The sequence below is a fragment of the Klebsiella variicola genome (assembly GCF_000828055.2).
GTDB lineage: Bacteria > Pseudomonadota > Gammaproteobacteria > Enterobacterales > Enterobacteriaceae > Klebsiella > Klebsiella variicola.
The window spans coordinates 2047475-2105145 of the sequence record NZ_CP010523.2; the positions used below are offsets into that span (position 1 = coordinate 2047475).

General features: G+C 58.6%; 50 protein-coding genes and 1 pseudogene (1 of these 51 cut by a window edge). 38 read left to right on the forward strand and 13 right to left on the reverse strand.

The annotated features are described in order from the left end of the window. From SP68_RS09595 to SP68_RS09605, 3 genes are all read left to right on the forward strand, one after another. A protein-coding gene (locus tag SP68_RS09595) for an ROK family transcriptional regulator (protein WP_008804326.1) crosses the window boundary here: on the forward strand, positions 1 to 574 show its 3' end. The gene continues 635 nt to the left of window position 1, outside the view; the window shows 574 of its 1209 coding nt (coding positions 636–1209); the start codon falls outside the window, past its left edge; the stop codon is at positions 572 to 574. Between the two features lie 74 nt (positions 575 to 648). Next, on the forward strand, positions 649 to 1635 hold the full coding sequence (locus SP68_RS09600; protein ID WP_008804327.1) for a fatty acid desaturase: 987 nt from the start codon (positions 649 to 651) through the stop codon (positions 1633 to 1635). Next, on the forward strand, positions 1628 to 2428 hold the full coding sequence (locus SP68_RS09605; protein ID WP_040968651.1) for a phosphate/phosphite/phosphonate ABC transporter substrate-binding protein: 801 nt from the start codon (positions 1628 to 1630) through the stop codon (positions 2426 to 2428). Before SP68_RS09600 ends, SP68_RS09605 begins: the two co-directional genes overlap by 8 nt. Positions 2429 to 2475: 47 nt before the next feature. Here the strand turns inward: SP68_RS09605 and SP68_RS09610 are convergent, their stop codons facing one another. The 6 genes from SP68_RS09610 to SP68_RS28235 all read right to left on the reverse strand — a co-directional run bounded on the left by SP68_RS09610 (position 2476) and on the right by SP68_RS28235 (position 7767). Next, positions 2476 to 3873, reverse strand: coding sequence for an NtaA/DmoA family FMN-dependent monooxygenase (locus SP68_RS09610; protein ID WP_308300755.1), 1398 nt, complete (start codon positions 3871 to 3873; stop codon positions 2476 to 2478). Continuing rightward, entirely contained in the window at positions 3851 to 4750 is a 900-nt protein-coding gene (locus SP68_RS09615; RefSeq protein ID WP_012541295.1) for an ABC transporter substrate-binding protein, read from the reverse strand. Before SP68_RS09615 ends, SP68_RS09610 begins: the two co-directional genes overlap by 23 nt. Positions 4751 to 4810: 60 nt before the next feature. After that, on the reverse strand, positions 4811 to 5479 hold the full coding sequence (locus tag SP68_RS09620) for an ABC transporter permease (RefSeq protein WP_004203269.1): 669 nt from the start codon (positions 5477 to 5479) through the stop codon (positions 4811 to 4813). Beyond that, positions 5479 to 6108 (reverse strand): ABC transporter permease, encoded by a 630-nt coding sequence (locus SP68_RS09625; protein WP_012967792.1) that lies wholly within the window; start codon positions 6106 to 6108, stop codon positions 5479 to 5481. Before SP68_RS09625 ends, SP68_RS09620 begins: the two co-directional genes overlap by 1 nt. Next, positions 6101 to 7189 carry an ATP-binding cassette domain-containing protein gene (locus tag SP68_RS09630; protein ID WP_016161358.1) on the reverse strand — a complete coding sequence of 363 codons (1089 nt, stop codon included), beginning with the start codon at positions 7187 to 7189 and terminating at the stop codon, positions 6101 to 6103. The genes SP68_RS09625 and SP68_RS09630 overlap by 8 nt, the downstream gene beginning before the upstream one ends. A 437-nt stretch (positions 7190 to 7626) precedes the next feature. Continuing rightward, entirely contained in the window at positions 7627 to 7767 is a 141-nt protein-coding gene (locus SP68_RS28235; RefSeq protein WP_162494490.1) for a hypothetical protein, read from the reverse strand. A gap of 179 nt (positions 7768 to 7946) precedes the next feature. On the opposite strand from SP68_RS28235, the gene tdcA reads away from it, so the two are divergent. The 5 genes from tdcA (at position 7947) to pflB (ending at position 14884) form a co-directional block, all read left to right on the forward strand. Further along, a complete protein-coding gene (gene tdcA, locus SP68_RS09635; protein ID WP_008804334.1) occupies positions 7947 to 8885 on the forward strand; it encodes a transcriptional regulator TdcA in 939 nt (312 codons plus the stop codon). Positions 8886 to 8978: 93 nt separating this feature from the next. Further along, positions 8979 to 9968 carry a bifunctional threonine ammonia-lyase/L-serine ammonia-lyase TdcB gene (tdcB, locus tag SP68_RS09640; protein WP_002910762.1) on the forward strand — a complete coding sequence of 330 codons (990 nt, stop codon included), beginning with the start codon at positions 8979 to 8981 and terminating at the stop codon, positions 9966 to 9968. Between the two features lie 25 nt (positions 9969 to 9993). Next, complete coding sequence (gene tdcC / locus SP68_RS09645) at positions 9994 to 11325, forward strand: threonine/serine transporter TdcC (protein ID WP_004200322.1); 1332 nt, start codon at positions 9994 to 9996, stop codon at positions 11323 to 11325. Between the two features lie 27 nt (positions 11326 to 11352). Continuing rightward, entirely contained in the window at positions 11353 to 12561 is a 1209-nt protein-coding gene (gene tdcD, locus SP68_RS09650) for a propionate kinase (protein ID WP_022065993.1), read from the forward strand. A 28-nt stretch (positions 12562 to 12589) separates the two neighbouring features. Beyond that, positions 12590 to 14884 carry a formate C-acetyltransferase gene (gene pflB, locus SP68_RS09655; protein WP_012541300.1) on the forward strand — a complete coding sequence of 765 codons (2295 nt, stop codon included), beginning with the start codon at positions 12590 to 12592 and terminating at the stop codon, positions 14882 to 14884. A gap of 51 nt (positions 14885 to 14935) precedes the next feature. Here the strand turns inward: pflB and SP68_RS28240 are convergent, their stop codons facing one another. Beyond that, the gene (locus SP68_RS28240) at positions 14936 to 15082 is read right to left on the reverse strand and encodes a hypothetical protein (protein WP_004225356.1); all 147 of its coding nucleotides are present in this window, start codon (positions 15080 to 15082) and stop codon (positions 14936 to 14938) included. 289 nt (positions 15083 to 15371) lie between these two features. Here SP68_RS28240 and SP68_RS09660 point away from each other — a divergent pair, with 289 nt between their 5' ends. The 5 genes from SP68_RS09660 to SP68_RS09680 all read left to right on the forward strand — a co-directional run bounded on the left by SP68_RS09660 (position 15372) and on the right by SP68_RS09680 (position 20335). Further along, positions 15372 to 16430: a branched-chain amino acid ABC transporter substrate-binding protein gene (locus SP68_RS09660; protein ID WP_162493310.1), complete on the forward strand. Its 1059-nt coding sequence runs from the start codon at positions 15372 to 15374 to the stop codon at positions 16428 to 16430. A gap of 106 nt (positions 16431 to 16536) precedes the next feature. Further along, a complete protein-coding gene (locus tag SP68_RS09665) occupies positions 16537 to 17451 on the forward strand; it encodes an ABC transporter permease subunit (protein WP_008804338.1) in 915 nt (304 codons plus the stop codon). A 9-nt stretch (positions 17452 to 17460) separates the two neighbouring features. Further along, positions 17461 to 18747: a high-affinity branched-chain amino acid ABC transporter permease LivM gene (livM, locus tag SP68_RS09670; protein ID WP_012967797.1), complete on the forward strand. Its 1287-nt coding sequence runs from the start codon at positions 17461 to 17463 to the stop codon at positions 18745 to 18747. Continuing rightward, positions 18744 to 19619 (forward strand): ABC transporter ATP-binding protein, encoded by an 876-nt coding sequence (locus tag SP68_RS09675; protein ID WP_004148803.1) that lies wholly within the window; start codon positions 18744 to 18746, stop codon positions 19617 to 19619. Before livM ends, SP68_RS09675 begins: the two co-directional genes overlap by 4 nt. Further along, complete coding sequence (locus SP68_RS09680) at positions 19616 to 20335, forward strand: ABC transporter ATP-binding protein (protein ID WP_008804341.1); 720 nt, start codon at positions 19616 to 19618, stop codon at positions 20333 to 20335. Before SP68_RS09675 ends, SP68_RS09680 begins: the two co-directional genes overlap by 4 nt. A gap of 5 nt (positions 20336 to 20340) precedes the next feature. Here the strand turns inward: SP68_RS09680 and SP68_RS09685 are convergent, their stop codons facing one another. Beyond that, on the reverse strand, positions 20341 to 21234 hold the full coding sequence (locus tag SP68_RS09685) for a LysR substrate-binding domain-containing protein (RefSeq protein ID WP_008804342.1): 894 nt from the start codon (positions 21232 to 21234) through the stop codon (positions 20341 to 20343). Between the two features lie 283 nt (positions 21235 to 21517). On the opposite strand from SP68_RS09685, the gene pckA reads away from it, so the two are divergent. Further along, on the forward strand, positions 21518 to 23161 hold the full coding sequence (pckA, locus tag SP68_RS09690) for a phosphoenolpyruvate carboxykinase (ATP) (RefSeq protein ID WP_044614093.1): 1644 nt from the start codon (positions 21518 to 21520) through the stop codon (positions 23159 to 23161). Positions 23162 to 23210: 49 nt separating this feature from the next. Here pckA and SP68_RS09695 read toward each other — a convergent pair whose 3' ends face one another. Further along, positions 23211 to 23687 carry a GNAT family N-acetyltransferase gene (locus SP68_RS09695; RefSeq protein WP_012541306.1) on the reverse strand — a complete coding sequence of 159 codons (477 nt, stop codon included), beginning with the start codon at positions 23685 to 23687 and terminating at the stop codon, positions 23211 to 23213. 98 nt (positions 23688 to 23785) lie between these two features. Here SP68_RS09695 and SP68_RS09700 point away from each other — a divergent pair, with 98 nt between their 5' ends. The 3 genes from SP68_RS09700 (at position 23786) to SP68_RS09710 (ending at position 27140) form a co-directional block, all read left to right on the forward strand. Then, entirely contained in the window at positions 23786 to 24718 is a 933-nt protein-coding gene (locus SP68_RS09700; RefSeq protein WP_012541307.1) for a LysR family transcriptional regulator, read from the forward strand. A gap of 305 nt (positions 24719 to 25023) precedes the next feature. Continuing rightward, entirely contained in the window at positions 25024 to 26319 is a 1296-nt protein-coding gene (gene tcuC / locus SP68_RS09705; RefSeq protein WP_032432118.1) for an MFS transporter, read from the forward strand. Between the two features lie 11 nt (positions 26320 to 26330). Then, positions 26331 to 27140 carry a substrate-binding domain-containing protein gene (locus SP68_RS09710; RefSeq protein ID WP_008804347.1) on the forward strand — a complete coding sequence of 270 codons (810 nt, stop codon included), beginning with the start codon at positions 26331 to 26333 and terminating at the stop codon, positions 27138 to 27140. On the opposite strand, the gene psrA is transcribed toward SP68_RS09710, so the two are convergent. Both psrA and SP68_RS09720 read right to left on the reverse strand, forming a co-directional pair. Then, positions 27115 to 28014, reverse strand: coding sequence for an L-proline-binding transcription factor PsrA (psrA, locus tag SP68_RS09715; protein ID WP_008804348.1), 900 nt, complete (start codon positions 28012 to 28014; stop codon positions 27115 to 27117). The two genes, SP68_RS09710 and psrA, sit on opposite strands and share 26 nt — an antisense overlap. A gap of 112 nt (positions 28015 to 28126) precedes the next feature. Then, positions 28127 to 28609, reverse strand: a complete 483-nt coding sequence (locus SP68_RS09720; RefSeq protein WP_012541308.1) for a cold-shock protein — start codon at positions 28607 to 28609, stop codon at positions 28127 to 28129. 191 nt (positions 28610 to 28800) lie between these two features. Between SP68_RS09720 and SP68_RS09725 the strand changes: the two genes are divergently transcribed. Then, positions 28801 to 29499 carry an RluA family pseudouridine synthase gene (locus SP68_RS09725; protein WP_040968649.1) on the forward strand — a complete coding sequence of 233 codons (699 nt, stop codon included), beginning with the start codon at positions 28801 to 28803 and terminating at the stop codon, positions 29497 to 29499. A 25-nt stretch (positions 29500 to 29524) separates the two neighbouring features. On the opposite strand, the gene SP68_RS09730 is transcribed toward SP68_RS09725, so the two are convergent. Further along, positions 29525 to 30064, reverse strand: coding sequence for a DUF2058 domain-containing protein (locus SP68_RS09730; RefSeq protein WP_040968648.1), 540 nt, complete (start codon positions 30062 to 30064; stop codon positions 29525 to 29527). A 368-nt stretch (positions 30065 to 30432) separates the two neighbouring features. Between SP68_RS09730 and dgoR the strand changes: the two genes are divergently transcribed. From dgoR to SP68_RS09760, 6 genes are all read left to right on the forward strand, one after another. Then, on the forward strand, positions 30433 to 31122 hold the full coding sequence (gene dgoR / locus SP68_RS09735; protein ID WP_012967805.1) for a D-galactonate utilization transcriptional regulator DgoR: 690 nt from the start codon (positions 30433 to 30435) through the stop codon (positions 31120 to 31122). Continuing rightward, positions 31119 to 32036 carry a 2-dehydro-3-deoxygalactonokinase gene (locus SP68_RS09740; RefSeq protein WP_040968647.1) on the forward strand — a complete coding sequence of 306 codons (918 nt, stop codon included), beginning with the start codon at positions 31119 to 31121 and terminating at the stop codon, positions 32034 to 32036. Before dgoR ends, SP68_RS09740 begins: the two co-directional genes overlap by 4 nt. Beyond that, positions 31981 to 32598: a 2-dehydro-3-deoxy-6-phosphogalactonate aldolase gene (locus SP68_RS09745; RefSeq protein ID WP_016161351.1), complete on the forward strand. Its 618-nt coding sequence runs from the start codon at positions 31981 to 31983 to the stop codon at positions 32596 to 32598. The genes SP68_RS09740 and SP68_RS09745 overlap by 56 nt, the downstream gene beginning before the upstream one ends. Continuing rightward, the gene (gene dgoD, locus SP68_RS09750) at positions 32595 to 33743 is read left to right on the forward strand and encodes a galactonate dehydratase (RefSeq protein ID WP_008804354.1); all 1149 of its coding nucleotides are present in this window, start codon (positions 32595 to 32597) and stop codon (positions 33741 to 33743) included. Before SP68_RS09745 ends, dgoD begins: the two co-directional genes overlap by 4 nt. Positions 33744 to 33837: 94 nt before the next feature. After that, positions 33838 to 35151, forward strand: a complete 1314-nt coding sequence (locus SP68_RS09755; protein WP_040968646.1) for an MFS transporter — start codon at positions 33838 to 33840, stop codon at positions 35149 to 35151. After that, on the forward strand, positions 35148 to 36095 hold the full coding sequence (locus SP68_RS09760) for a 2-hydroxyacid dehydrogenase (RefSeq protein ID WP_040968645.1): 948 nt from the start codon (positions 35148 to 35150) through the stop codon (positions 36093 to 36095). The genes SP68_RS09755 and SP68_RS09760 overlap by 4 nt, the downstream gene beginning before the upstream one ends. Before the next feature lie 57 nt (positions 36096 to 36152). Here the strand turns inward: SP68_RS09760 and SP68_RS09765 are convergent, their stop codons facing one another. Continuing rightward, positions 36153 to 36482, reverse strand: a complete 330-nt coding sequence (locus tag SP68_RS09765; protein WP_012541317.1) for a gamma-glutamylcyclotransferase family protein — start codon at positions 36480 to 36482, stop codon at positions 36153 to 36155. A 629-nt stretch (positions 36483 to 37111) separates the two neighbouring features. Here SP68_RS09765 and tssK point away from each other — a divergent pair. The 14 genes and pseudogenes from tssK (at position 37112) to SP68_RS09830 (ending at position 57631) form a co-directional block, all read left to right on the forward strand. After that, positions 37112 to 38452 carry a type VI secretion system baseplate subunit TssK gene (gene tssK / locus SP68_RS09770; protein WP_016161345.1) on the forward strand — a complete coding sequence of 447 codons (1341 nt, stop codon included), beginning with the start codon at positions 37112 to 37114 and terminating at the stop codon, positions 38450 to 38452. Next, positions 38449 to 39102, forward strand: coding sequence for a type VI secretion system protein TssL, short form (gene tssL / locus SP68_RS09775; RefSeq protein WP_012541320.1), 654 nt, complete (start codon positions 38449 to 38451; stop codon positions 39100 to 39102). Before tssK ends, tssL begins: the two co-directional genes overlap by 4 nt. A 3-nt stretch (positions 39103 to 39105) precedes the next feature. Continuing rightward, positions 39106 to 40803 (forward strand): OmpA family protein, encoded by a 1698-nt coding sequence (locus SP68_RS09780; protein WP_040968644.1) that lies wholly within the window; start codon positions 39106 to 39108, stop codon positions 40801 to 40803. A 186-nt stretch (positions 40804 to 40989) separates the two neighbouring features. Further along, positions 40990 to 41114, forward strand: a pseudogene (locus SP68_RS28245) (hypothetical protein). A 150-nt stretch (positions 41115 to 41264) separates the two neighbouring features. After that, positions 41265 to 43964, forward strand: coding sequence for a type VI secretion system Vgr family protein (locus SP68_RS09785; RefSeq protein WP_040968643.1), 2700 nt, complete (start codon positions 41265 to 41267; stop codon positions 43962 to 43964). Then, a complete protein-coding gene (locus SP68_RS09790) occupies positions 43961 to 45841 on the forward strand; it encodes a phospholipase D-like domain-containing protein (RefSeq protein ID WP_040968642.1) in 1881 nt (626 codons plus the stop codon). The genes SP68_RS09785 and SP68_RS09790 overlap by 4 nt, the downstream gene beginning before the upstream one ends. Beyond that, on the forward strand, positions 45841 to 46905 hold the full coding sequence (locus SP68_RS09795; protein ID WP_040968641.1) for an SEL1-like repeat protein: 1065 nt from the start codon (positions 45841 to 45843) through the stop codon (positions 46903 to 46905). Before SP68_RS09790 ends, SP68_RS09795 begins: the two co-directional genes overlap by 1 nt. 169 nt (positions 46906 to 47074) lie before the next feature. Next, on the forward strand, positions 47075 to 48946 hold the full coding sequence (locus tag SP68_RS09800; protein WP_040968640.1) for a phospholipase D-like domain-containing protein: 1872 nt from the start codon (positions 47075 to 47077) through the stop codon (positions 48944 to 48946). Positions 48947 to 49020: 74 nt separating this feature from the next. Further along, positions 49021 to 50217 carry an SEL1-like repeat protein gene (locus tag SP68_RS09805; protein WP_223168558.1) on the forward strand — a complete coding sequence of 399 codons (1197 nt, stop codon included), beginning with the start codon at positions 49021 to 49023 and terminating at the stop codon, positions 50215 to 50217. 37 nt (positions 50218 to 50254) lie between these two features. Further along, on the forward strand, positions 50255 to 51319 hold the full coding sequence (locus SP68_RS09810; RefSeq protein WP_040968638.1) for an SEL1-like repeat protein: 1065 nt from the start codon (positions 50255 to 50257) through the stop codon (positions 51317 to 51319). Between the two features lie 214 nt (positions 51320 to 51533). Then, complete coding sequence (locus SP68_RS09815; RefSeq protein ID WP_040968637.1) at positions 51534 to 52511, forward strand: SEL1-like repeat protein; 978 nt, start codon at positions 51534 to 51536, stop codon at positions 52509 to 52511. Between the two features lie 90 nt (positions 52512 to 52601). After that, entirely contained in the window at positions 52602 to 52865 is a 264-nt protein-coding gene (locus tag SP68_RS26340; protein WP_016532068.1) for a PAAR domain-containing protein, read from the forward strand. 119 nt (positions 52866 to 52984) lie between these two features. Continuing rightward, positions 52985 to 54130: a hypothetical protein gene (locus SP68_RS09825; protein WP_040968635.1), complete on the forward strand. Its 1146-nt coding sequence runs from the start codon at positions 52985 to 52987 to the stop codon at positions 54128 to 54130. A gap of 105 nt (positions 54131 to 54235) precedes the next feature. Beyond that, a complete protein-coding gene (locus SP68_RS09830; RefSeq protein WP_040968634.1) occupies positions 54236 to 57631 on the forward strand; it encodes an ImcF-related family protein in 3396 nt (1131 codons plus the stop codon). Positions 57632 to 57671 lie beyond the last annotated feature (40 nt).

Below are 57671 nucleotides of genomic sequence, written 5' to 3' on the forward strand. Positions count from 1 at the left end.
TTTTGTCTATCTCTATATTGGCACCGGTCTGGGCGCCGGTATTTTTACCGATGGTCATGTGTATACCGGCCATGCCCATAACGCCGGTGAGGTCGGGCATATTGTGGTCGCGCCGAACGGTCGCCCTTGCTATTGCGGGAATGAGGGATGCCTTGAGCGCTATGTTTCGCTGCAGGCGGCCTATGAGTTTTGCGGCCTCGACCCCTATCGCGCGCTGCCGGAAGATCTGCTGTCGGTGGACGCTGCGCTTTTCGACCAGTGGATCACCAGCATCCTGGCGCCGTTGCGTCAGGCGATCAATTTGCTGGAGTGCGTCTTCGATGCCGAGACGGTGGTGGTGGGCGGTATGATGCCCGCCCCCTTGCTGGAGAAAGTGCTGGCGCGGCTGCCGCCGCTGTATCAGTCTGTGCGCGGGCGTTACCTGCCGGCGCAGCGTGTCAAAATGGGGATGACCGGCACCGATACTGCCGCGCTGGGCGCCGCTGCGCTGCCAATCTTTGATGAATTTAATCCGCAGTTTCAGGTGTTGATGAAAGCGGTGAATACAAACGCGCTTTTTGGCAAAGCTAAGTAAATTAAATACTTTGTTATTTAACGTGTTATCTCACATCTTCGGAGGGAATGAGGCAACACGGCAAGGTATCGGAAGTGACGGAAAAGAAGACGGCTGTCTATGTGGATGATCAACAGCGCATCCTGATCCGCCAGCTGGCGCGCAGCTGGCTGTGGCGCAGCGAGCTGCCGACATGGCTGCTGATTGTGACGGTTTACGGCGGCTGGTTTGCCTGCGTGGCGGGCTGGCAGACGCTGGGTTTGATGCCGGCCACGCTGCTGCTGATCTGGTTTACCACCTGGTATATGTCCTTACAGCACGAGCTTATCCATGGGCATCCCACCCGGCTGGCATGGTTTAACCAGCTGTTGGGGACGCTGCCGCTGGCGGTCTGGTATCCCTATGGCATCTACCGCGACAGCCACCTGGCGCACCATCGCAACCATCTGCTGACGCACCCCGAGGACGACCCCGAATCGTACTATGTGACGGCGGAAAGCTGGCAGCGCTTCTCAGCCTGGCAGCGCCGTCTTATCCACCTGCGCAACACCTTCTGGGGGCGTCTGCTGCTGGCGCCGCTGATGGATATTATTCACACCCTGAACCGCGCGCTGCGGGCTTTCCGCGAGGGTGACCGCCGCGCTATCGCCATGTGGAGTCTGCATCTGTTGCTGCTGACGGGCCTGCTGACCTGGATGGCGGCGCAGGGTTTTTCCCCACTGTGGTTTGTGCTGGCGGTGAGCTACCCGGCGCTGGCCCTGACCAAAGTGCGCTCTTTTCTCGAACACCGCGCCGCGGATGACCCGCTGGCCCGCTCGGTGATCAACGAGGCCGGGCTCCCCTGGCGGGTGCTGTTCCTCAATCTCAACTACCATGCGGTGCATCATGACCTGCCAGGGGTCCCCTGGTACGCTTTACGTCAGCTGTATCTGCATCGCCAGACGGCTTATCTGCAGCGTAATCAGGGGTTCCTGGTGCGTGGGTACGGCGAGTGGCGACGCCATTTTGGCCGCCGGGCGGTGGCGGTGAACGCCCATCCGGGCTTTGGCGAGCAGGCGCAAGCGGGAGGAGAACATGGCTGAACGCATGACCTTTCCGATGTATGCCATCCACCGTCAACAGACCCAGGCCCTGTGGCAGGCGGTGCAGTCGCTGCTGGCCGAACGCGGCGTGACCGTGACGGGAGATCCTCCGGCGGCTGACCCCGAGGATCTGCTGGACCACTGGCGCCAGCCGACGCTGTTGCTGAGCCAGACCTGCGGCTACCCGCTGGTGACCCAGCTGCCGGAGGTGCAGACGGTGGGCTGTTTCCACTACGCCGCGCCCGGTTGTGAAGGGCGCCGCTACCGCAGCCTGTTGGTGGTCCGCGAAGCGGATAGTCATCGGATGCTGGGGGACTTTTTTGGCCGTCGGGCCGCGTGCAATGCCGAGCACTCGCAGTCCGGCTACAACGTGCTGCGTAAAATGGTCGCGCCGCTCTCCCGGGAGGGGCGATTTTTTTCGGCGGTGGTGTTCAGCGGCAGCCATCGGCAGTCGCTGCGCGAGCTGCAGCAGGAAAACGCCGATATCGCCGCCATCGACTGCGTGACCTACGCGCTGCTGCAGCGCCATCAGCCGCAGGTCCTGGCAGGCCTGGTGGCGATCGGCTGGAGCCCGGCCGCGCCAGGGCTGCCGCTGATCACCGCCGGCGCCACTCCGGCGGCGACGCTGAATAGCCTGCGCGAGGCGCTCCAGCAGTTAGTGAGCGATGCGCGCTATCGTCCCCTGTGCGATGCCTTGCTGATCTGCGGCTATAGCGATATGCCGCGGGAGGCCTATGCGCCGCTGCTGGCGTGGCGGGATGAGGCCGCGGCGCTGGGAGTCAGCCAGCTATAGGTAAAATGCCCCGGCCAGCGGTCTGTGCCGGGGCGGGCCACGTCGGGCTACGGCGCGGTGAAGCGGTTTTCCACCGCGGGCAGACCGAGCTTTTCACGCAGGGTGCCGGGCGGGTAGCGATCGCGCATGACGCCGTTACGCTGCAGAATCGGCACCACCTGGTCAACAAAGCGGTCAAAGTCTCCCGGCAGCAGCGGGAACATCAGGTTGAACCCATCGGCGGCGCCCGCCTGCCAGGTCTCCGTTAAGGTGGCGGCAATCTCCTCGGCGCTGCCCAGCAGCAGCCAGCTATCGGAACTCTGTAATAACAATTTCCCCAACTCCAGCAGGGTGAGCCGTGGATCGTACTGGCGGATAAGCTTCAGCGCCGTGCGGATGCCATCAAAGCTCTCTTCATCGGGGAGCGGCGGCAGGGGTTGGTCCCGTGGCAGGGGGCTGAGATCCATCCGAAGATAAGAGGAGAGCAGGTCGATAGCCATCTGGTCGCTCATCAGCTGCTCGTTAAGCTGCTGGCGGGCCGCCTTTTCCTCGCTGGAGTTCACCACCACCGGCAGGACCCCGGCGATAATTTTGAAATGGGCCGGATCGCGCCCGTGCTGGCGCAGCCGCTGGTTCATCTCTTCGCGATAGGCCAGCCCCTCGGCGATCGAGTGAATAAACACGAAGTGCATATCAGACCAGGCGGCGGCCAGCGCTTTTCCCGCCTCTGAAGAGCCGGCCTGCACCAGCAGCGGATGGCCCTGCGGCGGGCGAGGGACGTTGAGCGGGCCGCGCACGCGAAAGTACTCGCCCTGATAGTCGAGGTGATGCACCTTGCCGGCATCGGCGAATAATCCGTGCGCTTTATCGAAGATCGCCGCGCCATCTTCCCAGGAATCCCACAGGCGAGTGACCACGTCGATGAATTCATTGGCCCGCTGGTAGCGGGTGCCGTGGCGGGGAAGCTGCTCCAGACCGAAGTTTGCCGCCTCTTCTTCCAGCCACGACGTCACCACATTCCAGCTGGCCCGGCCATTGCTGAGGAAATCCAGCGAGGCAAAGTAGCGCGCCAGGTTATAGGGTTCGTTATAGGAGGTCGACGCGGTGGCCATCAGACCGATATGCTCCGTCACCGCGGCGAGGGCGGAGAGCAGCGTCAGGGGTTCAAGCCGGGCGTTGGCATAGTGGGTCAGGCCGCTGGGCACCGTATCCCACACCGCGATATGGTCGGCGACAAAGATAGCGTCGAGGGTCGCCGCTTCGGCCTTGCGCGCCAGACTGGCGTAATAGTTGAGGGTAAATATTTCCGCTTCTGGTGCGTCAGGGTGACGCCAGGAGAAACGGTAATCCCCCTGCGGGTTATAAAAGAACAGGTTCAGGATCATGTGTCGGGTAGACATAGCGTGGACTCGCGGCTGAACGCCATCCGTGGCGGGGTGACGGTCAGTGTTGGGTGAGGTTGGCATTAACCCATTGCTCGGCGACGGCTGCCGGATCTTTATGCTGGAGATCCACCTGCTGGTTGAGGGCAATCAGCGTGGCATTGTCCAGCTTGCCGGAAACCTCATTGAGCACGGCGCTGATCTCCGGCGTCAGACTGGCTTTGCGCACCAGCGGCACCACGTTCTGACTCGGTTGTTCATGTTTATCATCCTCGAGGACCACCCATTTCTCCTTCGCCAGGTTGCCCTGGGTGGAGACGACCGTCGCGACGTCGATTTTGCCCGAATTGAGCGCCAGCCGGGTCAGCGGCCCGCCCATGTCCAGCGATTTCACCGCTTTGAACTCAAGTCCATAGACGCGCTTCAGCCCCGGCAGGCCCAGGGCGCGTACCGCCAGCTCCGGTGGTCCGCCGATCACCAACTGCGGGGCGACGGGCTTCAGGTCGGAGAGGGTGCGCAGATGGTATTTCTCCGCGGTCTCGGCACGTACCGCCCAGGCGGTGATCGAGGTGGCCGGGGCCGGGTTCAACAGGGTGAAATCGGCGGGCAGGGCCTGGGCCAGCTCAGCGCTAACGGCCTGCTGGCTGGTGGCCTCGGTCTTGCCGTTATAGAAATTGAGCAGGGCGCCAAGATATTCCGGAACGATATCGATCTCACCGCTCTGCAGCGCCGGAATAATAATTTCCCGGTTGCCAAGGTTGAGACGGGTGTTGGCCTCGATATGATTTTTCTTTAACGCGCTGGCGTAGATGTTGGCGAGAATGGAGCTTTCGGTAAAATTGGCCCCGCCCACCGTGACGCTGGCGGCAAAGGTGCTAACGCTCAGGCTGAAGAGCCCGGCGGCCAGCAGCGAGAGACGAAATCGACGGGCGGTGACGGCCTTGCCAAATAATTGCTTCATAATACCTCTTTTATTTTCAGGTTAATCAGCCCCAGGCGCTGGGGTCATGTCAGTTTCACGCTAATAAGGCGCGGCAATACGGCGATGAACCAGGCGGCCGGCGCAGCGGGCGAAAAGCAGTTCACCGCCTATCGCCAGCAGGGAAACCACCAGCGAGCCGCCGATCACCTGCGGGATATCCCGCTGCCCGAGGCCGTCGATCAGAAAACGTCCCAGCCCGCCCAGACCGGCATAGGCCGCGACCACCGCCGTGGCGATAAGCTGAACCAGCGCCGTGCGCACACCGGCGAGGATCAGCGGCGCCGCCAGGGGGATCCGCACCTGCCACAGGCTTTGCCAGGGGGTCATGCCCAGCGCGATGGCCGCATCGCACAGCGGGCGATCGGCGTGATAAATCCCCACCCAGGTGTTAGTGAGGATGGGCGGGATCGAGAGCGCAATAAGCGCCGCCAGCACCGGGATATCGTTAAAGCCAAAAACGATGATGCATAATAAAATCAGCCCTAACGAAGGAATGGCGCGGCCAAGATTAAACAGGTTAATCACCACGAAGGCCCCTTTGCGCCAGTAGCCCAGCGCGATGCCGAGCGGCAGGGCAATGGCGCAGGCCACGGCCATACTGACCAGCACGTAATAAAGGTGTTGGCCCAGGCGCAGCAAGATGCCCTCGTCACCCAGCCAGTGCTCCGGCTGGGTTAGCCAGTGAAAAGTAGCAAGAAGCAGGGTCATCATTCCGTCCACGGCGCTAGCCAGTCGCCGAGACGGGCAATCAGCCCGTCAAAGACCAGCGACAGGAGCAGGCTCAGGACCAGGCTAACGACTATCGGCGTCAGAAAGTCCTGATTAAAACCCGCCAGCAGTAGCTGCCCCAGCCCGCCCTGGCCGATCAGCGCAGTGACGGTGACCAGGCCGACCAGCGTCACCGAGGCAATGCGCAGCCCGGCAAACAGAGAGGGCAGTAGCAGCCACAGCTCGATATCGAAGAAGCGGAACCCGCGGGTGTAGCCGAGCGCCCGCGCGGACTCCAGCGCCGCCTGCGGCAGCTTCTCCATGCCGGCCAGCACGTTGCGCAGCAGGATCAGCAGGGAGTACAGCGTCAGGCCAATCAGCGAGGTGGTCAGCGACAGCCCGGTAAACGGCAGCAATAAAATAAACAGCGCCAGCGAGGGAATGGTAAAGAGCACACCGCACAGGGTGATGAGCGGCTGCGCCGTCGCGGGCCAGCGTAAGGTCACCGCTAACAGGCCGCCGGTGAGCAGGGAGCCGAACAGCAGGGCCAGCAGGACCATCCGCGCATGCTGCCAGAGCAGATCGCCGATCATCGCGTGGTTATCGATAACCCAGCTCCAGTCAATCATGAGATCGCACCCCCACCGCGCCGTCGAGCACCTGCTGCAGCAGGGTGTGGGATACCGCCCCCTGGTATTGGCCTTCGTCATCCACATGCACCAGCACGCCGGTCGCCACGTCGAGCAGCGCGCTGTAGGCAAAACGCAGGCTGTGGCTGCTGGCGAGTGGGCGCTCCACCGGCAGGGTGAGGCCCCGCTGCGGATCGAACCAGTGCAGCGGGCGTCGCTGGCGGTCAAGCACCAGACGCAGCGGGCTGGCCAGCGGTGGATGGGTACTGGCGATCGGCGTCAGCGCTTCGTCGAGCAGGGGGACATCGTGACGCGGCAGCTGGCCGACCTGTATCATGCCCAGCCGCTTCAGATTGGGCTCCGGGCCGATAAAGCGGCGCACGAACTCGCTCGCCGGGTGGGCCAGAATACGGTCGGGTGTATCAAACTGCGCCAGCACGCCGCCTTCCTGGAAAATGGCGATTTTATCGCCGAGACGGATCGCTTCATTGATATCGTGGGTCACTAATACAATGGTTTTCTGCAGCCGCTGCTGCAGGAGCAAGAGCTCATCCTGGAGGCGTTCGCGGACCACCGGGTCGATGGCGGCGAAAGGCTCATCCATCAGTAAAATGGGCGGATCGGCGGCGATGGCTCGGGCGATGGCCACGCGACCCTGCTGGCCGCCGGAGAGCTGATGCGGATAGCGGTGCAGCAGATGACTATCGAGCGACATCAGCGCCACCAGTTCGTCAATCCGCGCGCGGATCCGTGCTTTGCTCCAGCCCGCCAGCCGCGGCACGGTCGCGATATTTTGCGCCACGGTACGATGGGGAAAGAGCGCAGCGCTTTGCATCACGAAGCCGATCTGGCGGCGGATCTGGATAATATCAGCGTCAGCGAGGCGGACGCCCTGAATATAGACGTCGCCGCTGTCGGGAATATCCAGCTGGTTAATCATGCGCAGGATAGTCGTTTTTCCGCAGCCGCTCGGGCCGACGAAGGTGCAGAATTCGCCATGATCAATATCCAGACTGAGGTCGCGAATGGCCGGCTGGGCGCTGCCTGGATAGGTTTTGCAAAGATGCGTTAATTTAATCATGGTGGAATTCAACACTCTGAATAATAAAGTCCTGACCCGGATAAAGTGGCGCCGGGATCCTGGCTCAAACTACAGAGCGCCTGCGGGGAGGGCAAATACGTTATTTGCATTTGCATAGTGAAAAGCTGGTTAATCAGTTGCTATGGAAGAGAGGCCGGGAAGTTGTTTTATGGATTTGTGATCGGCAACACAAATGACTCTCAAGCGGCCACCGTAAAAGATAAATTACCAGGGTTGATTTTAATCAAAGTATGACCGCCTGCGATATGGCGGAAAAAGCAGCGCCGTCCGCCGCAAAACAAAAACAAGATTGTGAATTTAATGTTTCTATCGTGTAAATAATGACCGCGCATTTTGCCCAACCGCCGGGGATAAAATGTGATGCCCGACCGGCTTGTCGTTAAATAACGGCGTTTATTACGTCTGCTTTTTATTGTTTACAGCATTAATTTAATTTTCGGCTTTCTTCTCACCCTGATAGCGCGGGTCGAATAACGTACAAAAGGCGTATTTTTTATCGCCATTTCGCTGTCGATGTTATCGCCATCAATTATTTTTATCCCCGCATTCGACCACAGTAAAAGGCGCGCAAATAGCGTTTATGATGCTTGTAATTTGTTGATTTTAATTTACTTATTCTGACTCGTGGCTCCTGCTTATCCTCCGCGGCGGAGCCTTTGTGAGAGCTCTCACATAACCCGGTGATCGCGATTTGTTACACTTTCCGCCGTCAACAAAGGAATGAAAGTGAGACGCGATGAATACTTTTTCTCTGCCTAAAACACAGCATCTGGTGGTTTTCCAGGAAGTGATCCGCAGTGGGTCAATCGGGGCCGGAGCAAAAGCGTTAGGACTCACTCAGCCGGCGGTCAGTAAAATCATTGGTGACATGGAAAGTTATTTTGGCAGCGAATTAATCGTCCGGCGAAATACCGGCGTCTCGCTCACCGAGGCCGGGCAGGTATTTCTCAACTGGTCAGAAGCGATCACCCGTGAAATGAAAAATATGGTCAATGAAATGAATGCTCTGACCAACAGCGCGGTGGTGGATGTCTCCTTTGGTTTCCCTTCGCTGGTCGGGTTTACCTTTATGTCGGAGATGGTGCATCAGTTTAAAATGACCTTCCCGAAGGCGCGGGTCTCAATGTATGAAGCGCAGCTCTCCGCTTTTTTACCGGCGATCCGCGACGGGCGTCTCGACTTCGCCATCGGGACGCTGAGCGATGAGATGAAACTGCAGGACCTGCACGTCGAGCCGCTGTTTGAGTCTGAGTTTGTGCTGGTGGCGAACCGGGCGCGGATCGGCAACGGCACCGTCCGTCTGGCCTCGCTCCAGCATGAGCAGTGGGTGCTGCCGGAGACCAATATGGGCTATTACAGCGAACTGCTGGCCACCCTGCAGCGCAGCGGCATCCGCCGCGAAAATATCGTCAATACCGATTCGGTGGTGACGATCTATAACCTGGTACTCAATGCCGATTTTCTGACGGTGATCCCCTGCGACATGACCACGCCGTTCGGCTCGAGCCAGTTTGTCACCATCCCCATTAAAGAGGCCTTGCCGGTGGCGCGCTATGCGGCGGTATGGTCGAAGAATTACCGGCTTAAAACCGCGGCGGCGTCGCTGGTGGAGATGGCGAAACAGTACTCTTCGGGGCAGGGAAACCGCCACTGGCAGCCAATCGAAATTGCCTGACTGATATTGATTAAATAACCCAACACACGTCCTCGCTGTTATCAGCAGGATGACGCCCGGTCATTGACTTTATATTAAGATACAGAGGCCATCATGCATATTACCTACGATCTTCCGGTATCCATTGACGATATTCTCGAGGCGAAGCAACGCCTGGCGGGAAAAATATATAAAACGGGCATGCCCCGCTCGAATTATTTTAGCGAACGCTGCCAGGGGGAAATATTCCTTAAATTCGAAAATATGCAGCGCACGGGCTCATTTAAAATTCGCGGCGCGTTTAATAAGCTCTGCGGTTTAACCGCGGCGGAAAAACGCAAAGGGGTGGTGGCCTGTTCGGCGGGCAACCATGCGCAGGGGGTCTCGCTCTCCTGCGCCATGCTCGGCATTGACGGGAAAGTGGTGATGCCGAAAGGGGCGCCGAAATCGAAAGTCGCCGCCACCTGCGATTATTCGGCAGAGGTAGTCCTGCATGGCGATAACTTTAACGATACCCTCGCCAAAGCCAGCGATATTGTTGAACTTGAGGGCCGTATTTTTATTCCCCCCTATGACGACCCGCAGGTTATTGCCGGGCAGGGAACGATTGGTCTCGAAATATTAGAAGATCTGTATGACGTGGATAATGTCATCGTGCCGATTGGCGGCGGGGGATTAATTGCCGGCATCGCGATTGCGATTAAATCCATTAACCCGACGATCCGCATTATTGGCGTGCAGTCAGAAAATGTTCACGGGATGGCCGCCTCCTGGTATGCCGGGGAGATCACCAGCCATCGCCACGCCGGCACCTTAGCCGATGGTTGCGATGTCGCCCGGCCAGGGAAACTGACTTATGAAATCGCCCGCCAGCTGGTGGATGACATCGTCCTGGTCAGTGAGGACGACATTCGCCAGAGCATGGTCGCCTTAATTCAGCGCAATAAAGTGATCACCGAAGGGGCCGGGGCGTTGGCCTGCGCCGCGTTATTAAGCGGCAAACTAGACAGCTATATCCAGAACCGCAAAACGGTCAGCCTGATTTCCGGGGGCAATATCGATCTCTCGCGGGTATCGCAAATTACGGGTTTTGTTGACGCTTAATTCAATACATAAGTGAGGACAGGATATGAGTACGACTGAGAGCATTGCATCCAGCCAGACAAGCCTTTCGTCCTGGCGTAAATCTGACACCACCTGGACCCTGGGCCTGTTTGGCACCGCTATCGGCGCCGGGGTGCTGTTTTTCCCTATTCGCGCTGGCTTCGGCGGGCTGATCCCGATCCTGGTGATGCTGGTGCTGGCCTATCCCATCGCCTTTTATTGCCATCGGGCGCTGGCCCGGCTATGCCTGTCGGGGGCTAACCCCTCCGGCAATATCACCGAAACGGTGGAAGAGCATTTTGGCAAAACCGGCGGGGTGGTGATCACCTTTCTGTACTTCTTCGCCATTTGCCCGCTGCTGTGGATTTATGGCGTCACGATCACCAATACCTTTATGACCTTCTGGGAGAACCAGCTGCAGATGCCGGCCCTCAACCGCGGGGTGGTGGCGCTGCTCCTGCTGCTGCTGATGGCGTTTGTCATCTGGTTTGGTAAAGACCTGATGGTCAAGGTGATGAGCTATCTGGTGTGGCCGTTTATCGCCAGCCTGGTGGTGATCTCCCTGTCCCTGATCCCTTACTGGAATAGCGCGGTGATTGACCAGGTCAACCTCAGCGATATCGCCTTAACCGGTCACGACGGCATTCTGGTGACGGTATGGCTGGGCATCTCCATCATGGTGTTCTCCTTTAACTTCTCGCCGATCGTCTCCTCATTTGTGGTCTCCAAACGCGAAGAGTATGAAGCGCAGTTTGGCCGGGAGTATACCGAACGCAAATGCTCACAGATCATCTCCCGGGCCAGCATGCTGATGGTGGCGGTGGTGATGTTCTTCGCCTTCAGCTGCCTGTTTACCCTCTCGCCGCAGAACATGGCGGACGCCAAGGCGCAAAATATCCCGGTGCTCTCCTATCTGGCGAACCACTTTGCCTCGATGTCGGGCACCAAATCCACGTTTGCCACCCTGCTGGAGTATGGCGCGTCGATCATCGCCCTGGTGGCCATCTTCAAATCGTTCTTCGGCCACTATCTCGGCACCCTCGAGGGGCTGAACGGTCTGATCCTGCGCTTCGGCTATAAAGGGGATAAAACCCGGGTCTCCAGCGGCAAGCTCAATACCCTGAGCATGGTGTTCATCATGGGCTCGACCTGGGTGGTGGCGTATGCCAACCCCAATATCCTCGACCTGATTGAGGCCATGGGCGCGCCGATTATCGCCTCGCTGCTGTGCCTGCTGCCGATGTACGCCATTCGTAAAGCGCCTTCGCTGGCCAAATACCGTGGACGTCTCGATAACCTCTTTGTGACCGCCATTGGTCTGCTGACCATCCTCAACATCGTTTACAAACTGTTCTAATCCGGCTCAGGCCACGCGGAGTACAACATGACTGAATTTCCGGTAGTACTGGTGATCAACTGCGGCTCGTCGTCGATCAAATTTTCCGTCCTGGACGCCGCCAGCTGCGACTGCCTGCTGAACGGCGTGGCCGAGGGCATCAACGCGGAACGGGCGTTTCTCTCGCTCAACGGCGGCGAGCCGGTGGCGCTGGCGCAGCGCGGCTATGAAGGCGCCCTGCAGGCGATTGCCGGAGCATTAGCCCAACGCGACCTTATCGACAGCGTGGCCCTGATTGGCCACCGCGTTGCCCACGGCGGCGACCTCTTCACCGAGTCGGTCATTATTAGCGAGGAGGTTATCAATAACATTCGCCAGGTATCATCCCTGGCCCCGCTGCATAACTACGCCAGTCTCAGCGGCATCGCCTCGGCGCAGCGGCTGTTCCCGCAAGTGATGCAGGTGGCGGTCTTTGATACCAGCTTTCACCAGACCCTGGCCCCGGAAGCCTTTCTCTATGGTCTGCCGTGGGAGTATTACCAGAACCTCGGGGTACGCCGCTACGGTTTCCACGGTACCTCGCACCGCTATGTGTCCCGGCGCGCCCTGGCGCTGCTCGGGTTGCCGGAGCAGGAGAGCGGCCTGGTGATCGCCCACCTGGGCAATGGCGCCTCGATCTGCGCGGTGCGCAACGGCCGCAGCGTGGACACCTCGATGGGAATGACGCCGCTGGAGGGGCTGATGATGGGCACCCGCAGCGGCGATGTCGACTTCGGCGCCATGGCGTGGATTGCCGGGGAAACCCGGCAGACCCTCAGCGACCTGGAGCGGGTGGCCAACACCGCCTCCGGCCTGCTGGGGATCTCCGGCCTTTCCTCCGACCTGCGGGTGCTGGAGCAGGCGTGGCATGAGGGTCATGCCCGCGCCCGCCTGGCGATTAAAACCTTTGTCCATCGCATCGCCCGTCATATTGCCGGTCACGCCGCCGCGCTGCAGCGTCTCGACGGCATTATTTTCACCGGCGGGATTGGCGAGAACTCGGTGCTGATCCGTCGGCTGGTGAGCGAGCGGCTGGCGGTCTTTGGCCTTGAGATGGACGTCGCCCGCAACCAGCAGCCGAATTCGGCCGGCGAGCGCCTGATCTCCGCCGACGTCAGCCGGGTGCGCTGCGCGGTTATTCCTACCAATGAAGAGCGCATGATTGCCCTCGATGCGATCCGCTTAGGTCGGATCCACACGGCGGCGGCGCTGGCCTGACTTTTTATTCTGTAGAGAGACGATGTTCATGAAAGTAGATATCGATACCCAGGATGTACGATACGCCGAGGCCTGGCAGGGCTTTCGCGGTACGGCGTGGCAAACGCAGATCGACGTCCGCGACTTTATTCAGCATAACTACACCCCTTACGAGGGCGATGAGTCTTTCCTCGCCGACGCGACGCCAGCGACCACCGCCCTCTGGGAGCAGGTGATGGCCGGGATCCGCGTCGAGAACGCCACCCATGCGCCGGTGGATTTCGACACCAATGTCGCCACCTCCATCACCGCCCACGCGGCGGGCTATATCAACCAGCCGCTGGAAAAGATCGTCGGCCTGCAAACGGACCAGCCGCTGAAGCGCGCCCTGCATCCTTTTGGCGGCATCAATATGATCAAAAGCGCCTTCGAGGCCTATGGCCGCGAAATGGATCCCGCCTTTGAGTATCAGTTTACGGCGCTGCGCAAGACCCACAATCAGGGGGTATTTGACGTCTATTCCCCGGATATGCTGCGCTGTCGCAAGTCGGGGGTGCTGACCGGGCTGCCGGACGGCTATGGCCGCGGACGGATCATCGGCGATTACCGCCGCGTCGCGCTGTACGGCATCCGCTATCTGGTTCGCGAACGTGAGCTGCAGTTTGCCGACCTGCAGCCAGCCCTTGAGCGCGGCGAGGCGCTGGAGGCCACCCTGCGCCTGCGCGAAGAGCTGGCCGAACAGCGGCGCGCGCTGCAGCAGATGCAGGAGATGGCGGCCCGCTACGGCTGCGATATCGCCCACCCGGCGCGCACTGCCCGGGAGGCGGTGCAGTGGCTGTACTTCGCCTACCTGGCGGCGGTGAAGTCGCAGAACGGCGGCGCCATGTCGCTGGGGCGCACGGCCACCTTCCTCGACATCTATATCGAACGCGATCTGCGGGCGGGTCGGCTCAATGAACAGCAGGCCCAGGAGCTCATTGACCACTTCATCATGAAGATCCGCATGGTGCGTTTCCTGCGCACCCCGGAATTTGACACGCTGTTCTCCGGGGATCCCATCTGGGCGACGGAGGTGCTGGGCGGTATGGGGCTGGATGGCCGCACCCTGGTCAGTAAAACCACCTTCCGTTACCTGCATACCCTGCACACCATGGGGCCGGCGCCGGAGCCGAACCTGACCGTGCTCTGGTCGCAGGCGCTGCCGGTGGCGTTTAAAAAATATGCCGCCCGGGTCTCTATCGCCACCTCGTCGCTGCAGTATGAGAACGACGATCTGATGCGCAGCGATTTTCACAGCGACGACTACGCCATCGCCTGCTGCGTCAGCCCGATGGTGATCGGCAAGCAGATGCAGTTCTTCGGCGCCCGCGCCAATCTCGCCAAAACGCTGCTCTACGCGATTAACGGCGGGGTGGATGAGAAACTGAAGATCCAGGTGGGGCCGAAAACCGACCCTCTGCGTGATGAGGTGCTGGACTATGACACCGTGATGGCGAGCCTCGACCACTTTATGGACTGGCTGGCGGTGCAGTACATCAGCGCGCTGAACATCATCCATTGTATGCATGATAAGTACAGCTACGAGGCGGCGCTGATGGCGCTGCACGACCGCGACGTTTACCGCACGATGGCCTGCGGCATCGCCGGCCTGTCGGTGGCGGCGGATTCGCTGTCGGCGATAAAGTACGCCCGGGTGAAGCCGGTGCGCGATCACCACGGGCTGGCGGTGGACTTTGTCATTGAAGGCGACTATCCGCAGTACGGCAACAACGACGATCGGGTCGATGCCATCGCCTGCGACCTGGTGGAGCGCTTTATGCGCAAAATTCAGGCGCTCCCCACCTGGCGTCAGGCGGTGCCGACCCAGTCGATCCTGACCATCACCTCCAACGTGGTGTACGGGCAGAAAACCGGCAACACGCCGGACGGACGTCGGGCGGGGACGCCGTTCGCCCCGGGGGCCAATCCGATGCATGGCCGCGACCGCAAAGGGGCGGTGGCGTCGCTGACTTCGGTGGCGAAACTGCCGTTTACCTACGCCAAAGATGGCATCTCGTATACCTTCTCCATCGTGCCGGCGGCTCTCGGCAAAGCCCCGTCGGCGCAGGAAAACAACCTGGTGGGGCTGCTGGACGGCTACTTCCACCACGAGGAGACGGTGGAGGGGGGACAGCATCTTAACGTCAATGTGCTGAACCGGGAAAAGCTGCTCGATGCGATAGAACACCCGGAGCAGTATCCGAATCTGACGATCCGCGTCTCCGGCTATGCGGTCCGCTTTAACGCGCTGACCCGCGAGCAGCAGCAGGATGTGATCTCCCGAACGTTCACCAGTCAACTCTGAGCGGCCGCCAGGCCACAGGAGAGCCTTTAACGGGCTCTCCTGTTATCATCTTCACATTACCGCAACAAAATAATCACCACTGTTGATCATATTCGCATTTTTGCACCACGCTGGCGCGCAGCGACCGCTAACTGCATCTATGTTTAGCTCACGGGCCGGTACGGATACCGCGTTGTCCGGCTCGCCACGTGATGGCAACCGATCTCCTGACCTGAAAGGGAATGCGCCCTTGCCGGATGCGGCACGGGTTGCCGTCGCGTGCGCACTGACCGGGGCGTCCGCTCTCCGGCGCGACCTCTCTACCTGGCGGGATTTTTGCTTCTTCCACCCTGGCCGTCCTGGCGCTGCGCCTGCGTCGGCACCACACGGTAAGTGATATTTTCTGCGTCATTCCATGACGCCAGGCTTTACATCGCTGAGGAATATCCGAATGGCTTTGAAACTGAAAACAATGACGCTTCATGTTGTGATAGCAGGTTGTATGAGCATGGCCTTTTACGCCCAGGCAGACGTGAAGATCGGCGTCGCCGGGCCCTTTACCGGACCCAACGCCACCTACGGCGCCCAGTACTGGAAAGGGGCTTCACAGGCGGTGGCCGATATCAATGCCGCCGGCGGTATCAAAGGCGAAAAGATTGTGCTGGTGCAGGGGGATGACGCGTGCGAACCGAAGCAGGCGGTGGCGGTGGCCAACCGGCTGGTGGATGAAGCGAAAGTCTCCGCCGTGGTGGGGCACTTTTGCTCTTCCTCAACGATGCCGGCTTCCGAGGTATATGACGAAGCTGGGATCCTGACCATTACCCCCGGCTCGACCAACCCGCAGATCACCGAGCGCGGCATGAAGGACCTTTTCCGCATGTGTGGTCGTGACGATCAGCAGGGGGCGATTGCCGCCAACTATATGCTGGACGTGCTGAAGGCGAAGAAAATTGCCGTCATCCACGATAAAGACACCTATGGTCAGGGGCTGGCCGATGCCACCCGCGCGGCGCTGGCGAAGCGGGGCACCAAAGAAGTGTTGTACGAAGGCCTCTCCCGCGGTGAAAAAGACTTTAACGCCCTGGTGACCAAGATCGGCGCCCTCAAGCCGGACGTGGTCTACTTTGGCGGCTGTCATCCGGAAGCGGGCCCGCTGGTGCGTCAGATGCGCGAGCAGGGGGTGCAGGCTAAATTCTTCTCCGGCGACTGTATCGTCACCGAGGAGCTGGTGACGGCCGCCGGCGGGCCGCAGTTCACCAACGGCGTGCTGATGACCTTTGGTCAGGATCCACGCACTCTCCCGGAAGGCAAAGCGGTGATCGAGAAGTTCCGCGCCAGCGGCTTTGAACCAGAAGGCTATACCCTCTACGCCTACGCCTCCATTCAGGCCATTGCCGCGGCCTGGAACGCCGTGGGTACCGATAACGCCAAAGCCAGCGACTGGCTGAAGAGCCACGATGTCGAGACGGTAATGGGCAAGAAAGCCTGGGATGGCAAAGGCGACCTCAAGGTGTCCGACTACGTGGTCTATCAGTGGGACGACAAGGGCAAATATCATCAGCTCTGATCGGCCACGACCTGAGGACGCTCTGTCCTTTTGACTTGCGAATCGTCACACGGCGGTCGACCGGGAACGGAACCCGGCGGCCGTCTGCCTGGCGGCTGGAGGGGCTATGACGGCGTTTTTTCTGCAACAACTGATCAATGGGCTGACGCTGGGCGCAGTGTACGGCTTAATCGCCATCGGCTACACCATGGTGTATGGGATCATCGGCATGATCAACTTCGCCCACGGCGAGGTGTATATGGTCTCCGCCTATCTGTGCGCCATCGGCCTGGCGCTGCTCTCTTTCTTCGGGATCCACTCCTTTCCGCTGCTGATTTTCGCCACCCTGGTGTTCACCATCGTGGTCACTGGCGTATACGGCTGGGCGATCGAGCGCATCGCCTACCGGCCGCTGCGCAACTCGACGCGACTGGCGCCGCTGATCTCGGCTATCGGGATGTCGCTGATCCTGCAGAACTATGTCCAGCTGAGCCAGGGGCCGAACCAGCAGGGGATCCCGACGCTGCTCAGCGGCGCGCTGCGCATGACGGTGGGCGATGGGGTGGTGCAGATCACCTGGACCAAGGTGTTTATTCTCGTCGCGGCGCTGGTGGGGATGCTGACCCTGACCTGGATTATCCAGTACACCCGGCTGGGGCGCATCTGTCGCGCTACCCAGCAGGACCGGCGTATGGCGGCGATCCTTGGCATCAATACCGACCGGGTGATCTCCCTGGTGTTTGTCATCGGCGCGGCGATGGCCGGTCTGGCCGGCGTGCTGGTGACCATGAACTACGGCACCTTCGACTTCTATATCGGATTTATTATCGGCATCAAAGCCTTCACCGCCGCGGTGCTGGGCGGGATCGGCTCGCTGCCTGGCGCGATGCTAGGCGGACTGCTGCTCGGGGTGGCCGAAGCCCAGTTCGCCGGGCTGGTGAATTCGGATTACAAAGATGTCTTTTCCTTTGCGCTGCTGGTGGCGATCCTGATTTTTCGCCCGCAGGGGCTGCTGGGACGTCCGCTGGTGGCCAAGGTCTAAGGAGGCTTTATGGGTGAATTTACGCGCCAGCCTGCGCGGGATATCAAAAGCGCGCTGATCGACAGCGTGCTGGCCGGTCTTTGCGCGTTAATTGTCTTTGGCCCGATCGTCGGCGTGGTGCTCAAAGGGTATGGTTTTACCCTCGCGCCCGCGCGGGTGGCGATCCTCGTGGCGGTGGTGATGGCCGGCAGGCTGGCGCTCAGCCTGCTGCTGCAGAGCCGTCGGGGAAAAGCCTTTATTGCCCGCTTTGAGGGGGCGGATGACGGGGTGTACGTCCGGCCGCCGGGATACCGCTCGCGGCTGCGCTGGATAATGCCGCTGCTGGCGGTCCTGGCCATTGCCTTTCCATTTCTCGCCAGCAAATACCTGCTGACCGTGGCGATCCTCGGCCTGATCTACGTTCTGCTCGGCCTGGGGCTGAACATTGTGGTGGGCCTCGCGGGCCTGCTCGATCTGGGCTATGTGGCGTTCTACGCCATCGGCGCCTACGGCCTGGCGCTGGGCTACCAGTACCTGGGCCTCGGCTTCTGGGCGATGCTGCCGCTGGGGGCGGTGATGGCGGCCCTCGCCGGGGCGTTGCTGGGCTTTCCGGTGCTGCGCATGCATGGCGACTACCTGGCCATCGTCACCCTCGGCTTTGGCGAAATCATTCGCCTGGTGCTTAACAACTGGGTGAGCTTCACCGGGGGGCCCAACGGCGTACCGGTGCCGTCGCCCACGCTGTTTGGCCTCGAGTTTACCCGCCGGGCCAGGGATGGCGGCATCCCCATCCATGAGTTTTTCCACGTCAGCTACAACCCCAACCTGAAATTCATCTTTCTCTACGCCGTGCTGTGCCTGGTGGTGATGCTGGTGCTGCTGGTGAAACATCGTCTGACGCGGATGCCCATCGGCCGCGCCTGGGAGGCGCTGCGCGAGGATGAGATCGCCTGTCGGGCGATGGGGCTCAACCACGTGCTGGTGAAGCTCTCGGCGTTTATGCTCGGCGCGTCGACCGCCGGCATCGCCGGGGTGTTCTTCGCCAGCTATCAGGGGTTTGTTAACCCGACGTCGTTCACCTTTTTTGAGTCGGCGCTGATCCTGGCGATTGTGGTGCTCGGGGGAATGGGCTCCACCCTGGGAGTGGTGCTGGCGGCGTTTGTCCTGACGGTCACCCCGGAGCTGCTGCGCGGTTTTGACGAATATCGGGTGCTGCTGTTCGGCGTGCTGATGGTGGTGATGATGATCTGGCGGCCGCGCGGCCTGGTGCGCACCAGCCGCAGCGGGGTTGCGTTGCGAAAAGGAGTCGCGCCATGACCGACAGCATCTTACGCGTTGAGCATCTGATGATGCATTTCGGCGGCATCAAAGCGCTGAATGATGTCAATCTGGAGGTGGAGCGGGGGTCGATCACCGCCCTGATCGGCCCCAACGGCGCGGGCAAGACCACGGTGTTTAACTGCCTGACCGGTTTTTACCGGGCGACGGGGGGGAGCATCGTGCTGCGGGCGCGGGAAAAGGTTACCGATGTCATTCAGGTGCTGGGGCAGAAGCTTCACCCGGACGATTTTCTCCACCCGGCGCAGCTGGGGCGGCGGATCTATTACAAGATGTTCGGTGGCACCCATCTGGTGAACCGCGCTGGCCTGGCGCGCACCTTCCAGAATATACGTTTATTCCGCGAGATGTCGGTGATTGAGAACCTGCTGGTGGCCCAGCATACCCAGGTTAACCGCCATCTGCTGGCCGGGATCCTCAATACTCGTGGGTATCGGCAGGCGGAGAGTCAGGCGCTGGATCGCGCTTTTTACTGGCTGGAGGTGGTGGAGATGGTGGACTGCGCCAACCGTCTGGCGGGGACCCTCTCCTATGGACAGCAGCGGCGGCTGGAGATCGCCCGCGCCATGTGTACCCGCCCGGAGATGATCTGTCTGGACGAGCCGGCCGCCGGTCTCAACCCGGTGGAAACCCAGGCGCTGAGCCGGATTATTCGCTTTCTGCGCCAGCAGCACGGCATCACGGTACTACTGATCGAGCATGATATGGGGATGGTGATGGAGATTTCGGATCATATTATCGTCCTCGATCACGGGGACGTCATCGCCCGCGGCGCGCCGCAGGCGATCCAGGCCAACGCCAGCGTGATTGCCGCCTATCTTGGCGCTGAGGAAGAGGAGACGCGCCGATGAGCCAGCCATTGCTTGCCTTTAATGAGGTGGATGTCTTCTACGGGCCGATCCAGGCCCTGAAGCAGGTCTCCCTCACCGTCAACGAGGGAGAGACGGTGGCGCTGATCGGCGCCAACGGCGCCGGTAAATCAACGCTGCTGATGTCGGTCTTCGGCCAGCCGCGCATTGCCGGCGGGGAGATTTTCTATCGCGGGGAGGCGATCAGCCGGAAATCGACCCACTTTATCGCCAGTAACGGCATCGCCCAGGCCCCGGAAGGGCGGCGCATCTTTCCCGATATGACCGTCGAGGAGAACCTGCTGATGGGGACCATTGCCATTGGCAACCGCTATCAGGCCGAAGACAAGGCGCGGATGTATCAGCTGTTCCCCCGGCTGGAAGAACGGCGGGGACAGCGGGCGATGACCCTCTCCGGCGGCGAGCAGCAGATGCTGGCCATCGCCCGGGCGCTGATGAGCCGACCGCGCCTGCTGCTGCTGGATGAGCCAAGCCTGGGGCTGGCGCCGCTGGTGGTGAAGCAGATTTTTCAGATCCTGCGCGAGCTGACGGCCCAGGGGATGACGCTGTTTCTGGTGGAGCAGAATGCCCGCCATGCCCTTAACCTGTCGGACCGCGCCTATGTGATGGTGAACGGCCAGATCCGCCTGAGCGGCAGCGGCCAGGCGCTGCTCAACGACCCGGAGGTGCGTAAGGCATATCTGGGGATCAGCGGCTGAGGGGGTTATTCCCGCGGTTCGTTACGGGTTTTAATGTGCTGCCAGAAACGTTCGGCGGCCTGGTTAAGCCGCGAGCCGGAGCGGTAGAGCCAGGCGCCGATCGGCAGCGACAGGCGGTCATCGAGGATCGTCAGTCGGCCTTCGTCCAGCTCGCGCTGAATAGAGTATTGCGGCAGCCAGCCCACGCCGTCGCCATTGAGGATCATGCGCTTGAGCAACTCGCTCATGGAAGAGACAAACGTAAGGGAGAAGGTGATCTCCGGCGTACGGTCGATCACCTGGTTCACCTGGCGCCCCATATAGCTGTCGTTGGCGTATTTCATCAGCGGCAGCACGCCGCGATGTAAATGAAACAGCGGGCGGCCATGTTCGTCGCAGGGGGAGACCAGGTGCAGGTAAGAATCAAAAATTTTATGATTAATAAACGGATAGTTCATTAATTCTTCATTATAGAAGGAGAGGATAAAATCGCTTTTTCCCTCTTTCAGGTTAAATACGGCGTCGTTGACGTTAATCGATTCAACATGAAAAGTCTTATTTTTACGGTCGGTGTAACCGGCGATGATTTCCGGCAGTAATAACACCGACAGCGAAGGGGCCGCGTCGATTCTTATTTTCTGGGTCGTGTTATTTAAACCCTTAATACGACTGATCTGAAAATCCATGTCATCGAGCATATTTCGCGCATAGCCGACAAAAATTTTCCCGCGGTTGGTCAATTGCAGGGGGTTGGCGCTACGATCGAAGATGCTGAATCCGAGGGAGGCCTCCAGCGACTGGATGCGTCGACTGAACGAGGACTGAGAGATGTTGCGGGCTTTGGCCGCCAGGGTAAAGCTGCGCGACTCCTCAAGGGCAATCACATCATACAGCCATTTTACTTCCAGATTTGCCAACACCGATCCAGTCCTCAAAAACGCAATAAAGGCTATGCAATTTTAGCATAGCGCATAGAAACTATGCAATTAACATAATTATCGACAGGTGTTAACATTTTTTGGAAAGTTGAGATTTATGAATGCATATCGGCGACCCTACATGAGCACGATATGAAATCGCGACTCACGGTTATTTATTGCTTTATTTTATTGTCCAGGACTTATCTTATTAAATCGCCGGCGACGATGACGAAAGCAATGAATAACCCAGGCCTCTTACCTTAAATAGTTTGTCAGGAGTTCCATGTCACAACAAATTGAATCAGTTAAAATGGCTCTGCAGGAGCTGGGGATTAATGCAAGCGGCGAATTCTTTTACAACCCTGATTACGATTTGCTTATTGCACATGAAACCGCTCCTGAACTGACCGGCGCGGCCCGCGGCGTGATGACCGAGTCTGGGGCTGTGGCTGTTGATACCGGGATCTTCACCGGCCGTTCACCGCGCGATAAATACATCGTCCGCGACGAACAGACGCGTGATACCGTCTGGTGGGCAGACTCAGGCCTCGGCCGCAATGACAACAAACCGTTATCGCCAGACGTGTGGCGCAGCCTGAAAAGCCTGGTCGCGGGCCAGCTGAGCGGCAAAAAACTGTACGTCATCGACGCCTGGTGCGGCGCCAGCCCGGACACCCGTCTTGGCGTACGCTTCGTCACCGAGGTGGCGTGGCAGGCCCACTTTGTCAAAAACATGTTTATCGTGCCGAGCGCCGACGAGCTGGCCAGCTTTACGCCAGACTTCGTGGTGCTCAACGGCGCAGGCTGCACCAATGCCAACTGGCAGGCGCAGGGGATGAACTCCGAGAACTTCGTCGCCTTTAATCTCAGCGAGCGTATTCAGCTCATCGGCGGCACCTGGTACGGCGGCGAAATGAAGAAAGGGCTGTTCTCGGTCATGAACTACCTGCTGCCGCAGAAAGGCATCGCGTCGATGCACTGCTCGGCCAACCGTGGCGAAGCAGGGGACGTGGCGCTGTTCTTCGGCCTCTCCGGGACCGGCAAAACCACCCTGTCGACCGATCCGCATCGTCAGCTGATTGGCGATGACGAGCACGGCTGGGACGATGACGGCGTGTTTAACTTTGAAGGCGGCTGCTACGCCAAGACCATCAATCTCGACCCGCAGGCGGAGCCGGAGATTTATGGCGCCATCCGCCGCAATGCGCTGCTGGAAAACGTGGTGGTGCGCGCTGACGGCAGCGTGGATTATGCCGACGGCAGCAAAACCGAAAACACCCGCGTCTCCTATCCGCTGTCGCATATCGACAATATCGTCAAGCCGGTGTCCCGTGCGGGCCATCCGTCGAAGGTGATTTTCCTTGCCGCCGACGCGTTTGGCGTCCTGCCGCCGGTCTCCCGTCTGACCACCGAGCAGATGCAGTACCATTTCCTGTCGGGTTTCACCTCGAAGCTGGCGGGTACCGAGCGCGGCATTACCCAGCCGACGCCGACCTTCTCCGCCTGCTATGGCGCGGCGTTCCTGCTGCTTCACCCAACCCAGTACGCCAGCGTCCTGGCGGCGAAGATGGCGGAATCCGGTGCGGAAGCCTGGCTGGTCAACACCGGCTGGAACGGCGAGGGCAAACGCCTGTCGCTGCGCGATACCCGCAGCATCATTAGCGCGATCCTCAACGGCACTACCGGCCCGCTGCGCGATGAGACCATCCCGGTGTTCGGTCTTGCGATCCCGCAGAGCATTCCAGGGGTAGACAGCGCGGTGCTGGATCCGCGTAATGGCTGGAGCTCAGCGGATAAGTGGCAGGAGAAGGCCGAGAGCCTGGCTCAGCTGTTTATGGATAACTTTAAGCAGTACAGCGATACCGAAGCGGGCGCGCGTCTGGCGCTGGCCGGTCCGCAGCTGCAGAATAGCGCGGTCGAAGCCTGATCCGCGGCCAGCAGGTCGACGCCTTGCGCCGACCTGCTGGCGAGCCGCTTTACTCCGCAAAGGCCCGCAGCGCATCGCCCGTGAGGCGATAACGCACCCACTCATCCTGCGGCTGCGCGCCAATGCTCAGATAGAAATCAATCGCCGGCTGGTTCCAGTCGAGCACGCTCCACTCCAGACGCCCGCACTGACGCTGTACAGCATATTGCGCGATGGTTTTCAGCAGCGCTTTTCCGGCGCCTATCCCGCGAAAGTCGGGGGTGACGTACAGATCCTCCATATAGATACCATTGCGTCCAAGCCAGGTGGAATAGCTGGTGAAGAACACCGCGTAGCCCACCGCTTTGCCCGCCACCTCGCAGATCAGCGCTTCGGTTTTGCTGCCGCTGGCAAACAGCGTCTCTCTGATCTCCTCTGCCGTCGTCACCACCTCTTCAGGGGCTTTCTCGTAGACCGCGAGTTCATAAATCATGTCGTAAATAGCGGTGGCGTCGTCCGGGGTGGCCTGGCGGATCGTGATGCTCATGGGGCGTCCTGTATCAATAGTCAAAAGAGAGCAAAATTGCTGACCCTGAGGATAAGCGGTATTGTGAAAAGAATTAAGTGCAATGAAATCAGCAAACGATGAATATTATGCATCCTGTCCTGCGCCGGATTGACCTCAACCTGCTGCCAGTCTTTGACGCGGTCTATCGCTCCCGCTCGGTGCGCCTGGCGGCGGAAGAGCTGGCAATGAGCACCTCGGCGCTGAGCCATGCGCTTTCCCGGCTGCGCAGCGCCCTCAACGATCCGCTGTTCTATCGCGAAGGGCATCGGATGTGCCCCAGCGTCTATGCCAGCCAGCTGGCGCCCTCTATTGCTTCGGCGCTGAAGTTTCTCAACCAGGAGCTGACGCCGCCGGCGGCGTTTGTGCCGGCCGCCAGCACCGACTGCATGCAGATTGCGATCACCGATTTCACCGCGTTCTGCGTCTTTCCGACGCTGATGCACCACCTGCAGCGTGAGGCGCCCGGGCTGCGGTTTGAACTCCGTTATCTGCCCCACAGCCCGGCGCTGACCGAGCTGCTGGCGGGCGAGGTCGACCTGGCCCTCGGGTTCAATACCCCTGACGAGCCAGCCCATCCCGATCTTGAGGAGATTAACTGGCTGCGGGACGAATATGTGGTCATCAGCCAGGCCGACCGGACGGCGCTGACCCTGGACGCCTACCTTGCTGCCCGTCATCTGGTGGTGACCCCGTGGAATGAGCAGCAGGGGGTGCTGGACTGTGAGCTGGAGCGGCAGGGCTATTCGCGGCAGGTGGCGATGAAAACCCCCTCGATGCTGAGCGCGCCCTTCATTATTGAGCAGAGCGACCTGTTGATGGCGCTGCCCCGGCGAGCGGCGGAGACGATGGCCCGCGCCGCCCGGCTGACCATTTTCCCGCTGCCGTTTCCGGTTCCGCCGTTTGACGTCAAGATTTACGCCCACCAACGCAGCGGGAAACGCGAAGCTACCCGCTGGCTGATCGCTCTGTTGCAGACGCTGGTGGGGGAGTCTGCCGCTTCCGCTTCCTGACGCGCTTTGCGGCCGGCAGCGTGTATCCTCACCTAAGGCCAGGGTTTTTATGCCGTCAACCCGCGGCGACGTACCCTGGCCTCGGTCACAAAACGGAAAACTGACTTTTTCGCCGTCACCCGCGGCGTGGTTAGCGCGGGATGTGTTAAATGATTGTATGTAAAAGTAATGTTAATTAGTTAAATGTTATTCATGCGTAAAATGCATTAATGGATGCGTTTATTACGCTTATTTCGTTCCCGGTTCTGTTTCAGTCTTCAGCAACAGGCGCGCGACAACGCGTGGATAACAAACTGGAGACCTGCATGCATTCGACAACCTCACTGATGAGTACCCGTGACCGGATCGGCGCCATCCTGCGCGTCACTTCCGGTAACTTTCTCGAACAGTTCGACTTTTTCCTGTTCGGGTTTTATGCCACCTACATCGCACATACCTTTTTTCCGGCGAGCAGTGAATTCGCCTCGCTGATGATGACCTTCGCGGTCTTTGGCGCCGGCTTTTTGATGCGCCCCATCGGCGCTATCGTGCTTGGCGCCTACATCGACAAGGTGGGGCGGCGCAAGGGGCTGATCGTCACCCTGTCGATCATGGCCACCGGCACCTTTCTGATCGTGCTGATCCCCTCTTACCAGACCATTGGCCTGTGGGCACCGCTGCTGGTGCTGATCGGCCGTCTGCTGCAGGGCTTTTCCGCTGGCGCCGAGCTGGGCGGGGTGTCGGTCTATCTGGCCGAGATCGCCACGCCGGGCCGCAAAGGCTTTTACACCAGCTGGCAGTCGGGTAGTCAGCAGGTTGCCATCATGGTGGCGGCCGCGATGGGCTTTGCCCTCAACGCGGTGCTGGAGCAGAGCGCCATCAGCGACTGGGGCTGGCGCATTCCGTTCGTCTTCGGCTGCCTGATCGTTCCGTTCATTTTCATCCTGCGCCGTAAGCTGGAGGAGACCCAGGAGTTTACCGCCCGCCGCCATCATCTGGCGATGCGCCAGGTGTTCGCCACGCTGCTGGCGAACTGGCAGGTGGTTATCGCCGGGATGATGATGGTGGCGATGACCACCACCGCGTTCTACCTGATCACCGTCTATGCGCCGACCTTTGGTAAAAAGGTGCTGATGCTCAGCGCCTCTGACAGCCTGCTGGTTACGCTGCTGGTGGCGATTTCCAACTTCTTCTGGCTGCCGGTGGGCGGGGCGCTGTCTGACCGCTTTGGCCGCCGGCCGGTGCTGATTGCCATGACCCTGCTGGCGCTGGCTACCGCCTGGCCTGCACTGACCCTGCTGGCGAACGCGCCGAGCTTTTTGATGATGCTGAGCGTGCTGCTGTGGCTGTCGTTTATCTACGGCATGTACAACGGGGCGATGATCCCGGCGCTGACCGAAATTATGCCTGCCGAAGTGCGCGTGGCAGGTTTCTCGCTGGCCTACAGCCTGGCGACGGCGGTATTTGGCGGCTTCACGCCGGTGATTTCCACGGCGCTGATCGAGTATACCGGTGATAAAGCGTCTCCCGGCTACTGGATGAGCTTTGCCGCCATCTGCGGCCTGCTGGCCACTTGCTACCTCTATCGCCGTAGCGCCGTTGCGCTGCAGACGGCACGTTAATCAAGGAGAAGATGATGCGTAAAACGACAGGAACACTGCTGGCCACGCTGCTGCTGGCCGCCACCGGCGGCAGCGCGCTGGCCGCAGAGGTCACCGTGATGATCTCCGGCGGCTTCAAAGCGGCGCTGGAAAAGCTGGCCCCGGCGTGGGAAAAACAAACTGGCAACCACCTCGTGGTGATCCCCGGCCCGTCGATGGGGAAAACGCCGCAGGCGATCCCTAACCGCCTGGCGCGGGGCGAACACGCGGACGTGGTGATTATGGTCGGGGATGCGCTAACCAGCCTCGAAAAAGCGGGCCGTACGCAACCGGGTTCGCGTCGGGAGCTGGCCGACTCGCCGATCGGCGTGGTGGTGAAGGCGGGGGCGCCGCTGCCGGCTATCCATAGCGCAGACCAGCTGCGGGCGACGCTGCTGGCGGCGCCGTCGGTCGCGTACTCCGACAGCGCCAGCGGACGCTATGTTAGCTCGACGCTGTTCCACACCCTGGGCATTGATGACGCGATGCAGAGCAAAGCGCAGATGGTGGAGCGCATTCCGGTAGCCTCGGAAGTGGCGAAGGGACGGTATGCGATCGGTTTTCAGCAGGTGAGCGAACTGCTGCCGGTACCCGGCGTGACCTTCGTTGGCGAACTGCCGGATAACCTGCAGTACATCACCCGCTTTGCCGGGGCGGTGACTATCAGCGCCGACCACCCGCAGGAAGGCAAGGCGCTGCTGGCGTATCTGGCCTCACCGGCGGCGCAGGAGACCATCCACGCCACCGGCATGCGAAGCGTGGCCGCCACCACGCCGGTCAGCCAGAAGGATACTGTTCAATAATCAGCTTCTCCAGCTCTGCCGCCACGTAGGACTGAATACGGCCGCTGAGGCGGATCAGGCCTACCGTGCGCGTGACCACCGGGTCAGTGAGCGGCACAGCGCGGAGAACGGAATGCTCCCCGGCGGGCATCGACATCGCGGGCACGGCGGCAATGCCGATGCCCGCTTCCACCATCCCCAGCATCGTGGTGACGTGGCGGGTTTCGCAGATACTTGGCCGCGCCGGCGTCAGATGCGCCAGCTCCCGGTCGAGCAGCGTCCGGTTGCCCGAGACCCGATCCAGGCCAATATAATCCTGTTCAAAATACGCCTGCCAGCTGAGGTGCGTCTTGCGCGCCAGCGGATGATCGTACCGACAGGCGGCCACATAGCGGTCGTCGGCAAGAGGCGTGAATTCGAGACTGGCTGGCAGGTTTTTGGCAAAACAGAGGCCAAAGTCAGCCTGTCCGCTGCTGACGGCCTCGATCACATTCCCGACGCTGCTGTCAATCAACCGGATGCGCACCTGGGGATAACGCGCCTGAAAGCTGCGGATGATTTCCGGCATAAAGTAGTAGGCGGCGGAGGGCACCGTCGCCACCGTCACCAGCCCGGTGCGCGCCTTGCTGACCTGGCTGATATCCGCCAGCACCGTCTCGACATGGGCCAGCAGTTGCTCCGAACGTTCGGCAAAATTTTGCCCATACAGCGTGAGGGTCACCCGCCGGGTGGTACGTTCGAACAGCCGGTTGCCCAGCGCCGTCTCCAGCTTTTCGATGCGTCGGCTAAGGGCCGACTGCGACAGGCAGATGGATTCAGCGGCCAGCCGAAAACTGCCATATTCCATCAGGGCGCGAAAGGCGTAGAGATCGTTGAAGTCAAAATTCACGGGCATGGCGGCGGCATCCTTATCGGCTGTCTGGCGCCATCGCCCCGTCCGGCGAGGGGCGATGGCGGGTAGTCTATCGGGCAGGTCTTCGGGCGCGCGGGAAACCGCGCGCCGGGGCTTACACCTTAAGCAGTTTTACCGTGGCATCGATATCGATTTCGTCTTCCGAGAAGATCAGGGTTGTCCCCTGAAAGGTGGTGATCGCCAGCTTTTTCACCGAACGCATCTCTCCCGGCTGCACTGTGGATTTTGGCCGGATGCTGTTCATCAGCAGCCCGACCGACAGCACCGCGTTTTCTTTATCGACGCGGGTCTCGACCGGCTCCTCCTCATGGTACACCACATAGGATTTGATGGAGGTCAGCTTCAGCCGCTCGCCGGCGATATAGATATATTTGCTCTCCGGAATGACCTTCACCGCGTAGGCCGACAGCCCTTTATTGTTGGTGGTAGGTTCGAAAGTCACCGCCGCGTCTTTCTTGATAAGATCAGGATTGGCGACCTTAATCACGTGAAAATAACGATTTTCGCCGTTTTCATCTTTGATAAATCCAAAACCTTTATCTTTAAACCACGTTGTGATTGTTCCGTTCATCGCCATTACCGTTCTTACTCGTTGGTTAACTCAAATTTTGCAGCGCGCAGTGTAAAGCACATTGCCTGTGCAGGCCATGCCTTTGCGATAAGTGTGGGTGATAAATGACGCCGCCGCGAGGGCGGATTGTGCGCCAGCATCGTGCCGGCGGCCAAAATGGGGTACTATCGCCAGCCACTCCTACTTCGGGCCGCCTGATGTCCACCATTATCGATACCTTTGTCGCGCCGCCGTGCCGCGAACAGATCACCCTCTTGTATCAGGACGAACACCTGCTGTTGATCAATAAACCCGCCGGGCTGCTGAGCCTGTCGGGCAAAGATCCGCGCAACCTTGACTCCGTGCATCACCGGCTGGTTCAGCGCTTTCCGGGCTGCACCCTGGTGCACCGCCTGGACTTCGGTACCTCCGGTCTGATGGTGGTGGCCCGCAACAAGGGCATTAACGCCTTGCTGTGCCAGCAGTTCAGCCAGCGCACGGTGGACAAGATCTATACGGCGCTGTTGTGCGGCCATCTGGCGGAAGATGAGGGGATAGTGGAGGCGGCGATCGCCAAAGATCCGGCCCGTTTCCCGCGCATGTCATTGTGCGCCCGGCACGGCAAACCGGCGCGTTCGCGCTATCGGGTCATTGACCGCCTGTATCAGTCACGGGAAGGAGAGAGGGCGCTGGCGTTGACTCGAGTGGCGCTCACCCCGGAGACCGGGCGCACCCATCAGCTGCGCATCCACTGCCAGCTGCTGGGCTATCCGATCCTTGGCTGCGATTTGTACGGTGGCCGGGAGCTGCCCGGCACGGAACAGGCTCCGCGGCTGATGCTGCACGCCAGCGAACTGCGCTTTGTCCACCCCGTCAGCCATGAGCCGATGCATATCCAGCAGGCGAGCCCGTTCTGATCGCCCGCGGCGAGAAAGCCCGGGGTTACCACATCAGATCGTCGGGCACCTTAAAGTCGGCATACGGATCGTCTTCATCCTGCTCATCCTGACTCAGGGCGCTGTGCAACACGATGCTGCTGGCGTCGCGCTGGGCGATTTTCTCGGCCACCACCGCCGGAATAATCGCGTATTCACCTTCGGGCTTGTTATCCACCGCCAGGCGGGCAATCGCCAGACGGCCGTTAATCAGCTGGGTCTGGGTGAGCTTGTCGACCATGATTTTTTTGATCAGATTATTATCGGTGAAGTTAAAGCCGATATCGCCCCGGGCGACCGTAATGCGGTTCATCTCGATCAGCTGCTTCACCTGGGCTTTATACTCTTTCGCCAGCACCGCCTGCTTTTGCTGCTCGCTGAGCTGCTTATCGCGCTCCAGCTGAGCTTTTTTATTTTCTTCCACCGCTTCCCGGGCCTCACGGGCCTGAACGCGGGATTTTTTCGCCGTCCTCTGGACTTTAGCCATTTTTTTGCTGCTGACCAGGCCGGCTTTGAGCATCTGCTCTTGTAAGGTGAGTTTTGTCATCTGCGTGTCTGAAACTGAGGAAACATCTGCCAAGTATACCTGCATTGGCCGAAACGACGCCAGACTACCCACCGTTCGTTACCCCGATTAGCCTGCCAGCCCCCCGCCGAAGCCGCGTTAACCCAGCCTCGCAGGCCCATCTTTCCCGTCCCCGGCGAAGGATCATCGCCACCATTTTTGGCATGCCGACGATCCTTTTTTGTGATGGATTGTCTTTTTTGTGATCTGGATTGTAGTACAATTTTTATTAATAGTACTACTATGTGTCACAGGCAAGGATGAACAGGTTCACGTTTGTACTACCAGACTGGGTGGAAACGCGCTGAACGGAGTAAAGTAACCGGGCATAACCCCGTTAAGGACACGCTATGAACCTGACTAAAACCGATCGGCTGATGGTGACCCTGGGCCGCCAGATTGTGAGCGGCAAATATCTTCCCGGCGCGGCGCTGCCGGCGGAGGCTGACCTGTGCGAGGAGTTTGCCACCTCCCGCAACATCATCCGCGAAGTCTTTCGCTCGCTGGAGGCGAAGCGCTTGATTGAGATGAAACGCTATCGCGGCGCCTTCGTCGCGCCGCGCAGCCAGTGGAATTTCCTCGACAGCGACGTATTGCAGTGGGCGCTGGAACAGGATGAAGACCCGGGGCTCATCGCGGCGATGAGCGAAGTGCGTAATCTGGTGGAGCCGGCGATAGCCCGCTGGGCGGCAGAGAGGGCCACCTCCAGCGATCTGGCGCAGATTGAGGCGGCGCTGAATGACATGATCGCCAACAACCAGCAGCGCGATGCCTTTAATGAAGCCGACATTCGCTATCACGAAGCGGTGCTGGCGTCAGTGCATAACCCGGTGCTGCAGCAGCTCAGCGTGGCGATTAGCTCGCTGCAGCGCGCGATATTTGAACGGACCTGGATGGGGGATGAGGCCAACATGCCGCAAACGCTCCAGGAACATAAAACGCTGTTCGATGCGATTCGCCATCAGGACAGCAACGCGGCAGAGCAGGCGGCGCTCACCATGATCGCCAGCTCGACACGAAGACTGAAGGAAATCACATGACATCTCGCTACATCGCTGTTGACTGGGGATCGACCAATTTTCGCGCCTGGCTGTTTGAGGGCGAACGCTGCCTCGACAGCCGACAGTCGGCGGCGGGGATCGCCCGCCTGAACGGTCAATCGCCGGCAGCGGTGTTAGCGACACAAATCCATGGCTGGCGCGAGGGGCGTACCCCGGTGGTCATGGCGGGAATGGTAGGCAGCAACGTGGGCTGGAAGAACGCGCCCTATTTACCGCTTCCCGCCGATTTCACGGCCATTGGCGACCAGTTGACCGCCGTAGATGAAGGGATCTGGATTGTCCCCGGACTTTGCACTTCCCGCGAAGATCACCACAACGTCATGCGCGGCGAAGAGACACAGCTCCTCGGCGCACGCCTGCTGGCCCCTGCGGCGGTGTATGTCATGCCCGGCACCCATTGCAAATGGGTCAAAACCGACGGCCGGCGGATTGAGGACTTTCGCACGGTGATGACCGGCGAACTGCACCATCTGCTGCTGACGCACTCCCTGATCGGCGCGGGATTACCCGAGCAGCAGGCTGCGCCGGCGGCATTTCACACCGGACTGGCGCGCGGCCTGTCCGCGCCCGCGGTGTTGCCACAGCTTTTTGAGACCCGCGCCGCGCACCTGTTGGGGGCGCTGGCCCGGGAGCAGGTGAGCGAATATCTATCCGGCCTGTTAATTGGCGCGGAGGTGGCCAGCATGCGCGCCTTCATTGCCGACGAAAGGGCTATCGCGATCGTTGCCGGCCCGTCCCTCTCCGCGCGCTATCAGCAGGCATTTCAGCTGCTGGGCCGCCAGGTGACGACAGTGTCGGGCGACGATGCCTTTCTGGCTGGTATAAGGAGCATCGTACATGCAGTGGCAAACCTCACTTCCGCTGATCGCTATTCTGCGCGGCATCACCCCTGACGAGGCGCTGGCGCACGTCGGCGCGGCGATCGCCGCCGGGTTCGACACCGTGGAGATCCCGCTCAATTCACCGCAATGGCAGCAGAGCATCCCGGCCGTGGTCGGGGCCTACGGCGCGCAGGCGCTGATTGGCGCCGGAACGGTGCTGCAGGAAGCGCAGGTCGATCGGCTGGCGCAGCTTGGGGCGCGGCTGGTGGTGACCCCCAATGTGCAGCCGGCGGTGATCCGCCGGGCAGTCGGGCACGGGATGACCGTCTGCGCCGGCTGCGCGACGGCAAGCGAGGCGTTTACCGCGCTGGAGGCCGGGGCGCAGGCGCTGAAGATTTTTCCCTCTTCGGCGTTTGGCCCCGACTACATCAGGGCGCTGAAAGCGGTTTTGCCCGCGTCGGTGCCGGTATTTGCGGTCGGCGGCGTCACGCCGGAAAACCTGGCGCAATGGATCGAGGCCGGTTGTGCGGGCGCGGGGCTGGGCAGCGATCTCTATCGCGCCGGCCAGCCGGTAACGCGGACCGCAGAGCAGGCCGCCGCATTTGTTAGGGCGTATCAAGAGGCTGTGAAATGAAAATAACCAAACTGACCACCTGGCGTTTACCCCCGCGCTGGATGTTCCTCAAGATTGAAACCGACGAGGGGATAGTCGGCTGGGGCGAGCCGATCGTCGAAGGCCGGGCGCGCACCGTGGAGGCGGCGGTACATGAGCTGGGGGACTATCTGATTGGCCAGGATCCGGCGCGGATCAACGATCTGTGGCAGGTTATGTACCGCGCCGGCTTTTATCGCGGCGGACCGATCCTGATGAGCGCGATCGCCGGTATTGACCAGGCGCTGTGGGACATTAAAGGGAAGGCGTTGAATGCGCCGGTCTGGCAGCTGCTGGGCGGCCTGGTGCGCGATAAAATCAAAGCCTACAGCTGGGTGGGAGGAGACAGACCTGCCGAGGTCATTGCCGGGATTAACACGCTGCGCGGTATGGGGTTTGATACCTTCAAACTCAACGGCTGTCAGGAAATGGGGATGATTGACAGTTCGCGCACGGTGGATGCGGCGGTGAACACGGTGGCGCAGATCCGCGAAGCATTTGGCAACGACATTGAATTTGGCCTCGATTTTCATGGCCGCGTCAGCGCGCCGATGGCGAAATTGCTGATTAAAGAGCTGGAACCCTATCGGCCGCTGTTTATCGAAGAGCCGGTGCTGGCCGAGCAGGCGGAGTACTACCCGCGGCTGGCGGCGCAAACCGCGATCCCGCTGGCCGCTGGCGAGCGCATGTTCTCGCGCTTTGAGTTCAAGCGGGTGCTGGAGGCCGGCGGCCTGGCTATTCTGCAGCCCGATCTCTCTCACGCCGGCGGCATCACCGAATGCTTCAAAATCGCCGGTATGGCGGAAGCGGCGGACGTGTCGCTGGCCCCGCACTGCCCGTTAGGCCCCATCGCGCTGGCCGCCTGTCTGCACGTGGACTTTGTTTCCTACAACGCTGTCTTCCAGGAGCAGAGCATGGGGATCCACTATAACCAGGGCGCCGAGTTACTCGACTTCGTGAAAAACAAAGCCGATTTCAATATGGAGGGGGGGTACTTTAAGCCGTTAATGAAGCCGGGGCTGGGGGTCGACATCGACGAAGAGAAAGTGATTGAGATGAGCCGACGCGCTCCTGACTGGCGGAACCCCGTCTGGCGCCTTGCCGATGGCGTGGTCGCCGAGTGGTAGTCCCCGGTTAATACCTGCTGCGATTCTTAATATCAATCTTTGCCTGGCGCGGGCGGTCTTCCCCTGCCCGAGGCAAAGTCATGGGGTTATTATTATGAGCATTGAACTCTGTACTTCTACATTAAAAAAGCTAAACAGCAAAATCATCCCCTTTATTATTATCTGCTATTTTGTCGCCAATCTTGATAAAACCAATATTTCCATTGCCGCGCTGCAAATGAACGCCGATCTGGGATTAACGGCCAGCATGTACGGCCTTGGGGTCGGCATGTTTTATATTTCCTATATTATTTTCGAAATTCCCAGCAACCTGATCATGACCCGGGTGGGGGCGCGGATCTGGATCGCCAGAATAATGATCACCTGGGGAATGGTGAGCGCCGGCATGGCGTTCGTCCAGACGCCGACCCAGCTCTATATTATGCGTTTTTTACTCGGCATGGCGGAGGCGGGATTCACCCCAGGGATTATTTACTATATCTCCTGCTGGTTTCCGAAGCGCAACCGGGCGCGGGCGATGTCGTTCTTTTATATGGGATCGGTGCTGGCGTCGATCATCGGGCTGCCCGTCTCGGGGCTGATTTTAAATATGCATGGCATTGCCGATGTCGCCGGCTGGCGCTGGTTGTTCGCCATTGAAGGGGTTCCCGCCATCGTGCTGGGGGCGCTGGTGCTCTGGCTGCTACCTTCCAGCCCGCAAAAGGCGGCATGGCTCTCTGAGGCGGAGAAAGGCTGGCTGACGGCGCAGATTGCCGCTGATAACCGCGGCGCGGTAGTTAATCAACACGCCTCCTGGTTCAGTGCGCTGAAAAATAAAGTGGTACTCCTGCTGAGTCTGGTCTGGTTTCTGCAGGCGTTCGGCTCCATCGGCATCACGCTTTTCTTACCGCTGATCCTCAAAAGTATGGCCAGCGAGCAGAGCGATGTGGTTATTAGTCTGCTGTCCGCGGTGCCGTTTATTTTCGCCTGCCTGTTTATGTACCTCAATGGCCGTCATTCGGATCTGACCGGCGAGCGGGCGTGGCATATGGGGCTTCCGCTGATTCTGGCCGGTCTCTCGCTGGCTGTCGCCATCTATGCCGGCAACCTGCTGGTTGCCTATCTGCTGCTGGTGCTCACCGTGGGCTTTAATTTCGCGCTAACGCCGGTGTTCTGGGCGGTGACCACCGAGAAGCTGGCGGGCGTGGCGGCCGCGGCCTCCATTGCATTTATCAACACCATCGCCAATATTGTCGGCTTAGGCCTGCCGCCGCTGCTCGGGAAGATTAAGGACCTGACCAACAGCTATCACTCCGGACTGCTGATCGTCGCCGTGGCGCTGGCCCTCGGCGGAGTTATCGGCATCATCGTCTCCCGGAGCGGCCAGAAACCCTCCGCCTTCCACACTCTGAAAGAAGATAAGCTATGAAACTGAACGTGTTAAAACAGGCTTCGCTCCCGGATGCCCTGACTGCGGAACTGGCGCGACGCTATCACCTCGTGGAGCTGACAGCACTCACCGACGCCGACTTTCGCGCACTGGCCGGCACCTTTACCGTGCTCATCACCAACGGCGAAGCCACCGTGACGCGAGAGCTGATCGCCAGCCTGCCCGCGCTGGAGCTGATCGCCGTCTTTGGCGTCGGTTATGACGGCGTGGATGTGCAGGCGGCTGCAGAACACCAGGTGCGGGTCAGCCATACGCCGGGGGTGTTAACCGACGATGTGGCGGATCTGGCGCTGGGCCTGATGCTGGCGACCTCGCGGCAGATCGTCGCCGCCCACAAGTTTATCGAAGCGGGCGAGTGGGCGGCGGGCGGTTTTCCGTGGACGCAAAAAGTCTCCGGTTCGCAGGTCGGCATCGTGGGCATGGGGCGCATCGGCCAGGCCATCGCCCGGCGCTGCGAGGGGTTCGCCATGCAGATTGCTTATCATGACCGCAAGCGTCTCCCGGCGCTAAATTATGCCTGGCGGGAAGATCTGCTGACCCTGGCCGCGGAGAGTGATTTTCTGGTTATCTGCACGCCGGGAACGGCGGCAAACCAGGGGCTCATTAACCAGCCGGTGCTGGCGGCGCTGGGGGAGAAAGGGATCCTCATCAATATCTCGCGCGGCAGCGTGATTGATGAGCCCGCGCTGGTTGCCGCGCTGGAGAGCGGGATTATCGCCGGGGCGGGGCTGGATGTCTTCAGCCATGAACCGGCGGTACCGGCCGGGCTGCTGCAGCGCAGTAATGTGGTCGTCACACCGCATATGGCCAGCGCCACCTGGAGTACCCGCGCGGCGATGGCGCAACTGGTGCTCGATAACGTTGCCTGCTGGGCTGAGAAGAAGGCGCTGGTGACTCCAGTGGCGGAAAGCCTGACGGACTGACCGCAAAGCCGTGAACGCGCTGGGCTGCTGTATTGTACAGCGCGTTCGCGGCGGGGATTACTCCCGGGGCTGAAGCTGATAAATCCAGGCGCTGACCTGCTGTCCATCGTCGGTGGTCACCTCCACCGGCACCCGATCGTACCCCTCCTCAAAGTCGTCCAGCATGGGCCAGTGTGCCGCCAGCCGATCGGACAGGAACAGATAGCCGTTGACCCGCGGGCCGTGAGCGTCGAGGACGATCCCCGGAAAATCGGCGGCTGCGCCCCAGCCGCGCGCGTAAAAGGTGCCGGTGACGTAGCCGGGACGCCACTCGCCCCCGATCGCCTCCAGAATGTGCGCATTGCTGCGACCGGGACAGAGCGTCCCATAGACAAATAGCGGTTTCATTTTCTCTCTCTCGTTCGCCCTGATACCCGCCCACAGCGGAGCGGAAAACCAAAATACGGGGTAATTCAGCGCCTGGCAATGGCCGGGTGGGGCGGGGCAACCCTCCGGGCATCTCTCTGATGCCGGGGGAGGCTTTGGCCTCGGCGCTAATGAAGCTATATCGATTGCGATGATATTTTTATTATTTATATTTAAGATCAATATAAATAAGCCTGACGGAGAGACTAATTCGCTAATTAACATTCAATGGGGAAATAATAAAACGATAGCTTATGGAATATTCCTTCTCAATGGATTAAACAAGAGCCATAAAAGCAGCCGTAGGTTGAATTCAGATATTATTTAGGGCCAGGCGTTACCTCCCCTGGCTTTTTCGCTTTATGATAAACCTCCCTTGTACAAAGAATACCATCTGACTTCTAAACCCTCGCGGGCAGAGTTGATATTTCCTTTCCCTGAAGCGGCAGGCAATAAATCGAGCCGAACGACGTTCGGGAGAAAAACCGCTAGTGATGAACAGGCCAGAGCAAAGGCAGAGGCTGAGGCGAACGTACGGCAGATGAAGGATATCCGACCGGGCATTTGGTCCTGTCTGCAGACAGATGAAAGCGAAAGGCACAGGAGGTGCAATGAAGATTTTCCGCCCATTATGGCGCGACGGGGCTTTTCTGGTCCCGCAGCAGTTTCAGCAACAGGCCCGCTGGGATGCGCACGTCGCCGATACGGTCTCCCGCATGGCGCTCGCCCACCCGTGGGGGGTATTGCGCGCGGAGTTTGACGCCAGCGCGCTCACCCTTTCCCGGCTCAACGCCACCCGGCTGATCGTGCGTTTCGCCGACGGAACGCTGATTGACACCGAGCTGGCGGATACTCTGCCACCGGTCCGTGATGTCTCGGGCGTGATGCTGGACAGCGTGGAGGTTGTGCTTGCTCTGCCGCTGCTCAGCGCCAGCGGCGGCAATCTTGATGACGGCCAGGAGAGCGCCCGCCCGCGCCGCTGGCGCGCCGAGCAGGTGACCGTGCAGGAGCTGGCCGGCCATGAACGCAGCGAGCTGGCCGTTCTGCGGCACGCGCTGACGCTGCGTCTCTCCACCGAGGAAAATGCGGCCTTCCTTACCTGCCCGGTAGCGCGTCTGGTGCGCGATGCCCAGGGGCAGTGGATCGTTGACCCGGAATTCATCCCGCCGCTGCTGTCGCTGGCGGCAAGCCCGACGCTGGTCAGCGAGCTGGGTGAGCTGTTACATCGCCTGCAGGCCCGACGCAGACGCCTGATGGCCATGCGCCGTGAAAGCAATGCGCGGATGGCTGATTTTGCCGTGGCGGATGTTTCCCTGTTCTGGCTGCTCAACGCGCTGAACAGCGCCGAGCCGGTGCTCAGCGAGCTGCATCAGGACCCTTCGCGCCATCCGGAGCTGCTCTATCGCGAACTGACCAGGCTGGCCGGCAGTCTGATGACCTTCTCCCTTGAACATCATCTGGAAGCTATCCCCCGCTACCGGCATGCCTCGCCGGAGCAGGTATTCCCGCCGCTGTTTGCCCTGCTGGATACGCTGCTCGAAGTCAGCCTGCCCTCAAGGGTGATCGCCATCGCTCTGGAGCAGGGAGCCGACCGGGAGATCTGGCGGGGCAGGCTGCACGATGCGCGGCTGCGCGAGGGGGCGGATTTTTATCTGTCGGTGCGCTCTTCACTCCCCCCTCACCAGCTACAGAGCCGCTTTCCGCAGCTCTGTAAGGCGGGTAGTCATGATGATGTCGCCGAGGTCGTCAACATTGCCCTCAGCGGCATCGCGATCAAACCGCTGAGCCACGTGCCGGCGGCCATTCCGCTACGTCTGGAAAACCAATATTTCGCTCTGGATCTCTCCACCGATGCCGCCCGCGCGATGCTGGAGGCCGGCAACTGCACCTTCTATACCCCGGAATCGCTTGGCGACGTGAAACTTGAACTCTTTGCGGTACTGCGCTCATGAATACCTCTGAAAGCGATCTGATCAACAAAACTTTTTACCCGGGCTGGCTGATGGTCAGCCAGTTACGCTGCGGCCAGCCGGTGACCGATGGCGAGGCGCTCTATCGTCAGGCCTGTCGATGGGTGACCGAGGCGCGCGAGGCGCTGACGGCGGCAGGAATCAGTGACACCAGCGCTGAGCAGATGCTCTATGCCTACTGCGCGCTGCTCGATGAGAGCGTCCTCAACCGCGCCAGTCAGGATGATGGCTACCGCAGGTGGCGCAAGGATCCGCTGCAGGCGCGTTTTTTCAGCACTCTCAACGCCGGGGAAGAGCTCTGGGAACGGATCCGCCAGCTGCTGCGAGAGCCCACGGCGGATGCGGCAGTGCTGACTTGTTTCTATCGTACTTTGCAACTGGGGTTTGTCGGGCAGTACCGCGCCCAGGATGACGAACGGCGTGAGGACGTGGCGCATGCGCTTGGCGCACGGGTCCCGCCGTTCAGCCTGACCCAGGAGGCGCCGGTGGTGGTTCGTGCCTCCCGGCTGCGCAGCGGACGGCGGATGTACTGGTGCGGCTGGGCGGTTGGCATTGTGGCGCTGGCCGCGCTGTGGTTGACCTTCTCCGCCGTGCTGTCACAGATGGTGGCGAAGATAGCAGGGCAGGGATAAGAGATGCGTGATAACGCCCGTCGTCTGCTTACGCTACTGACCGTCATCCTGGCCCTGTGGCTGGTGCTGGGCTTCTGGCCGCTGTCCATCGGCAACCAGGTGATCTTCAGTCTGTGCATCCTGCTGGCGGGCGGCGCGGCGCTCTGGCGTCAGCGTCGCCGGGCAGTCAGCCGTCAGCGATCGGAAATCGTCCTGCCGCCCGAGGATTTTCAGGGGGCGGTGGTTCTGGTCTGCGGGGATACCGACAGTCTGTTTCCCGGGCGTTCGGCGCACTGCGAAACCCGTCACGGCTGGTATCTACGGGGAGACAGCGCGGAGCAGTTGCCGCGGCTGGCGCAGTACCTGGCGGCGGCGCGTTCGGCGCTGGTATCACAGGTTTCCGTGCTGCTGGCGGTGGTACCGGAGCACCACCCCTCCGGGGAGCAACTGGCGCAGTCGCTGCGCGACTGGCGACGGAGTATCGTTCAGTGCCGAACCTGGCTAAACGGTCTGCCGCCGGTGTGGAGCGTGTTCTGGGTGACGCCGCCTGGCGGCCAGGCAGGGGAAAGCCGCTGGTTTACCGTCACGCCGGAGAGGCCTGGTCTCCAGGTGCAGCAGAAGGGGCAAGCGCCCCAGTCGGTTGCCGAGTGGCAGCGGGAGGGCAGCCCTGCCTCACGCCTGCATCAGACGCTGTGGCTGGAGAGCATTCTGACCTTGGCCGAAAACGCTCTTTTCCGGCCATTCCGCGCCCGGCAGGCGGAACTTCCTCCGCTGAACCTGTGTGCCGCGGGCATCTGCCTGACACCGATGGTAGCGGCGGCAAATAACCTCTGGCAACAGCAAATCGCCGGGATCACCACGCTCTCCCCGGGCAACGCCGCGGCGCCAGGTCCTCACCCGCTGCCGGATCTTCTTCTGTCGTCACTGCCGCACCGCCACGGGGTCAGCCGCCGGATGCGCGATGCCGGTCTTGCCGCTGGCGTGGGCTTCCTCTTTCTGGCGCTGGCGATGCTGGCTTCCTTTATCAACAACCAGCGCCTGGTGCGCAGCGTCGGCGATCATCTGGCGGTGTATCACCGCCTCAGCGGCACGCCGTCGACGCCGAAGCTGCAGGCGCAGCAGCGTCTGCGTACCGACAGCCGCCAGCTGGATGACTGGCTGCGCCGGGGAGAGCCGTTGCGTTACCGGCTGGGGCTGTATCAGGGGATGCGGCTGATCCCCTTCGTGGAAGCCGCTATCAATGACTGGGCGCCGCCCCCGCCGCCGCGTCCGGTCATTAAGCAGGTTGTGCAGGGGCCGCAGACGATCCGCCTCGATAGCATGGCGCTGTTCGATACCGGCAAATCGACGCTGAAACCAGGTTCGACAAAGCTGCTGGTGAACTCGCTGCTGGGCATTAAGGCGAAACCCGGCTGGCTGATCGTGGTGGCAGGCCATACCGACAGCATCGGCAACGATAGATCCAATCAACAGCTCTCCCTGAAGCGTGCCGAGGCGGTCCGCGACTGGATGCGCGATACCGGCGATGTGCCGGAGAGCTGTTTTGCGGTGCAGGGCTACGGCGCAAGTCGTCCTGTCGCCAGCAACGAGACGCCAGACGGGCGGGCGCAAAATCGCCGGGTGGAGATCAGTCTGGTCCCGCAGAAGGACGCCTGTCTGACGCCGGGCACGGCTAATACGTCAGGAGCCGGGGCTGACGCCTTAAAAAACGAAACCGAGTAACCCGCGAACCCGATCGCGGACGTTGAACAACAACATTATGCCTGCCTGACCCTGTGCGCTACGGGTTCCTGATAAACAGGAAACAGCGATGGGCGGTAGTGTGCCTGCAGCCAGTCAATCTTGTCGGCAAAGCGGGGCCTCTGCGGGGATGAAGCGCAGGAAAGGGGATGGATAAAGGAGATCAGCATGGATAGTGCTAAGGACAGTGCCAGAGAAATGCTGGCGGCGATAAACGTTGAAGGTTCCGGTTTCTGGCTGCTTTTTTTATTTCTCAGTCAGTGAATATAAATATCTCTGGGGTTTCCTTTTAGTTATGAAATTCCTGGTGGGGTATCTGAGATATCGATATGCACATAAATATATTTATGATGAATGAGATGATTATCATTAAAAAAAATTAAACAGTGCATCCTGTTAATTGATTTTTGGTGGTCATTACTGCGGAGTAAAACAGGAATATAATGGATACCTTTTCAATGATTACCGGCACCACCCTTAACCGTTACCAGCTGGATATTCCTTCATGTACCGCATCGCTGGATGTGGAAGAATTCAGTGGTGCAGAAAAGCTGAGTGAACTTTATTATTACACCATTACGTTTACCAGCGCAGAGAAAAACATCGATGCCGCACAGCTCCTGAGCAAACCCGCCATGCTGACGATGGGCGGCGGCGCACTGCAGCAGCTGGCGGACTGCAAACGCGTCCATGGTGTGATTACCACCTTCCGGCGCGTCAATCGTTCTGAAGATCAGTCGACCTATCAGATAACCCTCCAGCCGTTTCTCTTCCTGCTGGATAAACAGTTTCGCAGCCATCGTTTTTTCGTAAATAAATCGGTACCGGAGGTGGTGGAGCAGGTATTGCAGGAACATCACCTGCATGACTGGGAGTATGAGTTTAATCTCAAGCAACACTATCCGCGGCGCGAGCAAATTAATCAGTATCAGGAGAGCGACCTGGCATTTATCCACCGCCTGCTGGCAGAGGTGGGGATATTTTATTTCTTCACCCTGCAGGAAGAGGCCCAGAGCGAAGTGGTCCACTTCGCCGACGCGCAGCGGGCGCTGATGTTCGATAAGACACTCCCTGTAAACAGCCCGTCCGGGATGAGCGACAGCGGTACGGAATCGATATGGGGTCTGAGCATCACGCATAACGTCGTAGAGGCGAACGTCACTACCCGGGATTATAACCCCCGCGATGCGCAGAGCGTTCTCCAGTCGGCAACAGCGGATATGACCCGGGGAAATGGGGAAGGCATCACTTACGGTGAGGTATACCACTATAAGCTTCGCCACCTGGAGCGTGGCGATAAAATCGACCCGCAGACGGAGACCGCCAACTTCTATGCCCGTCTCGACCATGAGCGTTTTCTGGCTCACCAGACGCTTATTACCGCGAGCAGTACTGCAGCCTGGCTGGCGCCGGCCCAGGTGCTGACCGTTACCGACAGCCTCCCACCGACCCTGCCTGCGCCCGTGCAGGATCCGCTGTTAATCACCGGCACAGGTTTTACCGCCAGCCGCCGGGAGGCACTGCGGGTGTCCCTGCTGGCGGTGCCCTACAGCGAAACATTGTGCTGGCGTCCGCCGCTGCTGCCGCGCCCGAAGGTGACTGGCACCATGACGGCGCGGGTGACCAGCGCGAAGGCGAATGATATCTACGCCTGGCAGGATGCGTCCGGCCTGTACCGGGTGAAATTTGACGCTGACAGAGAGGTTAAAGGGCAGGGTCAGGAAAGCATGCCGGTGCGTCTCGCCAAACCCTACGGCGGCGACGTGTACGGCTTTCACTTCCCGCTGATCCAGGGCACGGAGGTGGCGATTGCTTTCCACGAAGGCGATCCTGACCGGCCGTATATTGCGCATGCGCTGCACGACTCGCGGCATGTCGACCCTGTGACGGAGAAAAACAGCACCCGCAATGTGATTCGTACTCCGGCCAATAATAAGCTGCGAATGGAGGATAAGCGCGGCGAGGAGCATATCAAGCTCAGCACCGAGTACGGCGGCAAGACGCAGCTGAACCTGGGGCATAACGTGAATGCGCAGAGGGAGTTGCGGGGCGAGGGGTTTGAGCTCCGGACGGATAAATGGGGGGCGATACGGGCGGGGAAAGGGATCTTTATCACCGCAGATAAACAGTCAACCGCCAGCGGCAAGATACTTGCAATGCAGGACACCTTGGACAGGCTTAAGCAGGCAGGTGATGAGATGGACTCTCTATCGCGTGATGCCCAGTCGGCTAAAGCCGACCCAGCCCAGGTAGAACAACAGTTAGCTTTTATGCGTGAGCAAATTGATCAGCTACGGGAGGCGGTTGCCGTGCTCAGCGCACCAAATGGTGTGGCTCTCGCCAGTGGCAAGCATCTGCAACTAACCGCACGTCGCAATCTGATGATCAATGCCGGGGCGAATGCCGATATGGGCGTAATGAAACGGCTGTTTATTGGCGTAGGGGAAGGGCTTAGCCTGTTTGTCCGCAAGCTGGGGATGAAATTAATCGCCAATCAGGGGCCCGTGGCGATTCAGGCGCAAAACGATCAGTTGCAGCTCCTGGCGCGCAAGGATCTTGAGATTGTCAGTACTGATAGCGAAATTCACATTGTGGCAAAGAAAAAAATCGTCATTAACGCTGGAGGAAGCTATATCACCCTCGATCCCTATCGGATTGAGCTCGGTACTGGTGGTGATGTCGACGTCAAGGCCGCGGATTTTTCCTATAGCGGACCCGCCAGCATGAAGGCCGATCATCCAGATTATCCGCCACTTCAGTCCACGGTAAGGCAATCGCTGAATCTGAACGTGGCACAGTCGCCAAATGCGTCGGACAGCAGCTGGGCCGGGATGCCATATACCCTGTATGCCGATGGCGCCCTGTTGAAACAAGGGGTGCTGGATGAAAGAGGCCAGATATCAGTCGATCACCAGGTCGTGACCAGAAGTTACAAGCTGGAGATGGCTAATGGCGTCAGCTATCAGATACCCGTTGCCGAAGCGTACAGTCGCCCTGAACAGGGTGAACTCGCTAATCGCGGCTTTCACCACCATACCTCGCAGGCTGCATCTGATATTAACCCCCCCTCCTCACATACGGAGCATCGTAATACTTACGCGGATTTGCTCGATGACCATATTGAACAGGACGAAAGTCAATGAGTCACAATGATATTGTTACCCCGGTTGCTACGGTTGATACCAGCCAATGTATGATCACCTCGCCCTGGTTTGTTCAGAATACGGAATACCCACCGGCAGTGGCGACGTATAAGCCGCTGGTAAACGGCGAGGAGGCCTTTGCGGCGGTATATCGAGCCATCGAAAAGGCACAAAAATCGGTGGATATTATCTGCTGGGGGTTTCAACCATCCATGTATTTTATTCGTGACGGACAGGCGCTGCGCATCGGGGAATTGCTCTGTCTGCTTGCGGAAAAACAGGTTCAGGTGCGTATACTGGGGTGGGAGGCGCCCTTTAATACCGCCGGGGTTGTCGGCGAGGCAAACCTTCCCGGGAAGGGGATCCTGCATCTTGAAGATCGCGCCGGGCAGAGCGCGACAGACGAACAATATGCTTTTGATCTCGATTGGTTTGCCCGTCATTCATATAGTGACGATCTGCTGGATTCCAGCAACTTTTTAGCCAGCACAATCAATAAGCAGTTCAATCAGTGGACTGTCAATCCCCTATTTGTGGGCCGCGGGTTTAATAAAGTAGAACGTGCGGAAATCGCCTGGCGGGCGAGATATCAGGCTCTCGATAAAGGGCTCAGTGCCAGCGCGGTGGGGATAATGACGCTAGCGCCATCCCACCATCAGAAAACGGTGCTGGTGGATTATGAATTACCTGAAAGCGCCATCGGCTTTGTCATGGGACACAATATGCTCGATGAGTACTGGGATACCGATGCGCACTCTTCCCAGAATCGGCTCGGGGGCCCGGCCCCCTGGGGACCTGATCAAGGCGCTCGCGGCTTTTTACCCCGGCAGGATATTTCCAGTCAGGTGACGGGACCCATTCTTGAACATCTGCACGAAAATTTTGCCAAAGCATGGTGTAAGGAAACCGGGGAGGACCTTATCAAAAAGCGTCAGGCCCGTGAGATGGCGAAACGCCTTAAACCGCGGAAAGAGTGCGGTACCCTGATACTTGCCCAACTCCTGCGCACGCAGTCGCAGGAGAATAAACGTGATATCGAAAAACTCTATTTGCAGGCAGTCAACAATAGCACGCAGTTTATCTATATTGAGAACCAGTACTTTCGTTGGCCACCGTTGGCGGAAGTTATAAAAAAAGCGGCACACGTGCAGATTGACAAAGGACGAACGCCAGAAAAAGACGGATCGTTACATTTATTTGTTATCACCAATGTCACGGAAGGGGGGATTGGGGCGGGTACGGTAAATACCCAGCGTATGCTGGAAAGCCTGGGGCGCGCCAATACGATTCCAGGCGTGACCCGGGCCCGAATGATAGAGAAGATCAGGGAGGAAGACCCAGGCAAATTCGCCTCTCTCGCCTGGTCCCGCAATCCGGCCACCCAGGCGCAGATTAATGAAGAGTTTATCCGCCGGCAGAAAGAATATGAAGCAAAGCTAAAACAAGCAGAAGAGTTAAAAGATAGCGATATTCCGATGGTGCCAATACCCGGCCTGAAAATACATATTTGCTCACTGGTGGCTCAGGACTCTCCCGTGGATAACTGGATGCCAGTTTATATCCACTCCAAGCTGATGATCGTTAATGACGTTTTCACAACACATGGTTCGGCGAATATTAATACCCGCAGTATGCAGGTGGACAGTGAAATGAATATTGCACATGAGTGGGGCAGTGTGACGAAGGCGCTGCGGAAACGTCTGTGGAAACTACATACCAATGGTATGGGCGTACAGGATAATGCTTCAGATGCGTTTGACGCCTGGGAGGATATTCTAAAAAGAAATAAAAAACTTCAGGATACAGGAGAAGATAAGCCTATAGCGCCATTGGTTGAGTTTCGTTACACCAACAATGAACTGAAGGATCTGGACTGATGCGCCGGGTAATGCTGTTGTCCCTGTTGCTGATGGCGAGTAGCCAGCACAGCGTACTGTCTGCTGAAAAGGATTTATCTGTGAACTCTCTTTCTGATATTAATGCCCGTCTGGCGTTTACCTGCAAACATGAAACCATTCCTGAAGCATCGGCTGACAGCGATATGCTGTTTAAGTATGCCCGCTGGTTACAGAAGAATAACCAGTTAAAGCAGGACAAGGCCGTGGATACGGAAACGGAGCGTCTGTATCGTATAGCGGCAGAAAACGGGCACTATAAAGCCAGTATCAATCTGCAGAACGGGTCGCTGCGGGGGCAGTTTTCGCTGAACAGCCATGAGCGTCTGCGTCTGAGCCAGCGGCTGATCGATGCGGGAGTGGCGAGCGGTTACTACTTTATCGCAATTTATCTGGAACGTGGTGCCGCCGGTCTGAAGCAGGATCCAGAACTGTCGTTGCGTTACTACCGTAAAGCGGCGGATGAGGGGAATCCTCAGGCTCAAGCATATGTGGGGTACAAACTATCCCCAGCAAGAATGGCTCCAGAGGTTGCCCTACAAATGTTGCGCTGCGCTGCGGAGCAAGGGGAAGGGGATGCTGCTAATGGGTTGGGCAATATGTTAGCTATTGGTGGAAAGTACCGGGAAGCAGTTGAAGCTTTCCAGTTGGGTGTGGCGGCTGGTGATGGAAGTTCAGCAAGATTTTTAGCAAATGGGTTTAACGGTCCTAAACCTTCGGATGAACTTTATTATCTGGCTCAGCAGAAGGATCCGGAACGTGCCCGGCGCTATAAACTGATAACGAAGATCCTGAGCAATTATTCCTACGCCAGCCCCACGGTCCCGGAAATCAACGATATCGTGCCGTTGCCGCCGGCCCCACTGCCGGAATGGGACGGCAGGCTGAAGTGGCTGGAGGAACGGGAGGCCAATATCCCGCCGCCAGAACCCAGCGCGGCGCTGATAGAGAAACTGGCGAAAGCGAAACAGCTGAATCCGGCGACGGGCAGGCCGCTGCCGACGTCACCGGACTCCGCGAAATACAGCGGGTCAGCTGGCCAGTAAAAAGCGTTTTTTCCTGCCCGGTCCCTGAACCATCACAAACAGAAAGAAAGTCCTGCAATAAACACGCTGAAACCAAAACTTATAACGGAAAGATAAAAATAAGGAGACTGCCACGTACGGTAATTTCCTCGCTGAATGGCAAAAGTCTCACTTAAAAGGATGAAATATAATGACTCAGGAAGACATTATTACCCCGATTGCCACGGTTGACACCCGCCAATGTATGATCACCTCTCCCTGGTTTGTGCAGAATACAGAATACTCACCGATGCCGGCGACCTATAAGCCGCTGGTAAACGGGGAAGAAGCGTTTGCTGCCGTTTATCATGCCATCATGAATGCACAGAAAACGGTGGATATTATTTGCTGGGGATTTCAGCCTTCGATGTACTTTATCCGTGATGGTCAGTCGCTGTGTATCGGCGAATTACTTTGCAAGATTGCAGAAACAAAAAAAGTCCAGGTGCGTATTCTGGGCTGGGAAATGCCCTGTAATGCCGCAGGTGGAGGAGGAGAGGCCAATTTACCGGGTAAGGGAGTCATTCGTTATAAGGACCGGAAAGGCCAGAGTACTACGGATGAACGTTATGCCTATGACCGACAATGGTTCCGTCAGTATTCTCTGTCAGGCGAATGGTCCGATCATCAGTTAAAAAAGGGACAGGCCGGGATAGCGGAAATTGCTGCCGCACCCATAGCGCAACGACAAGAAAAATTAAGCTCACTTTCTCCTTTGTTTGTCGGGCGCGGGTTTAATTTCCTGGAGAGAGCTGAAATTGCCTATCGCGCTGCGAATATGGCGCTTGATCCGGATATCAGCCCTGACACGATGCTTACTCTTGCGGGTACCGTGACCCATCATCAAAAAACGGTGCTGGTTGACTACGAACTGCCGGAGTCTGCGGTTGGTTTTGTTATGGGTCACAACATGCTTGATGAGTACTGGGATACGGATAAACATTCTGCACTGTTTCGCCCGGGCAATAATATGGATCCCCGCTTAGGCGCTAACGGTAAGCTGCCGCGGCAGGATATCTCCAGTCGGGTAACCGGCCCGATTCTGGAGCATCTGCATCATAATTTTGCCATGGCGTGGGAGAAGGAAACCGGTCAGGATCTGCTGACTATTCGTGATAGCGTGTCCATCGCGAAAAAGCTGAAACTGCGTGCGGTACACGGTACGCCGGTGATGGCGCAACTGTTGCGCACTCAGGCGCAGGCAGGAAAGCATGATATTGAAACGCTTTATCTGCAGGCCGTAAATAATGCGACGCAGTTTATCTATATTGAAAATCAGTATTTTCGCTGGCCGCCGCTGGCAGAGTTAATTAATCAGGTTGCGGAAAGACAGAGTAAAGTGGGACGCGAACTGCATTTGTTTGTTGTGACTAACGTAACCGATGAAGGCATTGGGGCGGGTACGGTGAATACCCAGCGGATGCTTGAGGTGCTGGGTCGGGCAAACATTATCCCTGAAGTGACTAAACTGCGTAAGATCGGACAACTTAGCAACGCAATGTTCGGTGGTTCTGTTGGTTATATCGACCCCGGAGATACCAATAAACGTAATCGCGAGATGAGTGAGAAAATTGCTGATTTTAAAAAGAAGGCCGATGAAATTCAGAGCAGTGAAATCCTGCCGGAGGAACGCCCCGGACTGAAGGTTCATATCTGCTCGCTGGTGGCTCCGGACTCACCACCGGAGGAATGGATGCCGGTGTATATTCACTCGAAGCTGATGATTGTGAATGATGTATTTACCACCCACGGTTCAGCGAATATCAACACGCGCAGTATGCAGGTGGACAGTGAAATGAATATTGCCCATGAATGGGCCAGCGTGACGCGGGATTTACGACGGCGGTTATGGAATATGCATACTAACGGACGAGGGGGGCAGGATGAGGCGAAGGATGCTTTTAAGGCCTGGGGATATCTTATTAACACCAATGAAAAACTACAGGGTACAGGAAAAGACAGACCTGAAGCTCCACTGATTAAGTTTCTGTACAACAAATCAACACTGAGCGATCTGGACTGATGAAAAGACTTTTAATTGTATGTTATCTGTTACTGACCGCCTGTGACCAGAACAATACCCACAAGGACGCGCCGATGAACCCGCTAACCGATATCAATACCCGCCTGGCGTTTACCTGCAAATACCAGATTATTCCTGAGGCGTCTGTGGATACCGATGTCCTGTTTAAATATGCCCGCTGGCTGCAAAAAAATAATCTGGTTAACCGGGATAAAACGGTGGATGCGGAAATTGCCCGTCTGTACCGGATAGCGGCGGAAAACGGTCATTATAAAGCCAGTATTAATCTGCAGAATGGCGCGCTGCGCGGGCGTTTTGCGCTGAGCAGTCCTGAACGTCTGCGCCTGAGCCAGCAACTGATTGATGCGAAGGTGGCCGCCGGCTACTACTTTATTGCCATCTATCTGGAGCACGGTGCGGCAGGACTGGCGCAGGACCCGGAGATGGCGCTGCGTTACTATCGTAAGGCGGCAGATGAAGGGAATCCCCAGGCGCAGGCTTTTTTAGGCGAAAAACTATTTCCGGCCAAAAGAGCTCCTCAGGTAGCCATGCAGATGTTTCGATGCGCTGCCCTACAAGGCGAGGGAAAAGCGGCTAATTCGTTAGGAATTATGCTAACAATTGATCAGAAATATCAGGAAGCTGTAGAAGCCTTTCAGTTAGGAGTCGCTGCTGGTGATGAAACATCTTCCTATGCATTGGAAAAAGGATTTGCAGGCCCGGCACCGACCGACAGGCTGTACTATCTGGCACTGGAGAAAGACCCGGAGCGTGCCCGTCGTTATGAACAGATAGGCGCTGTGCTGGCGAAATACTCATGGGCCCAGCCTGTCGTCCCGGAAATCAACGATATCGTGCCGCTGCCGCCGGCCCCGCTGCCGGAGTGGAACGGTAAGCTGAAATGGCTGGAAGAGCGCGAGGCGAATGTGCCGCCGCCGAAGCCCAGCGCAGCGCTGATAGAGAAACTGGCGAAAGAGAAACAGCTGAACCCGGCAACGGGCAGACCGCTGCCGACGTCACCGGACTTTGAGAAGGACAGCGTGGCGCGGCTGCAGTGCCGCAGCGGTGAACCCTGCCCGCAAAGCGGCTACTGGCAGCCGGCGTGGCGGCCCCGTGAGGGGATGAGCGAACATGCCATCCGTTATTTCCGCGAGGGAGACATGATGCCGGTGGAAAAGGTGACCTTCGTTCGCCCGCGTCCCTGGCCGCTGCGCGACAGACTGGTCGTGGAGGAGCAGGAGACGGTGTGGCGCCGGGTCGGCGAGGCATAAGCTCTGCAGATGAAAAGGAAAAGGAGAGCGTCAGGGAATGAAAGGGATAACGACATGGATAGTGCTGGGCAGCCTGCTGCTGTCGGGCTGCGACCAGAAAAGCATCCACAAGGATGTGCCGGTGAACCCGCTGACTGATATTAATGCCCGTCTGGCGTTTACCTGTAAACACCAGATTATTCCTGAGGCGTCTGCTGATACCGATGTCCTGTTTAAATATGCCCGCTGGCTGCAAAAAAATAATCTGATTAACCGGGATAAAACAGTGGATGCGGAAATTTCCCGTCTGTACCGGATAGCGGCAGAGAACGGTCATTATAAAGCCAGTATTAATCTGCAGAATGGTGCGCTGCGCGGGCGTTTTTCGCTGAGCAGCACTGAACTTTTGCGTCTGAGCCAACAACTGATTGATGCGAAGGTTGCCGCCGGCTACTACTTTATTGCCATTTTCCTGGAGCACGGTGCGGCAGGACTGGCGAAGGATCCAGAGATGGCGCTGCGCTACTATCGTAAGGCGGCAGATGAAGGGAATCCCCAGGCCCAGGCTTATGTTGGTGAAAAACTGTTTCCGGCCAAAATGGCACCACAAGTGGCCATGCAGATGTTTCAATGTGCCGCTGAACAGGGGGAAGGGAAAGCAGCTAATTCGTTAGGAAATATGCTTGCAATTTACAAAAAATATCCGGAGGCAGTTGAGGTTTTCCAACTGGGCGTTGCAGCAGGAGATTCAACCTCAGCCGGTTTCCTGATGCACGGATTTTCCGGACCTGAACCAACGGACAGGCTGTTCTATCTGGCATTGGAAAAGGATCCCGAGCGTGCCCGTCGTTATGAGCAGATAGTCAAGGTCCTGGCGAAATACTCATGGGCCCAGCCTGTCGTCCCGGAAATCAACGATATCGCGCCGCTGCCGCCGGCCCCGCTGCCGGAGTGGGACGGCAAGCTGAAGTGGCTGGAAGAACGGGAGGCCAATATCCCGCCGCCAGAACCCAGCGCGGCGCTGATAGAGAAACTGGCGAAAGCGAAACAGCTGAACCCGGCGACGGGCAGGCCGCTGCCGACGTCACCGGACTTTGAGAAGGACAGCATGGCGGCCCCGTGAAGGGCTGAACGAACGTGCCATCCGTTTCTTCCGCGAGGGAGACATCATACCGGTGGAGAAGATAAATCTTGTCCGCCTGCGCTCCTGCTCGCTTGGCGAGAAATGGCTGCGGGGAGAGAGGCTGGTGTTCTGGCGACTGGCTGGCGAGGCATAAATCTCCTCTTACGGCGAGTTATCGCTGGCATTAATACCTATAAGTTTAAGGAAAAATCATATGCGTAAATTTTTAATCGGCTTTTTTATTTTCTTCTCAGGAATAGCAACGGGGCAGTCTAATTTAGAAGATTTTAATCATTCGCCGAAGTGGGTGGATTCGGCTGGGCAAATAAATCCTGATCCGGGGTTGATGAAGTATTTTCAGAATATGAACTTTGTCTGTCATAACGCGTCTGGATTTACACCTAAAGAAAATAAGATTGCTGCAAAGGCGTTCAGTGAACTGGTTCAGCATACTTCTGAGGGAGATCAAATAAAGGGTTTCTGGAACAGTCCTGAACATAAGCAAAAACGTGAAGGGCTGCTTGCAACAGCAATAAAAGCTGGAAGCTGGAAGGCCGCATATGTAAATAGTGTCTGGGCAATAAAATATCCGAGTGCGGAGACTCCGATAGAGGTTGCTTCCACCAAACTCCACGAACTCGTTTCTCAGGGCATCCCTATTGCTGCCTATAAATATGCGTCGTATTTGTTTGGTCGCGATTATGAAACAATGTACTACTTGTATGCTGAAGCCATCAAGCGTGGTAGTCCACAGGCCATGTCAGCAGTAGGGGGAACTATTGTTGTCAGGGTTCAGGAACTGCACCCATTAGGTAAGCAGTTACTGGAATGTGCGGTAGGGCAAGGTTATGCAGAGGCTTATGATCATCTTGGCTTGCTTGCCGATATGGAAGGCAGGAGAGTAGATGCCTATCGTTTGTGGGAGAAAGGCATTAACGAAGGATGTGAAGGCTGCATCAAAAAAATGAGTAATCTCGCTAAAGTTCGGCATGGTTATTCTGCGGATGTGTCGATGATGGAGTTGATGCCCGAACTCACAAGGATTAAAGAATTCAATGATAATAATTTCTTCTATCAATTGACTGAATTGCCAGATTTCTATCGTCGTCTGCCGGATGAACTGATTTTCCATCTAAACGATTCCGAACTTTTAAGTCTGCTTAAGCTGGAAAAATTTTCTCGCATGTTGTAACTCTGAAACTCAGGAAATGGCTGCGCAAATAATTTCGCTAATGATTGCAGCTATTTATTTTCCTTAAATGCAGCAAGGTAAAATAAAGTTATGAAAGGAATTATCCGTACAGGCGATACGCATACCGGGGGCGGGAAAGTGCTCCGTGGTTCCAGTAATATGAAATTTGGTGGTATCGGCGTGGCGCGGCTGGGCGATCCCGTCAGTTGTCCGATCAAAGGCCATGGTCCGACGGTGATTGCCGAAGGACACCCCACTTTTAGCGATCATGGTATACCGGTTGCGTTCCATGGCCACCGTTGTGCTTGTGGTTGCATATTGCTGTCGAGCCTGCCACAAGCCAGGGTGCGCTAACGATGCCTGTCGATTTAAAACGTATTCCCCCGCCTGCTCAACGGCCTCGAGCACCGGTATGGTGGGTTTGGTTGCTGTTTTTGCTGTGTTGGCTGGCAGCAGGCACCTGCTGGGCCATTATGAGCAATACAGATAAACTCCAAATACACACCGCGGATTTTTGGCAAACGGCGTTGATATTACCGGCATTACTCTGGCTTATTCTGCTGGCGTTGCGTATCGCCTGGTATAAAGGGTTACAGTCAATGGCTGATGGCTGGGATAACGATCGTGAACAGATTTTGAGTCGTGAAATCCAGAGAGGGCGGCGCCACCTGGCAATCCTGGGCGTGAGCTTACACACCGCATTACGTCTCCCGGATGATCGAGATGGTAAGGGGCAGCGAGAGGCGTTACGAAACAATACTCCTGCTTTAAAAACGCAGCCTTCCTGGTGGAGTGACGAAGGTATACGACATAGTCGGCTGATACGTATCGGCGACGAAACGCCCGAACAGTTGGTTAGGCGCATCATGAGCAATACGTTGAATGAGCTGACTTCTGTACTGGCATCTGTTCCTGCAGAGATACCGCTGTCATTAATCATAGAGAGCGACAGCAGTCTGTCCGTCAGCGAGATACAGTCGATCTGGCGTCAGTGTTTGGCGAGCAGTCACATCCGGCAACCGGTGACGTATCTGGAAGGCAAAGGGCTGCAGATGATAGACCACTGGCTGGATCAGCCGATGACTGAGCCATCCCTGATGCTGATTGTGGCACTACAGGTTGCTCCCAAGCAGGTTGAGGGGACGGCAGAAACGGTGGTTAGCCTGTTGCTTGCCAGCCCTCAGTTCGCGGCGGATCTCATGCCACTGGCGCGTCTCCACCGACCAGAGCAGGTGAAGGGGATAAGCCACGAGGCGTTTCATTATGCCTTTGCGCGCGCGTTTGACTGGGCCGCGTTACCCGCGGAGGCCGTGCCTGCCGGTTGGTTGGTGGGTATCAAGATGAACTATCATCAGCCCATCGCAACGGGATTGATCGCGTTGTCGAGCCCGATCAATATCGGTCGTGATTTCTACAACCTGGACAGTAGCCTGGGTTATCCAGGCGTCGCAGCACCCTGGGTCGCGATCGCTGGAGCAATCGTGCGGTGCGGTGACGATAAATCTCAACTCATTGTGAGTGGCGACGGTTTTGCCGACCAACCATTATGGGCCACGGTGATCACCCCATTACCACTATCATCAGAGCTTCACCAGGCCAGGCCCGTTCGCGCTGCCTGAGAGGCGGCAAGCCTCGTGACTACACACTATCTCATCAGACGGTCATATCAGCCCCTTGTGGTGGGTCTGAATCTTTCTCGAATCTTCTTACTGCAGGAAATAAGGATGAATGCAACGGATAGCATATTGCGCTTAGGTAGCCGTTTTGGGGTGCTGATGCTGATAGCTGGCGCAATGTTGTGGGGGATATATCACTATGGCGACAAGATTGGATTGAATACGCTGCAAACGAAACTCTATTTCTGCCTGGGCTTAGGGATCCTTATTCTGCTTTTTCGTTATGGCGGCCGTATTGTGCAGTTCATACTCGGCCGCCATCTGAAGGGGCAGGGGGCGCCATTGACAAGTGGTCAGCATCTGAAGCCGGCTTCCCCGAGTCATCGCGCTGTTATTGAGATGAGGCAGACATTGCGTCGCCAGTATGGTCGCTTTGGGGCTGGCAAAATGACCATTCTGATGCTCACGGGAAGCGTGGCGGATGTTGAACGCCTTGCGCCGGGACTGAGTAGCCAGTACTGGCAGGAGAATGGAGACACATTATTGCTTTGGGGTGGGGAACCCCAGAGCGCGTCGGATAATGACTGGCTTTTTGCTTTGCGTAAACGCTTTCGCCCCCCTGTGAATGGGCTGGTGTGGGTCACTTCTGCGTTTGATCATCTGCCCGCAGCCAATCAGCACGCATACCCCGCTTTGTTGTCCATGGAGGATATGGATAACATTGCCCATGATCTGGCTGAACGTTTCTCACTGCTAGGGTGGGCTGTACCACTGTACGTCTGGTCGCTGCATCCCCAGGCGGATGACCAAGCCGGGCGCATCGTGCAATCTGTCGGCAGTCTCTTCCCGCCAGACTGTCAGTCGTCGCAGATGCGCCAGTTACTGTCGGCGTTGCCTTCAAGACTGTTAGAGAGTGGAGTACAACAGGTCGCGGGTAACCCGCAGCATCATTTTCTTCTGGGCCTGGCGGACCAACTCACGCGGCAGCCGGAGCGGATTAGTGTTCCCCTGTCGACGTTTCTGGAACCTCATCGTGCGTTACCGTTAGCCGGCGTTGTGTTCAGCCCGTCATCGCCGCAGGCGTCGCACAGCCTGAAGCATCATTGGCGCCACGATAAACGCTGGGACGTGCTACTGGAATCTCTCAGGGCATCCGGCTTAAAAGCACGAAAGATCGGCTTTCCCTGGCGAAGAGCTGTCTCTGCCTCCGCTGCCGCCCTGATGTTACTCTGGGCCGCCTCAATGACAGTCTCTTTTATCGCCAACCGCGAGCTGGTGGCGACCGCACAGCAGCAGGTGCAGCAGGCCTCAGCGGAGAAACAGCCGCTGGCCGTACGCCTGCATGCGCTCTCCGCGTTACAGAAAACGCTTTCTCAACTGGAATACCGCTCACAGCACGGCGCGCCGTGGTACTTCCGCGCTGGCCTCAGTCAGAATGATGACCTGCTGGCGGCGCTGTTCCCGCGCTACGGAGAGAGGGCGCAGCCGCTGCTGCGCGATGCGGCGGCGCATCATCTGGAAGAGCAGCTCACCGCCTTCGTGCAGCTGCCGCCGGACAGCCCACTGCGTGAGAAGATGACGAAGACCGCTTACGACCAGTTGAAACTGTACCTGATGCTGGCCCGCCCGGAGAGAATGGATGCTGCGTGGTTCGCTACCACGCTAATGCAGGACTGGTCGCAGCGCTCAGGCATCACCGACGCCGTCTGGCAGGGCGGCGGGACGTCGCTGCTGGCATTTTATGCCGCCAGTCTGGCGTCGCATCCGCAGTGGTGTCTGCCTGTCGATGACGGTCTGGTCAGCCAGGTGCGCACACGGTTAATTCGACAGATGGGCCAGCGCAACAGTGAGTCCACGCTTTATCAGAAGATGCTCGCGCAGGTGGCGAATCAGTATGCCGATATGCGCCTGGCGGATATGACTGCGGACACCGATGCTTCGCGTCTGTTCAGCACTGATGAGGTGGTGCCGGGAATGTTTACCCGTCAGGCCTGGGAGCAGGCCGTGCAGCCGGCCATTGAGAAAGTGGTCGCGGAGCGCCGCGATGAAATGGACTGGGTGCTGAGCGACACGAAGCAACCTGCCGCGCAGTCGGCGTCGCCGGAAGCTCTGCGAGCCCGGCTGGTGGAGCGTTATTTCGCTGATTTCAGCGGCGCCTGGCTGGATTTTCTCAACAGTCTGCGCTGGCAGCGCGCGGCGACCCTCTCTGATGCCATTGACCAGCTGACCCTGATGGCCGATGTGCGCCAGTCGCCGCTGGTGGCGCTGATGAACACCCTTAGCGTGCAGGGGCGAACCGGCCAGACCGGGGAAGCCATCGCCGATTCGCTGGTCAAATCGGCCAGGCAGCTGTTTAACCGTGATAACTCGCCCGTCATCGATCAACGGTCCGGCGCGCGCGGTCCTCTGGATGCCACCTTCGGGCCCGTACTGGCGCTGCTGGACAATCGCGACGGCGGGACGCCCACCAGCCGTCTTAGCCTGCAGACCTTCCTGACCCGCGTCACCCAGGTGCGTCTGCGCCTGCAGCAGGTCACCAACGCCACCGACCCGCAAGCGATGACCCGCCTGCTTGCGCAGACGGTATTCCAGGGCAAGGCCGTGGATTTAACCGAAACGCGCGACTACGGCAGCCTGGTGGCGGCGGGGCTGGGCCAGGAGTGGAGTGGATTTGGGCAGACGCTGTTTGTTCACCCGATGGAGCAGGCCTGGCAGCAGGTATTGACCCCGGCGGCGGAAAGTCTCAACGCCCAGTGGCGCAGTGCGGTGGTGGAGGACTGGAATAGCGCTTTTGGCGGTCGCTACCCCTTTAAAAATACCAGCAGTGAAGTCTCTCTGCCGCTGCTGGCAAAATATCTCAATAGCGAGACCGGGCGCATCGCCCGCTTTCTGCAGACCCGGCTGAACGGCGTGCTGCATAAAGAGGGGAGTCGTTGGGTGGCGGACAGTATCAATGCCCAGGGGCTGACGTTTAACCCGGCCTTTCTGCAGGCGATGAATACCCTGAGCCATCTCTCCGACGTCGCGTTCGCCAACGGCGAAGCGGGACTACATTTTGCGCTACGCCCCGGCACGGCGGACGGCGTGATGCAGACGGAGCTGGTCATCGACAGTCAGAAACTTGTCTATATGAACCAGATGCCGGCCTGGCGGCGGTTCAGCTGGCCCGCCGACACCGAAGCGCCTGGCGCTAGTCTGAGCTGGATCAGTACCCGGGCGGGCACCCGCCAGTATGGCGATTTCCCGGGCGCCTGGGGCTGGATCCGCCTGCTGGATAAGGCGGTGGTCAGCGCTTATCCCGGAACGAGCAGCAGTTGGAGCCTGAGCTGGAAAGCGCCGGATGGTCTGTTGCTGAACTACACGCTGCGTACCGAGGCGGGGGAAGGACCGCTGGCGCTGTTGGCCCTGCGAAACTTTACGCTACCGGAGACGATATTCAGCGTGCGCGCGCCTGCTGAGCGTGTTCCGCTGACCGACGATATACCCGGCGAAGAGGGATACTGAAACCGCCTCCCTCACTGATTGGCGTTGACCTGCGACGCCG

Excerpts from the sequence above, each read along its gene's own strand:
- SP68_RS09605 (WP_040968651.1), top strand. The coding sequence starts at position 1,628 with ATGGCTGAACGCATGACCTTTCCGATGTATGCCATCCACCGTCAACAG.
- SP68_RS09610 (WP_308300755.1), bottom strand. The coding sequence starts at position 3,873 with ATGCCAACCTCACCCAACACTGACCGTCACCCCGCCACGGATGGCGTT.
- SP68_RS09615 (WP_012541295.1), bottom strand. The coding sequence starts at position 4,750 with ATGAAGCAATTATTTGGCAAGGCCGTCACCGCCCGTCGATTTCGTCTC.
- SP68_RS09620 (WP_004203269.1), bottom strand. The coding sequence starts at position 5,479 with ATGACCCTGCTTCTTGCTACTTTTCACTGGCTAACCCAGCCGGAGCAC.
- SP68_RS09625 (WP_012967792.1), bottom strand. The coding sequence starts at position 6,108 with ATGATTGACTGGAGCTGGGTTATCGATAACCACGCGATGATCGGCGAT.
- SP68_RS09630 (WP_016161358.1), bottom strand. The coding sequence starts at position 7,189 with ATGATTAAATTAACGCATCTTTGCAAAACCTATCCAGGCAGCGCCCAG.
- tdcA (WP_008804334.1), top strand. The coding sequence starts at position 7,947 with ATGAATACTTTTTCTCTGCCTAAAACACAGCATCTGGTGGTTTTCCAG.
- tdcB (WP_002910762.1), top strand. The coding sequence starts at position 8,979 with ATGCATATTACCTACGATCTTCCGGTATCCATTGACGATATTCTCGAG.
- tdcC (WP_004200322.1), top strand. The coding sequence starts at position 9,994 with ATGAGTACGACTGAGAGCATTGCATCCAGCCAGACAAGCCTTTCGTCC.
- tdcD (WP_022065993.1), top strand. The coding sequence starts at position 11,353 with ATGACTGAATTTCCGGTAGTACTGGTGATCAACTGCGGCTCGTCGTCG.
- pflB (WP_012541300.1), top strand. The coding sequence starts at position 12,590 with ATGAAAGTAGATATCGATACCCAGGATGTACGATACGCCGAGGCCTGG.
- SP68_RS09660 (WP_162493310.1), top strand. The coding sequence starts at position 15,372 with ATGGCCTTTTACGCCCAGGCAGACGTGAAGATCGGCGTCGCCGGGCCC.
- SP68_RS09665 (WP_008804338.1), top strand. The coding sequence starts at position 16,537 with ATGACGGCGTTTTTTCTGCAACAACTGATCAATGGGCTGACGCTGGGC.
- livM (WP_012967797.1), top strand. The coding sequence starts at position 17,461 with ATGGGTGAATTTACGCGCCAGCCTGCGCGGGATATCAAAAGCGCGCTG.
- SP68_RS09675 (WP_004148803.1), top strand. The coding sequence starts at position 18,744 with ATGACCGACAGCATCTTACGCGTTGAGCATCTGATGATGCATTTCGGC.
- SP68_RS09680 (WP_008804341.1), top strand. The coding sequence starts at position 19,616 with ATGAGCCAGCCATTGCTTGCCTTTAATGAGGTGGATGTCTTCTACGGG.
- pckA (WP_044614093.1), top strand. The coding sequence starts at position 21,518 with ATGTCACAACAAATTGAATCAGTTAAAATGGCTCTGCAGGAGCTGGGG.
- SP68_RS09695 (WP_012541306.1), bottom strand. The coding sequence starts at position 23,687 with ATGAGCATCACGATCCGCCAGGCCACCCCGGACGACGCCACCGCTATT.
- SP68_RS09700 (WP_012541307.1), top strand. The coding sequence starts at position 23,786 with ATGAATATTATGCATCCTGTCCTGCGCCGGATTGACCTCAACCTGCTG.
- tcuC (WP_032432118.1), top strand. The coding sequence starts at position 25,024 with ATGCATTCGACAACCTCACTGATGAGTACCCGTGACCGGATCGGCGCC.
- SP68_RS09710 (WP_008804347.1), top strand. The coding sequence starts at position 26,331 with ATGATGCGTAAAACGACAGGAACACTGCTGGCCACGCTGCTGCTGGCC.
- psrA (WP_008804348.1), bottom strand. The coding sequence starts at position 28,014 with ATGCCCGTGAATTTTGACTTCAACGATCTCTACGCCTTTCGCGCCCTG.
- SP68_RS09720 (WP_012541308.1), bottom strand. The coding sequence starts at position 28,609 with ATGGCGATGAACGGAACAATCACAACGTGGTTTAAAGATAAAGGTTTT.
- SP68_RS09725 (WP_040968649.1), top strand. The coding sequence starts at position 28,801 with ATGTCCACCATTATCGATACCTTTGTCGCGCCGCCGTGCCGCGAACAG.
- SP68_RS09730 (WP_040968648.1), bottom strand. The coding sequence starts at position 30,064 with ATGACAAAACTCACCTTACAAGAGCAGATGCTCAAAGCCGGCCTGGTC.
- dgoR (WP_012967805.1), top strand. The coding sequence starts at position 30,433 with ATGAACCTGACTAAAACCGATCGGCTGATGGTGACCCTGGGCCGCCAG.
- SP68_RS09740 (WP_040968647.1), top strand. The coding sequence starts at position 31,119 with ATGACATCTCGCTACATCGCTGTTGACTGGGGATCGACCAATTTTCGC.
- SP68_RS09745 (WP_016161351.1), top strand. The coding sequence starts at position 31,981 with ATGCAGTGGCAAACCTCACTTCCGCTGATCGCTATTCTGCGCGGCATC.
- dgoD (WP_008804354.1), top strand. The coding sequence starts at position 32,595 with ATGAAAATAACCAAACTGACCACCTGGCGTTTACCCCCGCGCTGGATG.
- SP68_RS09755 (WP_040968646.1), top strand. The coding sequence starts at position 33,838 with ATGAGCATTGAACTCTGTACTTCTACATTAAAAAAGCTAAACAGCAAA.
- SP68_RS09760 (WP_040968645.1), top strand. The coding sequence starts at position 35,148 with ATGAAACTGAACGTGTTAAAACAGGCTTCGCTCCCGGATGCCCTGACT.
- SP68_RS09765 (WP_012541317.1), bottom strand. The coding sequence starts at position 36,482 with ATGAAACCGCTATTTGTCTATGGGACGCTCTGTCCCGGTCGCAGCAAT.
- tssK (WP_016161345.1), top strand. The coding sequence starts at position 37,112 with ATGAAGATTTTCCGCCCATTATGGCGCGACGGGGCTTTTCTGGTCCCG.
- tssL (WP_012541320.1), top strand. The coding sequence starts at position 38,449 with ATGAATACCTCTGAAAGCGATCTGATCAACAAAACTTTTTACCCGGGC.
- SP68_RS09780 (WP_040968644.1), top strand. The coding sequence starts at position 39,106 with ATGCGTGATAACGCCCGTCGTCTGCTTACGCTACTGACCGTCATCCTG.
- SP68_RS09785 (WP_040968643.1), top strand. The coding sequence starts at position 41,265 with ATGGATACCTTTTCAATGATTACCGGCACCACCCTTAACCGTTACCAG.
- SP68_RS09790 (WP_040968642.1), top strand. The coding sequence starts at position 43,961 with ATGAGTCACAATGATATTGTTACCCCGGTTGCTACGGTTGATACCAGC.
- SP68_RS09795 (WP_040968641.1), top strand. The coding sequence starts at position 45,841 with ATGCGCCGGGTAATGCTGTTGTCCCTGTTGCTGATGGCGAGTAGCCAG.
- SP68_RS09800 (WP_040968640.1), top strand. The coding sequence starts at position 47,075 with ATGACTCAGGAAGACATTATTACCCCGATTGCCACGGTTGACACCCGC.
- SP68_RS09805 (WP_223168558.1), top strand. The coding sequence starts at position 49,021 with ATGAACCCGCTAACCGATATCAATACCCGCCTGGCGTTTACCTGCAAA.
- SP68_RS09810 (WP_040968638.1), top strand. The coding sequence starts at position 50,255 with ATGAAAGGGATAACGACATGGATAGTGCTGGGCAGCCTGCTGCTGTCG.
- SP68_RS09815 (WP_040968637.1), top strand. The coding sequence starts at position 51,534 with ATGCGTAAATTTTTAATCGGCTTTTTTATTTTCTTCTCAGGAATAGCA.
- SP68_RS26340 (WP_016532068.1), top strand. The coding sequence starts at position 52,602 with ATGAAAGGAATTATCCGTACAGGCGATACGCATACCGGGGGCGGGAAA.
- SP68_RS09825 (WP_040968635.1), top strand. The coding sequence starts at position 52,985 with ATGAGCAATACAGATAAACTCCAAATACACACCGCGGATTTTTGGCAA.
- SP68_RS09830 (WP_040968634.1), top strand. The coding sequence starts at position 54,236 with ATGAATGCAACGGATAGCATATTGCGCTTAGGTAGCCGTTTTGGGGTG.